The following is a 56,064-nucleotide window of genomic DNA, read 5'->3' as shown; positions in this document are numbered from 1 at the left end:
TCCGCTTCCTGATGTGGCCGCGCCTGCCCGCCGGGCTGCGCGCCCTCACCCCCGGCAAACCCGCCTACTTCCCCTTCGGGGCGCTGTGCTACTACGCGCTGCCCGGCTGGGCCAGGCGGATGTACGGCGTGCTGCCCGAGGTGCCGGCGGGTGCGGTGACCGCGGCGCTGAGGGCGTTCCGGCTGGCCGTGGGCACGCTTCCCGAACGTGTCCACGACCGGGCGTTCATGCCGGCCACCCGCGAGATGCTCGCCGCCTCGCGCGAGCGGCTCGGCGCGGCGGGCTACGACATGGCAGGTGGGCTCAGGGGACTGACCGACCCGCGCCGCTGGCCGTCCCGGCCCTCCTGACGGCACCGGCGGCACGCTCTCGCGAATGCGGCCCCGCGGCCCCGGGGGCCGGGCCCCGGGCCCGGCAGCGGGCGCCGTGCGGCTCGGCGGCCGGTCCGCCGAGCCGGGCGCGGGCCTCGGGCATGGCCGGGCGGGTCTCGCGGCTCAGTCGGCGAGAGCGGCCCAGGGCTCGCGGTCGTCGCCCGCGGCCTGGCCCTCGGGGCAGTGGCGGCGGAAGTCGCACCACGAGCACAGCGGGCCCGTACGGGGCGGGAAGGCCGCGTCGATCTCGGGGGGCACCGCGGGCGGGGTGCGGTCGCCCTCGCCGCGCGCCCGGGGCGGGGCGGTCCCCTTGGGCCGGGTGGTGGCCGACCACTCCCTGTAGCGCTCGTCGGCCTCGGAGGCCTCGACGGCGATCTCCTCGGCGTGGCCCAGGTGGCGGGCCAGCGACTCGTCGGTGTGCTCCCACTCCACGATCGAGGCGGTCGGCAGGTGGTGCAGCTCGACCCGGTGGCAGGGGCGGCGCATCATCCGGGAGGAGGCGATGGCGTAGACCGCCAGCGCGAGCGAGGAGCGGGCGTCGTCGGTGCTCAGGGGGCGGCGGCCGGTCTTGTAGTCGACCACGACCAGCTCCTCGCCGCGCCGGTCGAGCCGGTCCACGCGGCCGGAGAGCGCCACGACGGAGGTGCGCGTGGCGACCGTGCGCTCGACGCCGACCGGCTCGGCGGACGGGTCGAGGCTCGCCACGTATCCGGAGACCATCTCTCCGGCCCGGTCGCGCCAGGTCCGCGACTGCTCGGCGTCGCGGAACCCCTCGTTGATCCATCCCCTGGTGAGCAGGCTCGCCGCGACCTCGGGCGTGCGCCGCTCGTACGGCTCGCGCCACCAGGCGGCCAGGGCGTTGTGCACACTGGCGCCCACGCTGTTGTGGGCCCACGGCGGGCCCTTCTGCGGCGTGGGCCGGTCCATGTAGGTGAACCGGTAGCGGCGGGGGCAGTCGAGCCAGTTGTTCAGCCGCGACGGCGTGCAGGCGTAGAGCCGCCGCGGCATGCCCTCCAGGGGAAGTTGGTCCATTTAGAGCAGGTCGTTCCGGGGATTCAGCCGGATTCCCGCCGCGCGCGTGCCGTCGGTCAGCGGACCCTCCTCCTCCGGCGCCTCGGGGCCGCGGGTCAGCGAGCCGGAGAGCCAGGCGTCGAACTGGGGCTCCAGATCGCCGATGGTGGTCTCCTCGCCGTGCGCGGGCAGCACCCGGGTGCGGTGCGGCAGGGTGAACAGGCGCCCGCCGATGGCGGTCAGCTGGTCGGCCAGGGCGGGATACTCACCGCCGATCCTGCCGGGGCCGTCGGCCTGGAGGGTCTTGCCGGTGAAGACCACGTCCAGGGCCTCGCAGTACAGCGAGACGCCGCCGTGGGAGATGCCCGGGGTGGACATGACCTCCAGCTGGACACCGCCGACCTCGAAAAGGCCCTCGTCCTCCATGTCGATGTCCGGCCAGGTGTCGGGCCAGGTCAGCCGCCACAGCGGCCGGTCCTTCGGGTGGAGTGCGACCACCGCCTCGTCTCTGGCCGCGACCTCGATGGCCGCGCCCACGTGGTCGGGCAGACCGTGGGTGCAGATGATCGCCAGCACCTCCCGCTCGCCGACCTTCTCCAGGATCTTCTCCGCGTCGCGCGCGGCGTCGATGACGATGACATCCTCGTCGTCACCCAGGATCCACGTGTTGTTCTCGACCTTGTGCTCGACGCCGTCGACATCGACGACGCCCTCGGTCACCACTCGCTCGATACGCGCTGTCACGCTTCCGAACTTTACTGCCTCACCCCGCCTTCCGGTTCGGACGCGAGGGTCAAGGCTCCGGAGAGGGAACGGGCGGGGAGGGCGAGGGCGGCCCGGGCGGGAAGACGGGCGCGCGGGCGGTTTCAGGGTGCCGGGGCGTCCAGACGCGGGGAGAACGCCCCGAAGGGCAGGTCGAGGGTCTGGTCCTGGTCGCGCAGGTCGCGCAGGGACAGCTCGGCCAGGGTGATCAGGTAACCGGCCTCGGCCGGCCACACCACCGCCCAGAGCCAGTTTCCCAGCGCCTCACCCGCGTAGACGGCCCGGTCGGGGGCCGCGGTGACGCACCACAGGGCGGCCGGATGACCCCTGACGGCGATCTTGGCGTGCGGCGGGCCCTTGTCGAACCCGGTCCCCGGATCGGTGCCCTCCAGCCCCGCGAACGCCGCGCCGAGCCCCACTCCGGGCTCCTCGGCGATGATCAGAAGGTCGGCGGGACCATGGATCAGCGAGGGACCGGAGAGCGCGACCACGGTGGCCCGTACGTCGCTGCGCTCGTCGCCCACCTCGCCGAACCCCGTGACCAGCCACCCCGTGGGCAGCGGCCAGGGGACCCAGACGGGCACGCGGGAAGCCCGGGTGACGGCCTCCGCCGCGGCGGAGGACGGAGGTCTGGGTGGCTGGAACGGCAGGACATCGCCGTGGGGACCGCATCTCCAGGAGCTTGACCAAGCACTCGGCGGACGAAGCGGGCCGAAACACCGTGGGCACGTAGGGGCGGCTTTCACGACTACCCACGCTGCTTCTTCGGCGGGCCATCCGTCAAGAGGCCTGGTCGTTATCACAACGTAATCTTTTCCACGTGCGCGTAAATTGTGTCGGAGCGATCATCCTTGACGGCTCGGGGCGGATGCTTCTGGTCCGCCGTGGCCGGCCGCCCGGTGAGGGCCTGTGGTCCATCCCCGGCGGACGGGTCGAACCCGGGGAGTCCGATCCCGAGGCGGTCGTCAGGGAGGTCCTCGAGGAGACCGGCCTGACGGTCGTCCCCGGGCTCCTGGCCGGGACCGTCGACCGCCCCGGCCCCGGCGGCGCCGTCTACGAGATCCGCGACTACCTCGCCGTCGTCTCCGGTGGCACGCTCGCCGCCGGGGACGACGCCGCGGACGCCCGCTGGTTCGCCCCCGGGGAGCTCGCGCGCCTCCCCCTCGCCCCGGGCCTGCTGGACGCGCTGGTCGAGTGGGCGGTCATCGCGCCCGGGTGAGCTCGCGGGGTCCGGTCACGGGACCGCCGCGGGCCTGGGGCGCCGTGCTCCTCGGCGCTCCCCGGTGTTTGCCGGTGCTTGCCGGTGCTTGCCGGTGCTTGCCGGTCATCGCGACGAGGTGAGCGTGGAACGCCACAGGGTGAGGTGGTCCGCGCTGTAGGTGGTGGAGCGGCCCAGGGCCACCACCTGGCCGCCGGAGACCGCCACCGCGCCGAGCCACTGGGCGCCGTCGCCGTCCAGGCTGCCCTGGCTCGGGGTGTGGCGCTGCCACTTCAGCCCGTCCTCGGAGGTCCAGGCCGCGCTGTCTCCGGCTCCCGGCGCCCCGTGCCAGCCGACGGCCACCACGCCCTCCGGCGTCGCGGCGAGGTCCTGGACGGCGGACGCCCGGTCCGCGGGGAACCAGGAGAACTCCCAGCTCGCCCCGTTGTCGTCCGACACCGCGCCGAAGGCCTTCGTACCGTCCTCGGTCCTGGCCGTGCCCGCCGCGACGACGTACCCGCCGTACAGGACCACATGCCGCAGGCCCGCGGAGGTCGCCCCCGGGGGCAGGACCGGTTTGCGCGCGGTCCAGTTGACCCCGTCGGCCGACACCCAGACCACCCCGGTCTCGCGCTCGGCCGTGCCGGTGCCGCCGACCGCCACGTACCCGGACGAGGTCGCCGAGACGTCGTGCAGCCGCACCCCCGTACCGCCCGCGGGAAGCTTGGCCGCCCTGGAGTAGCGCTTGAGGTCGGAGGAGAACCACAGGACGGGCACGGTGGCGGCGGGCCCGCGGTCCTCGCCCGCGATGACGTAGCCGGACGGCCCCGCCGCCACCGCGTGCGGGGCGAGGAAGTCGTGGTCGCCCACCGGGGCGAGGGGACCCAGCACCGGCACCCTGCGCCAGCTCTGCCCGTCGGAGGAGGAGAGCAGCAACGGCTCGGTGGAGGAGGCGTCGGTCATCGTGCTGCCCGCCGCCAGCCAGCCCCGCCTGCCGTGCGCGACGTCGGCGAGCGCCTGCCGCCTGGGACCGCCGAGGAGCTGCGCCGGGCCGCCCGCCTTCCAGTTCTCGCCGCTCGCGCTGCTCCAGATCCCGGCGTCGCCGGAGACCGCGCCGACCGCGACGAACCTGCCGTCGCCCGCGGCCACCCTGGCCGTCTCGCGGGCGGCTCTGGCGAGGCCCTGGATCCCGCTCAGGGGCACCGGTCTCGGCTCGCCGCCCTTGGGCGCGGTGATGAGGACCACCCGGTTGTCCACGTCGGCGGCGCGCTCGTCGCCGCCGACGACGAGCGTGCCGGTGTCGGACAGCGCGAGTGCCCGCAGCGAGCCCGGCACCTCGCCGAGGTCGGTGGTCCTGCTCCAGTCGCGGCCGTCCTCGCTGGTGTGGACGGTGTAGCGCTCGAAGCCCGACTCGACGACCGCGGCCACCCCCGCCGAGGAGGAGGCGAGGCGCTTGACGCCCGTGCCCTCGGGCCCCAGGCCGGTGATGGTGCCGCAGGCCTTCCAGTCGGCGCCCTCGGGCGAGCAGTAGACGCGGACCTCACCCTTGTCGCTGCGCTGCTGGGTCGGTACGAGCACGAACCCCCCGGCGGCCACGGCCAGCGCGCCCGGCTCCGGGACGACGTCGTTGAGCGCGGTACCGGTCCGCTGCCAGCTCCTGCCCCCGTCGGCCGAGCGCAGGATGACCGAGGTGGACTGGCCCTGGGCCGGGTCCGCCAGCGCGACGACGGCGTCCCCCCTGGCGACGACCGCCTTGATGCCGCGCACCTTGTCCGGCATGCCGATCTCCCGGGTCTCCACCCGGTCCCAGGCCCGCCCGTCCGGGGAGACCCAGGCGACGGCCCCGGTGGTGCCGTCCTCCAGCACGGTCGCGCCGACCGCGACGAACCCGGAGGCGGTCCTGGCCAGATCCATGATCTTGTCCCCGCGCGTGAAGGCGCCCAGCTCGCCGGGGTCGGCGGCGGTCCAGTTCTGTCCGTCGGAGCTGGTCCACAGGCCGTGCCCGGAGCCGAGGGGGTCGTTTCCCGCGGCCAGCCAGAGGCCGTCGCCGCCCGCCACCCGGCCCACCGTGGTCGGTCCCGTCTCGTACCCCTCCGGGCCGGTCACCTTGCCCAGCTGCCAGGTCGCGCCGCCGTCGGGAGAGACCAGGAACAGCGGCCTGGGGACCGGGCTGGTGGTGTCGCTGCCGACCGCGACCATGACCGAGCCCACCGAGGCCACCGCGTTGAGCACCTGGTTGGATCCGTTGCCGCCGACACCGGCCTGCGGCACGAAGTTGTCGTCGCCCGAGCTCACCTCGTCGCCGACCAGCCGGAGACCGGTGGCGAACGGGCTGCTCACCCAGCCCCACAGGACCAGGCCGCCGCCGACCGCGACGGTGAGGACCATGACCATCAGGAACGGGATCACCAGACCCCGGCCGCGCCTGCGCCTGGTCGGGGTGGAACGGCGCACGGCGGAGGGCGCGCTGGCCGGGCGGTGGTGCCGCCCGCCGTTCGGCCCCCGCCTGTCGGGCGGGCCCTGCGCGACGAGCAGGTCGGGCCTGGCGGGCCTGCCACCGGGCGGGCGCCCCACCCGGCGTACGGGTTCGAAGTCGTCCTCGACCGGCACGGAGGACCGCTCGGGCCCGGCAGGCCACCCGGGTCCGGGGTCGGGCGCCGACCCGCGATCCGGACCGGCGTCCGGCCTGGCCCGCGCTCCTGGTTCCGCCCCGGCGCCGGGTTCCGGGGCGGGCGCCGGTTCCGGCGTCGCCGCGATGCTCGGCTCGACCCTGATCCGGTCCTCGGGTGCGGGTGGCGGCGAAGGCTCCGTCCGTTCGTCCCTCACCGGCTCCCGGGGTGGCGCCGAGGCGACCAGGAGATCGGGGCGCTGCGCCCTTCTCCTGCCCTTGCGCTCGGGAGCCGGCCCGGAGGCGACCAGGAGGTCCGGACGGTCCACCAGACGCGGCCGCCCCTGCTCGGGCGTGGCGTGGCGTCCCGGCCCCGCGGACCTCTCCTCCGCGGGCCTCTCCTCCGCGGGCGGGGAATCGGCGGCGACAGGACCGGCGGGAGGCTCCTGCGGGGGCGGCGGTCCGGCGGGCCGGGCGGGAGGCTGGGGTGCGGGGCCGTAGGGGCGGGCGTACGGGCGGCGGCGCTCGCCTCCCAGTCCCTCGGGGCGGGCCCGGGGCGGCTCCCCGTCGTCCGGGGTGGGTGCCGCGAACGGCGGGAGCATCCACGGGGAGGCCATGGGACGCCCTCGCGCGCCGTCGTCGGAGGGGCCCGGCGGGGAGTGCTGGATCGTCGGCGGGGACGTGTGGGACTCCTGGGACCCGTCTTCGTGTACAGCATCGTCGTGAACGCCGTCGTCGTCTGCCGGCCACTCTCGCGAGCGCGGGTCGTGGGGGCCCGAGGCCACGCTCAGCACCTCCTTGCAGGAAGCCCGTTCCAGCCCGGAGTCACCACCCCGGACCGTTCCAGTCGTCTCCGTAACAGCAGGCCGCAACCCCTACGGATGCGGCGAATCGCACGCGACCCTACTACTACCCCGTTCTCCGGAAACGATCACCTCCCGCGGCCGGATACCCGGCTCCCGTCCGTACACAGTCAAGAGCAACACGTCCGGGCCGCGATGACGAGACCTCTCTAGTCAGATTTATCAACTGAGCGCCGGAATTGTCCTGCTTTATCCTTTAAATTCAAAAACATCAGCCACTGGAAGATCCCCCGAATCCCCCGTCGCGGGGACCGGACGGCCGGCGAGCCCGAGATCACCTCGGTGTCGTCCGCCCGTGTGCGGATTAGTTCACAGACTTCCGGAACGACGGCATGTACACCTGACGTACAACCCACCACCCCAGGGAGCGGATATGACACGGCTGGGGCCCGTATACACACTGGCGGCAGGAGCGGTGATGGCCGTCGCCCTCGGCGTGGCCAGCGCCACCACCTCACCCACCACACAGACCGTCAACGCGCAGGACGACGCACCCCCTCCGGTGGCCCAGGCCACCACGGTGGCGTCGCCGACGCCGGAGCCGGAGGTCGTCAAGACGGCCAGGCCCACCCCCGTCAAGGCCGACTACGCCGGGCGGGTCACCGGCAACGGCGGGCTGATCGCCATCTCCGTCAGGAACGGCAAGGCGGTCGGCTACTTCTGCGACGGCAAGATCGAGGCCTGGATGAAGGGCAGGGCCGCCGACGGCAAGGTCACCCTGTCCGGGCGCCACGGCGCCTCGCTCACCGCCCGGCTCGGCGGCGGCAGGGCCGCGGGGAGCCTCGGTTTCGACGGCAAGGAGTGGAACTTCAAGGCTCCGACCGTGAAGAAGCCCTCCGGCCTCTACCGGGCTACCGCGCTCGTGCGCGGCGCGAACGTCCGCGCCGGATGGATCTACCTTGACGACGGCACCCGGGTCGGCCTCACCCTCGTGGGCGACAAGGTCGCCGACGTGGCGATCCCCGAGCCGGGCGAGAACGCCGTCGTGAACGGCGTGGAAGTCGATCCGCAGGACGTCGACGAGTTCATCGAGGGGTTCTGATGAGTGACACGCAGATCACACCCGTCCAGCACCGGCAGCCGAACAACCTCGCGCCGCTCCTCGTCCCGCTCGCCGTCGGCGGGCTGGTCGCGGTCGGGCTGGGCGTCTACGGCCGGGTCCACGCGCCCACCGGGTACGCGATCGGCCTGGCCGGGTTCTCCGGGGCGCTGGCCATGAAGGCCTGGCTCACCACCGGCGCGTTCCTGCTGGCGCTGGTCCAGCTCTTCTCGGCCCTGGTCATGTGGGGCCGGATCAAGCTGGACGTGCCGTGGATCGGGACCCTGCACCGCTGGTCGGGGCGGGTGGCGTTCATCCTGACGATCCCGGTGGCGCTCCACTGCCTGTACGCGCTCGGCACCCAGTTCGACGTGCCGCGCGTGATGATCCACTCGCTGCTCGGCTGCTTCTTCTACGGTGTCTTCACCGCGAAGATGCTGTCGCTGCCCAAGCGGGGCCTGCCCGGCTGGACCCTCCCGGTCCTCGGCGGGCTGACCTTCGTCGCCCTGACCGGCCTCTGGCTGACCTCGTCGTTCTGGTTCTTCACCACCATCGGGATCAAGCTGTAGGCGGGGTGAAGGCCGTGGTGCGCCGCAGCCCGGCGGCCCTGCCCTTCGCCACGACCACCAGCGCCATCTTCCTGGACGCCTCGTCGATCATCTCGTCGCCGAGCATGACCGCGCCGCGCCTCTCGACCGTCGTGTAGTACTCGTACGCGTCGAGGATCAGCTCGGCGTGGTCATAGTCGTCCTGCGACGGCGAGAACACCTCGTTCGCGACCTCGATCTGGGAGGGGTGCAGCACCCACTTCCCGTCGAACCCGAGCGCCGCGGCCCGCCCCGCCACCCGCCGGAACCCGTCGAGGTCCTTGATCGCCAGGTACGGACCGTCGACGGCCTGCAGGTCGTGCGTCCTGGCGGCCATCAGGATCCGCATCAGGATGTAGTGGTAGGCGTCGCCCTCGGTGTAACCGGGCGGCTGCTCGCCGACCACCAGGGTCCGCATGTTGATCGAGGCCATGAAGTCGGCCGGGCCGAACACGAGCGTCTCCAGGCGCGGGGACGCGCCGCCGATGGCGTCCACGTTGACCAGGCCCCTGGCGTTCTCGATCTGGGCCTCGATGCCGATCCGGCCGACCGGGAGGCCGTTCGCCCTCTCGATCTGGGTGAGGAGCGTGTCGAGCCACATCACCTGGGCCGCGTCCTCCACCTTGGGCAGCATCAGGCAGTCGACGAACTCCCCCGCGCCCTCCACGACCTCGATGACGTCCCGGTAGGTCCACTGGGTGCCGAGGTCGTTGACCCGGACGACCCTCGTCCTGCCCGACCAGTCGCCCTCGCGCAGGGCGGCCACGATGTTCTTGCGCGCGCCCTCCTTGGCGAGCGGCGCGACGGAGTCCTCCAGGTCGAGGAAGACCTCGTCGGCGGGGAGCCCCTGTGCCTTCTCCAGAAATCTGGGGTTGCTGCCGGGCACCGCGAGACACGATCGTCGGGAACGCATGGGGAACACGCTAACGCCCGCCGGGGGACGGACGACAGGCCGGAGGGACGTTGCGGACGTTATGGCGTCCGCACAAAGACCCCGCCCTGTTCTTGGCGATGATCTCGTAGGACCCTTGCCGGAGATGTCAGAAGAATGGACATCAAGAATCTGCCAAAGGAGACCAGCACCATGGCAAACGCTTCTTCGGTGGCCAGGCCCGCCGTACTGTCCGACCTCATCCCGGCCTCCCGCGTCCGCGACGTCGCGCTCGTGGTCGGCGGCGCCGCCCTGACGGGCCTGGCGGCGCAGCTCAGCTTCCCGCTGCCCGGCTCGCCGGTGCCGGTCAGCGGCCAGACCTTCGCGGTCGTGCTGGTCGGCGCCGCCCTCGGCATGAACCGCGCGGTGCTGAGCATGGCGCTCTACATGCTGGCCGGCGTCGCGGGCGTGCCGTGGTTCGCCGACGGCGCCTCCGGCGTCGGCGGAGCCTCCTTCGGGTACGTCATCGGCTTCGTCGCCGCGGCGGCCGTCGTCGGCAAGCTCGCCGAGCGCGGCGGCGACCGCACCGTCCCGCGCACGATCGGCACGATGATCCTCGGCAACCTGGTCATCTACGCCTTCGGCCTGCCGGTCCTCGTCGCCGTCGCCCAGGTGGACCTCGCCACCGGCCTCGCCCTGGGCGTGGTGCCCTTCCTGCTGGGCGACGCCCTCAAGATCGTTGTCGCGGCGGGGCTCCTCCCGGCCGCCTGGAGGCTCTCGCGGCGCTGACCTCGTGGCGTGTACGGCCTGTACCGCCATTCGGGGGGCACAGGCCGTACATTCGTCTCATGGGCGTGATCGAGGAGGGCGCGAAGAAGTCGAGCGTCCTGTGGCTGTCGCTGGACCGGCCCCGGCTGGCCTGGCACACCTGGCACGACGGCGCGATCTACCTGGTCACCGGCGGGGGCGAGCAGCCACTGCCGGGGCTGGCCGAGGCCGGGGAGGTACGGGTGACGCTGCGCAGCAAGGACAACGGCGGGCACCTGGTGGCCTTCGAGGCCTCCGTGGAGGTGGTGGACCAGGCGAAGGTCCCCGACGCGGTCGCGGCGCTCGCCAAGGAGCGGCTCAACGCCCCCGACGGCACGAGGCTCCTGGAGCGCTGGGCGGCGGCCTCCAAGGTGATACGTCTCGTCCCGCGCGAACCCGCCTGACCGCCGCCGTCCGGCACGGCCCCCTCCGGCCGTCGGAGTCAGTCCGCCCGGCCGTCGGGGTCTACCGGTCGCCGGGTCCGTCCGGCGACGCTCAGCCCGGCTCGTACAAGCTCAATCCGGCCCGTACAAGCTCAGCCTGGCCCGTACAAGCTCAATCTGGCCCGTACAAGCTCAGCCTGGCCCGTACAAGCTCAGCCCGGCTCACCCCGGTTCATCCAGGTTCACCCCACGGGGGCCGGTTCCCCGGTCTCTCGCACGGGTGCGGGCGCGGGCAGCGCGGCCGTGGCCCGCTGGGCCAGGTAGGCGCCGACCAGGACGATCACGCCGCCCGCGATCTGGAAGGGCCCGAGCGCCTCGCCCAGCAGGATCCAGGCGACCACCGCCCCGGCGATGACCTCCAGCGAGGCGACCGTGGAGCCGATGGCGGCCGACAGGCGGCGGATCGCGAGGACACCGAGGATGTAGGCGGCGGCCGTGGCGACCACGATCAGCCAGACCAGCGCCCCGACGACCGGCAGCGTGTGGCCGCCCTCGGGGGTGGCCGTCCCGCTGATCGCCCCCCAGGGAATGTTCCACGGCCGGGAGATCGGCAGGAGCGCCACGGCGGCGCCGAGCAGGCCCCAGGCGATCAGGCCGAGCGGGTCGATGTCGTCGCCGAAGCTGTCGCTGAGCAGGAAGTATCCGGCGCAGCCCGTCATCGCGGCGAAGGCGAGCAGCAGTCCCACCGGGTCGAGGGCGAGACCCGACCAGACCTCCACCACGATGCCGAGCCCGACCACGGCGACGACGGCGCCGACGAAGGCCGCCCGCGGCAGCCGTACCCGCCGGACGAAGCGCACCCAGAGCACCACCACCACCGGCGAGGTGTACTCGATCAGCAGGGTGACGCCGACCGGCAGCCGGGTGATCGCCGCGAAGAACAGCGCCTGCACACCGGCGACCGCGATCATCGCGTACGCCAGGAGGAACGGCAGCCGCGAGCGGGGGATGCGCAGCGCCGAGGGCCGGGTGACCGCGAGGACGCCGACGAGCAGCAGCCCGGCACCCGCCATGCGGATCCAGACCGCCTCCAGCGGGGCCAGTCCCGCCGCGCCCAGGTATTTGGCCATGGGTCCCGAGAAGGCGAAGCACAGGGAGGACGCGAGCGCGATCAGCAGTCCTGCACGTCTCATGACCCACCGTTTCTGTAATTACCGTTAAGCACGTTTGATGCTGGCATGTCGCGATATCGGACAGCAAGCCGATTCCGGATTGTGAGCCGGGGTGCGTGGCAGTGACCGGTCGGCCCGAGATGCGGCCTACGCTTCAGATGTGAGGATCTTCATCGCGCGTCTCGCCGGCACCCCGGTCTTCGACCCCGCCGGGGACCAGATCGGCCGGGTCCGCGACGTGGTGGTGGCCATCGCCGGCAGCGCGCCACCGCACGTGCACGGGCTGGTCGTCGAGGTGCAGCCCCGGCGCAGGGTCTTCCTGCCGATCACCCGGATACGGTCCGCCAAGGCCGGCGCCGTCGTCTTCAGCGGCCAGCTCAACATGCGCAGGTTCGAGCAGCGGGCGACCGAGACCCTGGCCATCGCCGAGCTGCTCGACCTCCGGGTGGAGGTCGACGGCGAGCGGATGACGGTCCTGGACCTGGCCATGGAGGAGACGAGAGGCTCCGAGTGGCTGATCACCAAGGTCGCGGTGGTCGGGAGTCCCCCCGGAATAGGACTGCGCCGGCGCGGCGCGACCAAGATCGTCGACTGGGGCGAGGTCCGCGGCTTCGGCGCCGTCCAGAAGGACCAGGGCGCGGCCAACCTGCTGGTCGCCTTCGAGTCGATGCGCGCCGCCGACCTGGCCGGGGCCCTGCACGAGCTGCCCGACAAGCGGCGGGTCGAGGTGGCGGCGGCCCTGGACGACGTACGGCTCGCGGACGTGCTGGAGGAGCTTCCCGAACGGGACCAGATCGGCATCCTGAGCAGGCTCGCCCCCGAGCGGGCCGCGGACGTGCTGGAGGAGATGAACCCCGACGACGCGGCCGACCTGCTCCAGGATCTCCCCGCCGAGCAGGCCGAGGCGCTGATGGCGCTCATGGAGCCCGAGGAGGCCGCGCCGGTCAGGCGGCTGCTGATCTACCCCGAGAACACGGCGGGCGGGATCATGACGAGCGAGCCGGTGGTCCTGCCGCCGAACGCGACGGTCGCCGAGGCGCTGGCCAACATCCGCCAGCGCGAGCTCACCCCGGCGGTGGCCGCGCAGGTCTACGTGGCCCGGCCGCCCGTCGAGACGCCCACCGGCCGCTTCCTCGGCCTGGCCCACTTCCAGCGGCTGCTGCGCGAGCCGCCCTCGACCCTGCTCGGCGGCATCCTGGACACCTCCCTGGACCCGATCAGGCCGGGGTTCAGCCTGAACCAGGTGACCTCCTACCTGGCCAACTACAACCTCGTCGCGGCTCCCGTGGTGAACGAGGCGGGCCGCCTGGTCGGCGCCGTCACCGTGGACGACGTGCTCGACCACCTGCTGCCGGACGACTGGCGCGAGCGGGACGACCGGCCGAGGGGGGGCGACGATGGCTGACCGCCTCGACCAGCCCAGGCAGCCCGGCCCGCGGTTGCGCCCCCACTACGACCCCGAGGCGTTCGGGCGGCTGTCGGAGCGGATCGCCCGCTTCCTCGGCACCGCCAGGTTCCTGGTCTACATGACGGGTTTCGTCGCCCTCTGGGTCCTGTGGAACGTCTTCGCCCCCCAGTCGCTGAAGTTCGATCCCTACCCGTTCATCTTCCTGACGCTGATCCTGTCGCTCCAGGCCTCGTACGCGGCGCCGCTGATCCTGCTCGCCCAGAACCGGCAGGACGACCGCGACCGGGTCCAGAACGAGCACGACCGCAGGGCGGCGGAGCGCAACCAGGCCGACCTGGACTACCTCACCCGGGAGATCGCCGCCCTGCGGATGGCGCTCGGCGAGGTGGCGACCCGCGACTACATCCGCTCGGAGCTGCAGCGCCTGCAGGAGGACCTCCAGGAGCCCCAGGAGTCCGTGGAGTCGTGAGCCGGGGTTCCGGCCGCCCGGCCCCTCCCGCCCGGCGGACGCGCGGGCCGAGCGCCGTACCCGGCGACACGGGACGGGCGTGTGGCCGAGCGCCGTACCCGGCCACACGGGACGGGGGGTGAGCCCGGCGTCCCGCCCGGCTCACCCCCCGCGGGCCTCCTGAGGATCAGGAGCCCCTGGAGATCACTCCTGGATCAGAAGAACCGGTTCTCCGGCTCCGGCAGGTCCAGCTGCCTCGGGCCACTCCACCTGGCCGTGTCCTTCGGCACGTCGTCGCTCCGCAGGGTGCTGATCGCCAGCGGCAGGAGCACCCTGCTCCCGGCCAGGTCGACGGTGACGTTCGCGCCGGTGGCCGTCTCGTCGCTGTAGGTCGAGTCGGTGCCCGCGATCACGAGGGCCAGCCTGTGCCCCTTCTTGAAGACGTAGTCCTGCGGCAGCGTCTCCCAGCTCACCCTGCCGTAGGTGCCCGCGGGCAGCGGCGAGGGCGTGCTGAGCGAGTCGCGGTTCTGCACGTCGATCCAGCCCCGGGCGACGATCTCCAGCGGGCGGGTGGCCCGGTTGGTGACGACCTGCTTGTAGCAGGCGTCGTCGTCGGCCGTGCTCTCGCCGTGGCAGCTCTCCTCGGTGACCGTGGTGATGCCCTGGCCGCGCCGCCAGTCGATCCGGGTGTCCTCGCCGAAGTCGACGAGGAGCGCGGTCAGGTTCGAGGTGGGCTTGTCGAGCGCGACGCGCAGGTCCACCACGGGAGTGCCGGACAGGCGCAGGTCCAGCGGCAGCGCGCCGGTGGTGAAGGCCACCCTCCCCGGCTTGACGGTGCCGACGTCGGCGACCATCGCCTCCTCGGACTGGCGGATGTCGGTGAACGTGGCGGTCTGGCCCCTCTTCGCCGGTACGAGGCCGAACGAGCCGTCGGCCGCGGGGCGGAAGGGGACCTTCAGGGCGAGCGGGGCGGGCCAGTCGCGCTGGGTGGTCCAGCGGTCGAGGCTGCTCTGCACGTCGGCGCGGGGCTCGCGCATGATGCCGTTCTGCACGCCGAGCAGCCAGTGGTCGAACCAGCGGTGCAGCGTGTCGACCCAGATGTCACGGCGCCCCTCGAAGTCGAAGGGGTCCACGTGCTGGTACTGCCCGACCCAGATCTTGCGGGGCACGTTCCGGTCGGCCAGGGCCTTCCACCATTTGGAGAAGTTGTCGGGCATGACGTTGAGGTCGTTGACCGTGTGCACGGCGAAGACGCTGGCGCGCACCTTGGAGACGTCGGCCAGCGAGCCCGCGATGTAGTCGCGCTCGGCCCAGAAGCCGTTGTAGTTCCCGGTGTCGTCGCCGTCCTCGGCGTCCAGGCGCGCCCAGGTGGCCGCGCACTTGTCCGTGGGGTCGCTGTCGACGTAGTTGCCCAGCCACGACATGTAGTCGTAGTTGTAGATCACCCCGTTGGAGCGCTGGTACTTGTACCAGGAGCTGATCGCCGAGATCGGGACGATCGTCTCCAGTCCCCGCACGCCGGTCGCCGCCACGGCGTTGGCCAGCGTGCCGTCGTACGACTTGCCGATCATCGCGGCCTTGCCGGTGGTCCAGTCCGCGACCGCGGGCGTGCCGTCGGCGCGGTAGGCGGTGGCGCGGCCGTTCAGCCAGTCGATGACGGCCTTGCCACCCAGTACGTCGGCCCGCCCTCCGACGTCGGGACAGCCGTCGGACCTGGTGGTCCCGATCATGTCGACGTTGAGGACGGCGTAACCACGCGGTACGAAGTAGTTGTCGTAGTACAGGGGGAACTTCGTGACGTTCCCGGCGGCGTCGTAGACCTTCCGCTCGGCCTCGTTCCCCCGGCCGGAGTTGTCGTAGTACGGGCTCTCGTCGATGATCACCGGCACCTTGAGCCCGGGACCGGACTCCTTCGGCCTGATGATGTCGACCCGTACCCGGTCCGGCCTGCCGTCGGCGTCACTGTCGACGCTCGACTCGACATAGACGTGCTCGCGGACGGCGTCGGCGTACGAGAAGACCGGCTGGGTCCGTCCCTGCTCGACGGTGAGAGAGGGTTGGGCGGCCGCGTGGGCCGGGGTGACACCCGCCGCGACCACGATGAGGGCGGTGAGGGCTGCTCGTAACGTTGGCATCGCGCCTCCGCATTAGTCGTGAATATCCGCAATCTCCACGAGTGTCCGTATGACCGGCAAGATCCTTTATGCGTTCGACATCACTCTGGGTCTGGCATGTGACATGGCGCCCGACGACCCTGTCCGGAAGAGGGGTCAGAACGGGCAGGGCCGGGTCGCGGCAGGACGGAAACCCGTCACGGCGCTCGGAAAGACCCCGCGGGCGGTCCCGGGAGCGCCCCGGCGGCACTCCGCGGCGGACCGGCCCGCCACGAATCACCGTGGACCGGCCCGCCACGAACCGCGGCGGACCGGCGGGGACGCGCCGGACGGGACCCTGCGACCCGGACGGGGCCGGGCCCACCGCTCAGGCACGGCTCAGGTACGGCTCAGTACGGGTCGGTGTCCGCCTGCGGGCCGGGGAAGAGCTTGGTCAGCATGGCCGCGCACCGCCGCAGCTCGTCGGCGTCGAGCATGTCCAGGAACTGGGCGCGGACCCCGCGCAGGTAGGTGGGGCCGGCCTCGGCCAGCCGCGCGGCGCCCGCGTCCGTCAGGACCGCGAACAGGCCGCGCGCGTCGCTCGTGCAGGCCTCGCGCTCGACCAGGCCGTCGCGCTGGAGGCGGTCGATGAGCCGGGTCAGTCCACTGCGCGAGAGCAGCACCCGGTCGGCCAGGTCGTTCATCCTCAGCCGCCGCTCGGGCGCCTCGGACAGCTGCAACAACACCTCGTACGAGGCCAGCGCCAGGTCGTGCTCGGCCAGCAGGTCGGCCTCCAGAGCCCGGGTGATGCGAACCTGGGCCCGCTGGAGCATGCGCCAGACCACCAGCTCCGCCGAACCGACGCTCTCTCTTGACTCGCCCGCCGTGAGGGTCACGGAGTAACCTTAGAACGTTGCACGCGCATCTACACAGCGAATTGTCCGAATCCAGTGATCATCACCGGATTCGGAATTCCTTCCGGTGTCCTCGGGTTTCATACCATGGGCCCACGACTCCGACCGTTCCCTGACGGGATCGGCCTCCTGCCAAGCCATACGGGCGCCACGACGGGCAGGTCCCGCCGGTGAGACGCCTCATCGATAACAGACAAGGAGGGACGGCATCCCCCGTCGCCCCAGGGTGGCGTGATTGCCGACACTTCGATGGCACCTACCCCGGAACTGGTGATGGCCGCCCTCGCGACCGTCAACGACCCTGAGATCCGTCGGCCGATCACCGAACTCGACATGGTCAAGAGCGTCGACATCTCCCCCGAGGGAGCCGTACGTGTCGCGATCTTCCTGACGGTGTCCGGCTGTCCCATGAAGGACACCATCACCCGGGACGTCACCGGCGCGGTCTCCAAGGTCGGCGGAGTGACCGGTGTCTCCGTCGAGATGGACGTCATGAGCACCGAGCAGCGCAAGACGCTGCAGACCAAGCTGCGCGGCAACAAGGGGCCCGAGAAGGAGATCCCCTTCGCCCAGCCCGGCTCGCTGACCCGCGTCTTCGCGGTCGCCTCCGGCAAGGGCGGCGTCGGCAAGTCGTCCGTCACCGTCAACCTCGCCGCCGCGATGGCCGCGAGCGGCCTGAAGGTCGGCGTCGTCGACGCCGACATCTACGGTCACAGCGTTCCCCGCATGCTCGGCGTCTCCGAGCGCCCCACCAAGGTCGAGGACATGATCATGCCGCCGGTGGCGCATGACATCAAGGTCATCTCGGTCGGCATGTTCAAGCCGGAGGGCAACACCCCGGTCGTGTGGCGCGGCCCGATGCTCGACCGGGCCCTGCACCAGTTCCTGGCCGACGTCTACTGGGGCGACCTGGACGTGCTGCTGATGGACCTGCCCCCGGGGACCGGCGACATCGCGATCTCCGTGGCGCAGCGGATGCCCTCGGCGGAGCTCCTGGTGGTGACCACCCCGCAGCAGGCCGCCGCCGAGGTCGCCGAGCGCGCCGGATCGATCGCCGTCCAGACCCACCAGCAGATCGCCGGTGTCATCGAGAACATGTCGTGGCTGCCCTGCCCGCACTGCGACGAGCGGATCTCGGTCTTCGGCGAGGGCGGCGGCCAGACCGTGGCCGACGCGCTGACCCGCACCCTCGGCTCCCGCGTGCCGCTCCTGGGCCAGGTGCCCATCGACATGCGCCTGCGCGAGGGCGGCGACGAGGGCAAGCCTCTGGTGCTGACCGACCCGGACGCCCCGGCGGCGGTCGAGCTGGGCCGCATCGCCGCCTCCCTGAGCAAGAAGTCGGGCAGCATCAAGGGCCTCCAGCTCGGCATCTCGCCCACCCGGCGCGGCTGAGCCCCGGCTCACCGCCCGGCCGGACCGGCCACACGCCCCCGGGGGAACGGACCTGCTCCGCCCCGGCCGGCCCGGACCCTCCCCAGGCACGGCCCCAGGCACGACGACGGCGGCGCCCCTTCACGGGGCGCCGCCGTCGGCCGTATGAGACGCGTTTCAGCCGGATGGGACCTGACGACCAGGCGAAGCTCGGCGATCAGGTCGCGTCGGAGTCGTACGGGGGGACCTCGCCGTAGCCCAGCTCGTCGGCGTCGCTCATCGCGTGTGAGGCCGGTTCGGCGGTGGCGGTGGTGGCCGAGGTGGCGTTCCAGTCGTCCTCGAGGTCGGCGGTGAGGTGCTTGCGGACGAAGTTCTTCGGGTTGAGGTCGGCCGGGTCGAAGTCGGCGAACTCGGGCCCGAGACCCGTCCGCAGGTCGTCTCTCGCGTTGTTGGCCATCCGGCGCAGATTGCGCAGCGTCTTGCCCGCCTGCGAGGCGGCCTGGGGAAGCTTCTCCGGGCCGAAGACGAGAAGGGCGATCACCACCAGCGCCACGATCTCAGGCCAGCCGAGTCCGAACACGGTGATCTCCTACCGGGAGGATGCCAGAAGCTCCTCTCCGGCCACACGCCGGAGAGGTTCCACACTAACGCCCCCACTCGTGAGCACGCGCCCCGCCCTCGCGCTCAGGAGGGTTTGGGGGAGGGCTGCTCAGGAGCGGCGCCGACGGTCACCGTCGCGATGTTCTCCTGACCGCCACGCTGGTACTTGATCGAGAGCTTCTCGCCGGGGGCCCTGTTGCGGATCATCGCGATCAGCTCGTTGCCGTCCTGGAGCACGACGCCTTCGACCTCCAGGATGACGTCTCCGGGCTTGAGCCCCGCCTGGGCGGCGGGACCGTTCGGCTCGACCGGCTGGGTGCCCTGCCTGGGCTCGGTGGCGATGCGCACCCCGACGCCCTGGTAGGTCGGGTCGATGGCGACGCCGATCCGCGACTTCTTGGCCTTGCCCGTGGTGATCAGCTCCTGGGCGACCCGCCGGGCGTGGTTCACCGGGATGGCGAAGCCGAGGCCGATGCTGCCGCTCTGGCCGCCGACCGACCTGCCGAGCGTGGCGATCGCCGAGTTGACGCCGATGACCTCGCCGTTGACGTTGACCAGCGGGCCCCCCGAGTTTCCGGGGTTGATCGCGGCGTCGGTCTGCACGGCGCTGAGCCAGGTCGCCTCGGAGCTGTTCTCCTCGCCCGCCTGGACGGGACGGTTCAGCGAGCTGACGATGCCGGAGGTGACGGTGCCGGTCAGCCCCAGCGGGGATCCGATGGCGATGACCGGATCGCCCACGACCACGTTGTCGGAGTTGCCGAGGGTGATCTCGGGGGCGCCGAAGGTCTCCGCGGGCTTGACCACGGCCAGGTCGGACTCGGGGTCGGTGCCCACGACGATGGCGGAGGTGGACTTGCGGTTGTTGAACTGGATCTGGATCTGGCCGCTCGGTTCGGCGTTGGCCACCACGTGGTTGTTGGTCACCACGTAGCCGCCCTTGATCAGGAAGCCGGAACCGGTGCTGGAGCTCGCTCCGCCTTCGACGGCCAGCGACACCACGCTGGGCAGGACCTTCGAGGCCACGCCCGCGACGGATTCGGGGGGCCGGACGTTGGACCCCGTCGGCGCCCCTCCCAGGCTGAAGGAGGGGTCGCGCCCCGAGCCCGCGGGCTTGGTGAGGAGGTAGGTGCCGACGCTGCCCAGCGTGGAGGCGAGCAGCGCGACCATCAGGGCGAGGATCACCAGCGTGGCGGTACGCGGCCCGCGCCGGACGGGCGCGGGCGCGGGCGGCGGGCCGCCGAAGCTTCCCGGAGCCCCCAGGCTCCCCGGAGGCGGCGCCCAGCCCGGTCCCATGCCGAACGCCTGGGCGGGCGGCGGGGGCGGAGCGGGCTGGGAGGCGAAGACCGCCGTGTCGTGCCTGGGCCTGCCCGAGGGATCACCCCAGTGCTCCCCGGTGAAGCCGGGATCCCGGCCGCCCTCGCCGGGCGGCACGTCCCTGTCGTCGTACCTGTCGTCGTGGCGGAGCAGCTCGGGCTGGTCCTGCCGGCCCCACCGGGTGCGGTCGGGCGGGGCGCCCAGCTGGCTCCAGCCGTCGTCGCGGGGCTGCTCGGCCTGGTCGCGGGGCTGCTCGGCCGGGAAGGGCCCCTCCCCTGCGGGCAGGAACTCCGGGCGGGAGAACTCAGGACCTGAGGAGTCGGCGCGTCGGGACTCAGGAGTGCCGTGTCCGCCGTCGGTGAAGTCCGACGGTGTACGCCCCTCAGCATCGTGCGCCTCATGGGAAGGACGGGCATCGTCGGTCATCGAATACTCACTACTCCTTGCCTCGCAGGCGGCCGCTCAACCGAGTCAACCCGGCAATCTTCCCCCGAGCGGCATACGAGATGTGTAAAGCACGCGTTATCCGAAGGGATTGACCCAGGAGAGCAGGCGGCTCGCGCCTCGGCCGAGCCGCGTCCAGAGATCGGGAACGGGCTCGTGCGGCAACGCCGCGACAGCGGCGTCGACCATGTCGGCCGGCGCGTCGGCAAAGACGGTGTAGACATGACCCCCACTCGCCCAGATCGTCTCCTGCCCAGCTGGGTCTCGAACCCAGATCGTATGCCCCTTGCGCTCCTCCGCATGCCAACCACGGAGGCGTTCCTCATCAAGCATCCCAGACTGGATAAAAACCGACACAACCGACAGGCCGTCCGAGTAGCCCAGATACAAGTATCCAGGAGGGATGTCGTGCGCGGCGAACAGCTCCAGGCGCCCGGGCAGGGTGCGGGGGAACCGTCGGCCCTCGGCTTCCAGCCGGGGAAGCTCGGCCAGGTCCGGGCCGCCGGCGGCCGTCAGGGGCGCCGTCCCCCTCTCCACCGGGTCGAGCGTCAGATCGACGAAGGCCCCGGCGCTGACGACCCGGCCCTCCGCGTCCATGAGCTCGCGGCGCAGCACCGGGCCCCCGGCCTCGTCGAGCCAGTATCGGGCGGCGGCCGTGCCGTCGGCCCGCAGGACGTCCACGAGGCGGGCGGGGCGTCCGCAGGCGAAGCCCTCCCCCGCGGTCACGACCCGGTAGTTGCGGGCCAGGACCTCGAGCATCGCCTCGGACGGGCTGGACATGCCCCCGGCCGGGGTGCCGGGATCGGCCTTCCGCACGGAGCCGGAGGGCTCGGCGCGGACCGTCATGCCCTTTCCGGGGACGTTTCGCACCTCCAGCACCGAGGCGGCGGCACCGGAGGAGGCGTCGGCGCCCCAGGCGGTGACGTACTGGGTGCCGGAGTATCCACGGGACCGGCCCGCGGCCGCCGCCTCACGGAGCAGGTGCAGGCCGGTGTCCTCGCTCTCGACGTCGTCCGGCGGCACGGCGTGCGGGGACCGGACGGCGTACGCCGGACCGCCCGCCACCAGCCCCAGCAGCAACAGGGCGGCCAGGATGACCGTGGCGGGCAGCCGGATCACGGAGAGGGGGAGAGAATCGGCGTCGCCGATCCGCCGTAGGGCGCGGTGTTCCTGTGCTGGTTGGCGAACATGTCGACCGGTGGCACGACACGAGGGTTGGGGTCGGTCCCGCCTACCACGAACAGCGTCCCGATCGCCACGGCCGCCGAGGCGACGCCCACCGCGACGTATCCCGCCCTCCGGGCACGGCGGGGGCCCCCGGCACGGCCGCGGGGCCGGTTGTCGGGGGGAGCGACGCTGTGCATGCTCGGAATGGGCGCGCCGCCGAAGGTGCGTGAGGCCGGAAAGGGGCGCTCACGCGGGGGCAGCGGGCCGCCGGGCTCCGCCATCCGCAGCAGGGACGTCGTCAGGTCCGTCGGCATCGCGGGACCGTCGAGGGACCGCAACCGGCTCTTCAGCGCCCGCATGGCGTCGACCTCGGCCCTGCAGGGGGCGCAGAAGGTCAGATGCGACAGGGCACGGTCGCGCTCGTGGTGATTCAGCTCACCGTCGACCAGTGCGGAAACGCGTTCTCCAAGGTGACTCATGCGCACTCCTTGCCAAGTGGCTCGTCGTGACATTCGTCATGACTGTGGTTTCTCATGCGAATTCCTCCCCGTGGGTAACGCTCGGGGGGAATTGATCGTTCCGCGGCGCGCGATGCTCCAGCGCCTCACGCAGCTGCGCCCGCCCACGGTGGATCCGGCTGCGTACCGTGCCGAGCTTCACGCCCAGCGTCGCCGCGATCTCCTCGTAGGACAGCCCCTCGATGTCACACAGAACGACGGCCGCGCGGAACTCGGGCGCGAGCGCGTCGAGTGCCGCCTGGATGTCGGGCTCCAGATGGGTGTCGTCGTACACCTGTGCGGGAGAGGGCTCGCGCCCGCGCAGCCGCTCGGCGGCGTCGTCGGCGAGCCCCTCGAACCTGATGCGCTGCTTGCGCCGCGCCATGTCGAGGAACAGGTTGGTGGTGATGCGGTGCAGCCAGCCCTCGAAAGTGCCTGGCGTGTAGTTCGACAATGACCTGAAGACCCGGACGAAGACCTCCTGTGTGAGATCTTCCGCATCGTGCACGTTGCCGGTCAGCCGATAGGCCAGCCGGTAGACGCGCGCCGAGTGCGTCCGGACCACCTCCTCCCATGTAGGAGGCGTCCAATCAGACACGGGAGCTTCGGCCTGGTGGTCGGACTCCTCCACCAGCACTCCTCTCTCCGGGACCACCGCTATCGCCATAGTGCCTGGTTTCGTCCCTTCGTGCGCACTGACTACCTTCAGGACCGGCAAAGGCCGCTTAAACCGTGCAACGCACCGGGGGTGACATGAGTTCCCGATCGGGCCTGCCTCCCTTAGGCTGCGACCCAGTGCCTATATGACTGTGTACGGAGAAAGCGGGAGGAGAGGCCGATGGCAGAGACGCCGACAAGTCCGTTGGAGGCCACTCTGGCCTATGCCGACGAGTTCCACAGGGAGGACGACATCCTGCGGGCCGCGCGCATGCGCGGCGCGGAAGTGGGAGCGCCCCCGATCCTGCCCGGTGGCGGCGCCGCTCTCTGCTTCCTCGCCACCGCCATCAACGCCCGCGCCGTCGTGGAGATCGGCACCGGCTGCGGAGTCTCGGGGTTGTGGCTGCTCCGCGGCATGCGCCAGGACGGCACGCTCACCAGCGTGGACGTGGAGCCCGAGCACCAGCGGCTGGCCAGGCAGAGCTTCGCCCAGGCCGGATTCTCCGGCGGCCGGATCCGCCTGATCACCGGCCGCGCCCTCGACGTGCTCCCCCGCCTCTCCGACGGCGGCTACGACCTCGTCTTCTGCGACGGCGCCATGCACGAGTACGCCGACTATCTGGCCGAGTCCGTCCGGCTGCTGCGGGTCGGCGGCATCGTCGTCTTCGACAACGCCCTCTGGGGCAACCGGGTGGCCGACCCCGTGCAGCGCGACCCCGACACGGTCGCCATCAGGGAGCTGGGCAAGCTGGTCCGCTCCGACGAGCGGCTCCGCCCGCTGATGATGCCCCTGGGGGACGGCATCCTGGCGGCCGTCAAGCTCGCCGACTGACACCGTCCCGTCGCGTCCCCTGTCGTCCCCGGTCAGCGCTTCTGGAGCCCCGACAGCCATTCGAGCAGCAGGCGCACGCCGAATCCGGTGGCCCCCTTGCTGAAGACACCCTCGTCCGCGCCGCTGCGGCCGACACCCGCGATGTCCAGGTGCGCCCACGGCCGCCCGCCGGTGAACTCGCGCAGGAACAGCGCCGCGGTGATGGAACCGGCGCCGTAGGTCGAGCCAGCCTCGATGTTGGTCATGTCGGCCACGGACGAGTCGAGCGCGGGAACGTAGTCCTCGATCAGGGGCATGCGCCAGAGCCGCTCCCCGCTGGCCGTCCCCGCCTCGGCCAGCGCGCCGGCCAGCTCGTCGTCGGAGGCGAAGACCGCGCCGAGGTCCTTGCCCAGGGCGATGCCGATCGCCCCGGTCAGCGTGGCGATGTCGACCATGACGTCCGGGTCCAGCTCCGCGTCGGCGTAGGCCAGCGCGTCGGCCAGGACCAGACGCCCCTCGGCGTCGGTGTTGAGCACCTCCACGGTCCGGCCGCCGTACTGCGTGATCACGTCGGAGGGACGCTGGGCCGTGCCGGAGAACGCGTTCTCGGCGGCGGCGACGAGACCGGTGACCCGCACCCGCACGCCGAGCGCGGCCAGCGCGCCCAGGACCGCGATGACGACGGCCCCGCCGGCCATGTCGGTCTTCATGAACACCATGTTGCTCGTGGGCTTGAGCGAGATGCCGCCGGTGTCGTAGGTGATGCCCTTGCCGACCAGGACCACGTGGCCGGTCGCGTCCTCGGGCTCGTAGGAGAGCTGGATCAGCCGGGGCGGGTGCACCGACCCCTGCCCGACGGCGAGGATGCCGCCGAACCCGCCGGAGCGCAGCTCCCGCTCGTCCCACACCCGCACCGCGACGCCCTGCTCGGCGGCGCGCTCGGCGAGCCAGGCGGGGGACTTCACCGAGGAGGGGGTGTTGGCCAGGTCCCTGGCGAGCGCCACGGCCCCGGCGATCACCTCGGCCTCGGCGACCTCCGCCTCGACCCCCTCGCCGACGAACTCGAGCGTCACCGGGGCGGACTTCGCCTCGCCGGCCCTGAAGGTGTACGTGGCCAGCAGCGCGCCCTCCACGAACGCGGTCACCGGCCCGCCCGGGAGCACGATCCTGATGGCGTCCCTGCCCTTGCCGCGCCGCGCCACCGCCGCACCCGCCTTGCGCAGGGCGGTCGCCGAGCCGTCGCCGACCCCGTAGAGGAGCACCCGGCCGACGGCGTCGCCGTTCGCGACGGGAACCTCGACGATCTCACCCGCCTCGCCCTTGGCCTTGTGGTGGGCGAGCAGCGCCGCCGCGGGCACCGGCAGCTCGATCTCGGGCGCGAGGTCCTCGGCGAAGGGGACGGCCAGCAGCTCGGCGTCACCGGGGAGCCCGGAAAGCACGGTCCCGGCTTCCTCCCCGGTGGCGGGCGCCGCGCCCCCGGGGGACGCGGCGGAGAGCCCCTGCGCGTAGGGAACGCGAGGCAGGAGCAGATGGGGGGAGATGGGCATAGGGGTAACTCCAGTCATCAGGCCCGGCGTGGTGGAGAACACCGCGGCCCTGGCGCGAGCCGCCGTGAGGCGGTCCGGCGGCCAGGGCCGTGTTCGTCGTCGGTCGCGCGGGCCATCGCAGGTGTCATGCTCCCCGAGCAAGCTCAAATAGGGCCCGGCTCCACCACTTCTGTCTTAGATCGGGATCAACCGACTATTTTCTTCAGTTCCTCAGCGAGGGCACTTGCCTCGTCCGCCGAAAGCTCGACGACAAGGCGGCCGCCACCCTCCAGAGGAACCCGCATGACGATCCCCCTGCCTTCCTTGACGACCTCCAGCGGACCATCACCGGTCCTCGGCTTCATAGCCGCCATGCGTGTATCCCTTCCTGCTTCGGGCTCCGGATCTCCGACTGACCCGAGGGTGGCCGACGCATTCACGTCTTCTGTGATGTCCTATTATCCCGCCTCCGCACGGAGAATGGGAACGATCAGTCTCAGCGTCGGCTCATCCGGCGATCAAGACCGTTGTCCGGGGCCCCTCGGACGACCAAACTTGTCCTCGTGAACGCTCGCGCCGCTCTCTTCGATCTGTACGGGGACCACCTCAGGTCCCGAGGCGGTCGTGCGTCCGTGGCCGCCCTCGTCCGCCTGCTCGCCCCGCTGGACATCGCGGCTCCCGCCGTGCGCACCGCCGTCTCGCGGATGGTGCGGCAGGGCTGGCTCGCGCCCGCCCGGCTGCCCAGGGGGCCCGGTTACGAGGTCACCCCCAAGTGCGTGCACCGCCTCGACGAGGCCGCGCTGAGAATTTACCGAGTCGGGACGATCACCTGGAACGGCCGGTGGCACATCCTCGTGGTGGAACCCGTACGCGAGCGGTCCAGGCGGGAGCGCCTGCGCTCGGATCTGGCCTTCATCGGGTACGCGCCGATGTCGGAGACGACCTGGATCGGGCCGCGGCCCTCCCCCGAGCTGGACGCGATCTTCGAGGGCGAGGACCTGTCCGCGGACCGGTTCGACGCGGTGCTCGACGGCGACCCCGCGGCGCTGGTCGCCAGGACCTGGGACCTGGACGGCATCGGGGCCGCCTACGAGGAGTGGATGGCCCAGGCGACGGACCTGGTCGGCCGGCTGCCCGACAACGCGAGCGACGACCAGGTGTTCGCCACCCGGAGCAGGCTGCTGCACGGGTGGCGCAACTTCCTGTTCCGCGACCCCGGGCTTCCCGCGGAGCTCCTGCCCCGGGGCTGGCCGGGGGAGAGGGCCAGGATCTACTTCGAGCGCGAGGCCGGGCGGCTGCTCCCGGCCGCCGCCGCCTTCGTCGACCGCCACCTCGGCGAGGCATAGCGGACATCGTGCCGCAACCGTGACGAACACCATGACGAACAACGTGGGACACCATGGCGAGCCCCCGGCCGGCGTCCGCGACCGGAAGCGAGGCCCGGAACAGCCGGCGGAGCCGCACGGACGACCCCGTACCGACACCCCCCTTACAGGCAGGGTCCCGGTGAGCCCTCGGGCGAGGCCGGGACGTCCGGAAGGAGCATCCGTTGAACGACGTCCTCTACTCCGTCGACGACGCCGTCGCCACCATCGTCCTCAACCGGCCGGAGGCGATGAACGCGCTGACGGTCCGGGCGAAGACCGCCCTGCTGGAGGCGCTGGCCTCGGCGGCTCGGGCGTCCTCGGTGCGGGCGGTGGTGCTGACCGGGTCGGGACGGGCGTTCTGCGCCGGCCAGGACCTGACGGAACACGCCGCGAACCTGGAGGCCGGCCGGGGGCTGGACGGGACCGTGCGCACGCACTACAACCCGGTCATCCGAACGATCACCGAGATGGACAAGCCGGTCGTCGCGGCGGTGAACGGCGTCGCGGCGGGCGCGGGCGCCTCCCTGGCCTTCGCGTGCGACCTGCGGATCGCCTCGGACAGAGCCAGATTCGCGACGGCTTTCTCCGGGATCGGCCTGGCCCCCGACTCCGGCGCCTCCTGGACCCTCCAGCGCCTGGTCGGCCCGGCGCGCGCGGCCGAACTCCTGCTGCTCGGCGAGCCCTTCGGCGCGGACCGCGCGCTCGAACTCGGGGTCGTCTCGCGGGTCGTCCCGGCCGGCGAGCTGGACACCGCGGCCCGCGCTCTGGCCGTACGGCTGGCGCAGGGCCCCACGAGCGCCTACGCGGCGACCAAACGCGCCCTGCGGTTCGCCGCGACCAGTTCCCTGGCCGAGGCACTGGAGCTGGAGGCCGACCTCCAGGACGCCTGTGCCAGGACCGGCGACCACCTGAACGCGACCCGCGCCTTCCTCGCCAAGGAGCGCCCCGTCTTCGAGGGGCGCTGACCTCTGAGGCCTCGGCAGCCTCAGAGGCCGAGGACGTCGGGGGCGCCGGCTCCGGGGGCGCGGACTTCTCGAAGCGCCGGGTTCGAGGGCCGGCGGCGGCTTCCGGGGCCGCCCCCGGCGCGGGGGGCGTCAGGCCCGGCGTGTCCAGCAGTCGGCCAGGTGATCGTTGACCAGGCCGATGGCCTGCATCAGCGCGTAGGCGGTGGTCGGGCCGATGAAACGGAAGCCGCGCGCCTTGAGGTCCTTGGCCAGGGCCTTGGAACCGGCGGTCTGGGCGGGCACGTCCGCCAGGGTCTTCGGGACGGGCGCACCGGGGTCGGCGTGCTTCCAGACGAGGTCGGACAGGCCGATGCCGAGCGCGGCCCGCGCGTTGGCGATCGTCGCCTCGATCTTGGCCCGGTTCCTGACGATGCCCGCGTCGCCGAGCAGGCGGGCGACGTCCTCGTCGCCGAATCCGGCCACGGCCGGGATGGAGAACCCCTCGAAGGCCCTGCGGAAGTTCTCCCGCTTGCGCAGGATGGTGATCCACGACAGGCCGGACTGGAACGACTCCAGCGCGATCCGCTCGAAAACCCGGTCGTCACCGGTGACCGGACGGCCCCACTCCTCGTCGTGGTAGGCGACGTAGTCGGGGGCGGAGGTCGCCCAGCCACAGCGCACGAGCTCCACGGCCTCCACAACCCCCACGGCCACCGCGGCCTCCACGGGTTCTACGGCCTCGACGCGGCCCGCGACCCGCGAGGTCCCGGTCACCGCGGGTCCTCCGTCTCCTGCCGCTCCCCCGTACGAAGGCCGACGGAACCGGGAGACGACTCCTTCGAGTCCGAGGTCCCGGAATCCGAAGCCCCGGAAGCCCCGGAAGCCCCGGAAGAGGAGGGCGATGACGGCGAATCCGGCACCGAGGACGGCTCGGACGGTTCGGACGGCCTGGCGAACCGCGACAGGTCGGCCGTCCCGGCGGCCTCAGCGGTCCCGGCGGCCTCAGCGGTCCCGGCGGCCTCAGCGGTCTCGGGAAGCTTCTCCGGTTCGGACGACCCGGACGGTTCGGCCGGCTCAAACGGTTCGGACGGCCTGGCGAACGGCGACACACCGGACGACGTGCCGCCCTCGGCCGTCCCGGCGGTCTCAGCGGCCTTGGGAGCCTTCTCCGGCCCGGAGGGCTCACCGGGCCCCTCGGGCTCGCGCTCGGCCGGCGACCCGTTGGACAGCTCCTCCGCCGCCCCGAAGCCGTCCCTGGCGGGAAGCTCGTACGGCGCCTCGAGCCCGCGCTGAGGAGGCTGGGAGCCGGGGTTGAGCTCGTGGCGGGCCTGGAGCCTGCCGGCGAGCAGTTCCGACACCCGCTGCTCCAGCACGGCGATCCTGGTGTCACGCTCGCTCAGGGCCCCGGCGACCCGGTTCAGGGTCTCGTCCACGCTCTGCGTGTTGTATCCGACGAGGCTCACCGGGAGCTGGAGGGCCATGAAGTCGACCGCGCCGAGCTGACCCGCCTGGGGCAGGTTCAGCGGGGGCACGTCGGGGGCGAACTCACTCAGCTCGCCTCCCCGGCCCATGGCGACCACCGTGACACCGGCGATGACGGCTACGGCAGCGAAAGCTAATACGACCAGCACATACGAATCGTGCCACATCTCCACTGGCCTAGGATCGGATCATGACGTTCCTCGTGCTCGGACCCGGTGACCGGGGTGAACCCGGCTGGGTCGAGGCCCGTTCGATCGGGGAGGTCGAGGAGCTCGTCCGTGCCGGGCACACCGTGGTCGTCACCCCCGCCCGGCTGGCCACCGCCGAAACCACCCCGTCCGCCGCGTCCGTAGAGAACGTCGAGAACAGCGGGGACGCCGGAAACGCCGCAGCGAGAGAGCGGGACGCCGAGGCCGCGGAACTCACCGCGGCCTCGATCTGCGCCTGGGCCGGCGCCCGGGTCTTCCGTACGGACCGCGCCGACCAGGTGCGGCTCGCGGTCGAGATGACCGACTCCCTCGCCGGGCGGCGCCCGCCCGCGCTAACCCGCCGTGGCCTCGCCTAGCTCCTCCGGGCTCGGCTCCAGGTGTCTGGTCGACTTCTCCAGCAGCCGGAACGCCTCGTCGACCGTGGTGGTCCAGGAGATGGCGTCGAAGACGTTCGGACGGGTGAAGCCCGCCTCGTCCATGCCCTCGACCAGCTCCCGCAGCGGCGCGTAGATCCCCCAGGGGTCGAGGACCACCAGCGGCTTGTCGTGCAGGCCGAGCGTGCGGGACGTCCAGATCTCGAACAGCTCCTCCAGCGTCCCGATGCCGCCGGGCAGCACCAGGAAGGCGTCGGAGCGGGCGTCCATGACCCCCTTGCGCTCGCGCATGTCGGTGGTGACCACCAGCTCGTCGGATCCCTCGTCCGCGATCTCGATGTCCACCAGCGACTGGGGGATCACCCCGATGGTGCGGGCGCCGCCCGCGCGGGCGGCGCGGGCCACGGCTCCCATGCAGGAGATCCTGGCCCCGCCGCTCACCAGGGTGTGCCCCCGGGCGGCGAGCTCGGAGCCGACCTGCTCCGCCAGTTCCAGGTACTTCTTGTCGATCTTCTGACTCGATGCGAGGAATACACAAATGAACACGTGCCGACCTTATTCGGCATCGCCGACCGTGGTCATGGCCGCCTTCCGCTCGTCCTCCAGTCGCCCGCCCCTGTTGTTGTCGGCCTCGACGATGATCCGGACCGCCTCGTCCACGTCGTCGGTGACGTGAATGAGATCGACGTCCGCCGGAGAGATCTTTCCCGTCCCCATGAGAGTGTTCTTGATCCAGTCGAGCAGGCCGCCCCAGAACTCCGTTCCCATGAGCACCACCGGGAAGGAGGTGACCTTCTGGGTCTGGACCAGGGTGAGCGCCTCGAAAAGCTCGTCCATGGTGCCGAAACCGCCGGGCAGCGTGACGAATCCGCAGGAGTACTTCACGAACATGGTCTTGCGGACGAAGAAGTAGCGGAACTCGATGCCGAGGTCGACGTACTCGTTCATGCTCTGCTCGAAGGGCAGCTCGATGCCCAGGCCCACCGAGACGCCCTCCGCCTCCACGGCCCCCTTGTTGGCTGCCTCCATGCAGCCGGGGCCGCCACCGGTGATCACGGCGTAGCCCGCCTCGGACAGCTTGCGGCCCAGCTGGATCCCCATCTCGTACTCGGGGCTGTCCACGGGGGTGCGCGCGGACCCGAAGACGGTCACCGCCTGGGGCAGTTCGGCGAGCTGGCCGAAGCCCTCGACGAACTCGGCCTGGATGCGCAGCACCCGCCACGGATCCATGTGCAGCCAGTCGGCCGGCCCCCTCCGATCGAGAAGTCGCTGGTCGTGGGTGGAGTCGGAGACGAGATCGCCGCGAACCACCGCGGCTCCCTGACGACGTTCCGGACGTGTTTTCTTCATGCGGGTCACCGTAGCGCCGTCCCAGAAAAATCTTGAAAAATCTCCATGAAAACATGGAACCGGATTTTGAACAGGGTGCGTCTAACTGCACGAGGGTGCTGCTCGGGACTGAAAGTGGCTTTCCCCGCCAAATGGCCGGCGAGGAAAGCCACTTTCATTTGTACCGGCCCCTCCCGGGTCACGCGCACCGAGGGGCCTCGCCTACCGGGGGCCTCGCGAAGGGCGCACCGGCCCCGGCGGGCTCCTTCCCTTTCAGAACAGGGCTTCTTCCCCTTCAGAACAGGGCCCCGCCTCTCTCAGGACAGCCAGCCGAGCATTCCGCGCTCGCAGTCTGCGATCTTGCTCAACGAGACGAACTCGTCCTTCTGGTGCGCCAGATTCGGGTCTCCGGGACCGTAGTTGACCGCGGGCACGCCCAGGCCGGAGAAGAGCGAGACGTCGGTCCAGCCGAGCTTGGCGCGCGGCGTGCCGCCGACGGCGTCGACGAAGGCCGCGGCCACCGGATGGGTCAGGCCGGGCCGCGCGGCGGCGGCGGCGTCGGTGAAGCGGACCTCGTACCCCTCGAACACCTCGCTCACGTGGGCGCGCGCCTCGTCCAGCGACAGGTCGGGGGCGAAGCGGTAGTTCACGGTCACCACGCACTCGTCGGGGATCACGTTGCCCGCGACGCCGCCGCCGATGCCCACCGCGTTCAGGCCCTCGTGGTACTCCAGCCCGTCCACGACGGGAAGCCTGGCCCGGTAGGCGTTCAGGATCGCGAGCACCGGCTGGGCCGCGTGGATGGCGTTGACCCCGAGCCAGGACCTGGCGCTGTGCGACCGCTTGCCCCGGGTGACGATCTGGGCCCTGAGCGTGCCCTGGCAACCGCCCTCGATCACGCCGTCGGTGGGCTCCATGAGCACGGCGAAGTCACCCGCGAGCCAGTCGGGGTGACTGCGGCTGAGCCGGAGCAGGCCGTTGCGTTCGGCCTCGACCTCCTCGCAGTCGTAGAAGACGTAGGTCACGTCCCTGCTGGGCTCGGGAAGGGCGGCCGCCAGTTTCAGGGCGACCGCGACGCCGGCCTTCATGTCCGAGGTGCCGCAGCCGTACAGCCGGTCGCCCTCGACCCGGCTGGGCAGGTTGCCGACGACGGGGACGGTGTCGAGGTGTCCGGCGATCACCACCCGCTCGCCGCGGCCCAGGTGGGTGCGGGCCACGACCGAGTCCCCGTCGCGCTCGACGGTCAGGTGCCGGAGCGGCCGCAGTGCCTCCTCCACGGCGTCGGCCAGGGCCTTCTCGCCGCCGCTGACCGACTCGACGTCCACGATCCCGGCGGTGAGCTCCCCGACATCCTGCGTGAGGTCCAGACGCGTACTCATGCCCGCGACCCTAGTACTCGTACGGGATCCGGCCGAGTCCGGCTCCGCGGGGAACGGGGAACGGGGACCCGTCGCGCCCCGGCGGGATCCGGCCCGTCCCGGCCCCGCTCGCGCGCAAGGCGGGTCTTCCCCGGCCGCGGGCACCGCGGCCGGATCGTCCCGGCCCCGCGCGGCGGGCGGTCACCCGTGCAGGAGGCGGTCGAGTTCGGCCCTGCCGGGCCGGTGGCCCTCCTCCAGACGTTCGAGCACCAGGACGCAGCGCAGGCCGAAGCCGCCGCCGGGAAACTCGCGCCACCGGGTGCCTCCGGTCGCCACGCACCAGTCGGGGACGCGCCCGCGGTCCAGTTCCTCACCCGTCCGCACGTCGACGACCGGGGTCGAGCCCGACAGGACCGTCCCGGCGCCGACCACGGCGCCCCGGCCCACGCGGGCCCCGTCGACGATCACGGCCCCGCCGCCGATCAGCGCGCCGTCCTCGACGACCACGGGCACCCTCCCCGACGGCTCCCCGGTGGCGCGGGGGTCCTCCGCGCCGTCCTGGCCACCGGTCTCGCCGACACCGGCTCCCCCGGACAGGCGGACGTTCCTGCCGATCTGGACACCCACGCCGATCGAGACCCAGGTGCCGACCGTGCTGCCCTCGTCCACGTGGGCACCGATGTCGACGAACGAGGGCATCAGCACGACGCCCGGCGCCAGGTAGGAGCCCCAGCGGGCGATCGCCCCCGGCACCACGCGCACCCCCTCGACGGAGGTCTTCAGCGGGACGCGGTCGTGGTGGTGGAAGTCGCCCACCTGGGACCTGACCATGCCGAGCACCCGGAACGCGAGCATGACGGCCCGCCGGGCGCGCTCGTCCACGACCACCTCGCCGGTGCGGGAGACCTCGGCCACCCTGGCCTTGCCGCTGTCGAGCATGTCCACGGCGCTCACCACGACGGCACGGGCCTCGGCGTCGGCGGGGCTCAGCTCGGCCCTGCGCCACCACAGCTCGTCGACGGCCGCGGGCAACGGGCTGGCATCGCTCTGGGTCATGGCCCGGAGCCTATGTTCGCGAGGTTCCACCAGACCGCGCAATCGCTGGGGACCTGTAGGTTCTTGACCGTGCGACGGCGCTTCCCAAAAGGGGTCATCGCGATCATCGTGATCGTGACCGTGCTCGCGGTGGCCATCACCGTGGGTCTCTTCACCTTGCTCCGGCGGGTGACACCGCTCGTCGACTTCGGCGAGGGATGCAAGATCACGACGCCGGAGGGCTCGCTGGAGCTGGATCTCGAACAGGCCAAGGTGGCGGCGGTCATCGCGGCCGTGGCGGCCCGCAGGAAGCTGCCCGAGCGGGCCGTGGTGATCGCCTACGCCACCGCCATGCAGGAGTCCAAGCTGGAGAACCTGACGGGCGGCGACCGCGACTCGGTCGGCGTGTTCCAGCAGCGCCCCTCCCAGGGCTGGGGCACTCCCAAGCAGCTCGTCGATCCGGTCTACGCCTCGGGGAAGTTCTTCGCCGCGCTGGTGAAGGTGAAGGGCTACCGGAAGCTGCCGCTCCACGAGGCGGCCCAGGAGGTGCAGCGCTCGGCCGACGGGTCGGCGTACGCCCAGCACGAGGACGACGGGAAGATCCTCGCCGCGGGGTTCACCGGGCGCGTGCCCAGGGCCGTGCACTGCTGGTTCCCCGCCCCGGCGGGCAAGACCCCTCTCCCCGACGAGCGGGGGGCCGGGCGCAGGCTCGCCAGGGCCCTGGGGCCCGGGGACGCCTTCGAGGCCCCCTCGCGCAGGCGCGGCTGGCTGGTGGCCGCCTGGTCGATTGCGCACGCCAAGACGTTCGGGCTGTCCAGGATCCGCTACGACGGCCAGTCATGGGTCTCCGCGAAGGGCCACGACGGCTGGAAGGCCGAGCCGGGATCCTCCGCCGGGAAGGTCGAGCTCTCCTAGCCGCCCTTTTTCTTCTCGATCCTGATCGTGCCGGGGGCGAGGGGCTGGGCGTGGGAGGAGCTCCAGCGCTTGCCCTGGAGGCGTTCGAAGCTGAGCAGGCGGCCGTCGGCGGCCCGGTAGTCGGCGAAGTCGAGCAGGCCCCGCTCGGGCATCGAGGTGACGCCCTCCCCGCGGAAGGCCGCGGTGCCCCGGTCGACGGGGAAGAAGTCGACCCCCTCGACGCTCAGCGTGGCCTTGGCGGGGATCATGCCCTCGGTGGGCACCGGCGTCCACAGCAGCACCTCCAGGTGCGGCGGTTCGCCGGCCAGGCCCTCGCGCATCTGGATCGACAGCCACTGGTAGCGCCGGGTGCCGTCGTCGAGGAGGTACTCGGTCCACTGGCTGCCCTGCCAGGACAGGTACAGGGCGCCGAGGACGCGGCTGCGCACCCCCTGACAGTCGATCGTGTCACCGACCTTGATCGTGCGGGGGTCGGGGTAGTCGATGCCGACACGGCCCATGGACGGTTGGGCCTGCGGCTGCGCGGCCTCAACCGAGAGGAGGGGGGTCTCGCCGGAACGCTCGGAATCGCCGGCCTTCCTGTCCTGGCGCGTCGTCGCGAAGAACGCGCCGAGCAGCAGGACGAGCGTGGCCACACTCAATCCGAGTATCACGGCGACCTCGGTGGTCATGCCGCGCGATCCTACTGGAGGCGGCGCACCGCCGCACTGATGCGTTCGTCACCGGCCGTCACGGCGATCCTGATGTGCCGCTCGCCCGCGGTCCCGTAGAAGTCGCCGGGTGCGACCAGGATTCCCCTGCCGGCCAGCGCGCGGACCTGGTCCCAGCAGCCGGCCCCGTTGGACGCCCACAGGTACAGGCCCGCGGTGGAGTGCTCGATCTTCCAGCCGGCCGCCTCCAGCGCGGGACGCAGCGCCGCGCGGCGGGCGGCGTAGCGGGCCCGCTGCTCCTCGGCGTGCGCGTCGTCGTCCAGGGCCACGGCCATCGCCGCCTGGACCGGCGCGGGCATGATCATGCCCGCGTGCTTGCGTATCTCCAGCAGCCGCTTGACCAGCACGGGGTCGCCCGCGACGAACCCGGCCCGGTAACCGGCCAGGTTGGAGCGCTTGGACAGCGAGTGCACCGCGAGCAGGCCCTCGTGCGAGCCGCCGCAGACGTCCGGGTGCAGGATCGAGATCGGCCGCTCCTCCCAGCCCAGCTCGATGTAGCACTCGTCGGAGGCCACGACCGCGCCGTGCTCGCGCGCCCACGAGACGACCTTGCGCAGGTGCTCGGCGGGCAGGACCCTGCCGGTCGGGTTGGACGGGGAGTTCACCCAGACCAGGGGCACCCGCTCGGGGCCGAGCGTGAGCAGCCCGTCGGTGGCGTACGGCTCGGCGCCCGCGAGGCGCGCTCCCACGTCGTAGGTGGGGTAGGCCAGCTCGGGGAGGACCACCCGCTGCCCCGGACCGACGCCGAGCAGCGTCGGCAGCCAGGCCACGAACTCCTTGGAACCGATCAGCGGCAGCACGTCCGCCTGGTCGAGGACCACTCCGTGCCTGCGTCGCAGCCACCCGGCGGCGGCCGAGCGAAGGCGCTCGGTGCCGTACGTCAGCGGGTATCCGGGACTGTCCGAGGCGTCCGCGAGGGCCTGCCGCACGACGGCGGGGACCGGGTCGACGGGAGTGCCCACCGACAGGTCGACGATCCCGTCGGGGTGCGACGCCGCGAGCTCCTTCAGCGGCGTGAGCCGGTCCCACGGGAAGTCCGGCAAACCGTTCATCGGAACCTCGCCGGGACGCTCGTGGCCTCTGACGGGTCGGGAATGGCGTTCATGGTGATCAGCCGTCGTCCTTCACTGAGGCGGGTCTGCCGGAGGCGGGACCGGAGGGGGACGGCCGTCGTGGCCGCCCCCCTCCGGCACCCGCTCCTAGTGGCTCTCGGCCTGCGGGGGCAGGGCCGCGACGACCGGGTGGTCCTTCTCGATCTTGCCGACCTTGGAGGCGCCGCCGGGCGACCCCAGGTCCTCGAAGAAGTCCACGTTCGCCTTGTAGAAGTCCTTCCACTGCTCGGGCAGGTCGTCCTCGTAGAAGATGGCCTCCACCGGACAGACGGGTTCGCACGCGCCGCAGTCGACGCATTCGTCGGGGTGGATGTAGAGCATCCGCTCACCCTCGTAGATGCAATCGACGGGGCACTCCTCGATGCACGCCTTGTCCAGGACGTCCACGCAAGGCTGCGCGATGACGTAGGTCACCTCGGGCTCCTTCTTCTTAACGCACCTAGGCACGACTTCGACCGCGAGTTGCTACGCCCTAGTATTGCCGTGCCTGCCATGTGTCTGAAACGGGAGGGGGCAAAAGCCGATGGCCCTTGGTTTCAGTGCTCGCCTGAACATCACCATAACCCCTTCCGACGTGGGCAAAAGAGTCACCACTCGGAGAAGGGTTCCCGAGGGGTTCCGCGACGCGGTGGGTGAGCTGGAGTTCTGGCGGGACGGCGTGCTCGGCGTCCGCAGGCGAAACGGCACCCTGGTGGAAATCGACGAGGAGACGCTCGCCGCGGCGAAGGTCGTCCCGGAGTCCCCGCGCCCGCGCGCCTGAGCGGAGCGGCCCACCCCGCCGACCTGGGCACCGGCTCTCCGGCACCGGTCCTCGGGCACCGGCGGAGTCCCCGCGCGGCGCGCGCGGACGACGGCCGGACCGCGCCGGGTAAGCCCCTCGCCAAGACACGTGTAAGCCGTTCGCCAATAAGGGTCGCGCCTGCTCGACCAGACGAATGACAGCGGAGAGTATTCCGTTCGTGACCGTACGTACCAGCGCCGCAGCCGCCGTGATCCTCACGGCCACGATCGCCGGATGTGGCGCCCCGGCTCCTCAGAACGTCCAATTCCCGCCTCTCAACACGCAGGCCGCCTCCCTGAAGGAGGGCTTCTCGACGATGGAGCGCCTCGTCGAGGCGGCCAGGAAGGAGGGGGCGCTCACGGTGATCGCGCTGCCGCGCGACTGGGTCAACTACGGCGAGATCATCGACACCTTCTCCGAGGAGTACGGGATCAAGGTCAACCAGCTGGAGCCCGACGCCAGCAGCGCGCGGGAGATCGCGGCCGCGGCCGAGCTCAAGCCGGACGTGTTCGACCTGAGCATGGACGTCGCCGCGGCCAAGTCCGCCCTCTTCGCCCCGTACAGGGTCCAGGGCTGGCAGGACATCCCCGACCGCCTGAAGGACCACAGGGGCCTCTGGTACGCCGGGTACGGCGGCTACATGTCCATCGGCTACGACCCGAGCAAGGTCGCGGCCCCCGCCTCCTTCTCCGACCTGCTCAAACCAGGACACAGCGTCGCGCTGCCCGGCGACCCCCGGGAGGTCTCCGCGGCCTTCAACGGGGTGATGGCCGTCTCCCTGAGGGGCGGTGAGGCGAGGGCCGAGCGGGGCGTGGAGTTCTTCCACCGCCTCAAGGGCGAGGGCAATCTCGCGGCCACGCCCAAGGCGGCCTCGGTACTCGTCGACTGGGACTACCACAACGCCGAGCGGGCCGCCGTCGACAAGGCGTGGAAGGTCGCGATTCCCGGTGACGCCGTGCTCGGCTCGTACTACGTCCAGGCCATCAACAAGCAGGCCCCGCACCCGGCCGCGGCCCGGCTCTGGCAGGAGTTCCTGTTCTCCGACAGGGGACAGAACCTGTTCCTGAAGGGCTATGCCCGCCCGGCCAGGATGGAGGCCCTGCAGATGCGCGGCACCCTCGACCGCGAACTGGCCGCGAAACTGCCTGCGACCAGCGCGAAGCCGGTGATCCTCACCATCCCGGAGATCGACAGGGCCAGGGCCTACCTTCAGCGCGAATGGGTCAAGAAGGTGAGATGAACCTGAGGCTGCCGGGACTGATATGTCGTGACTTCCCAGAGGCTCTAAAGTGTCTGGAGAGGCCGACAGGAAGCCTCGCGTCTCAGAATGTGAGCTGATCGTCTTGCGATACGACACCCCGAGCTCGATGAGGTGGAGCGCTCGCGCGTATGACAGCAGCTTCGGGTACGTCTCGGCGCACGGCGCCCCCCTGGTCGAGCTTCTCGACCCGCAACCGGGGGAACGCATCGTGGACCTCGGCTGCGGCACCGGGACGCTGACGGCCGAGATCACCTCCAGGGGCGCCCGCGTCCTGGGGATCGACGGCTCACAGGCGATGATCGAGAAGGCCCTGGCCCAGTATCCGGGGCTGGACTTCATCGTCGGCGACGGCCGCGACTTCACGGTGGCCCAGCCCTACGACGCGGTCTTCTCCAACGCCGCCCTGCACTGGATGGGCCGGGAGCCGGACGCGGTGATCACCAGTGTCCGCGAGGCCCTCACCCCGGGCGGGCGGTTCGTGGCCGAGATGGGCGGCGCGGGCAACTGCGCCGCGCTGACGGCGGCGCTTTCCACCGCCTGGCGGGAGTACGGGCTGCGCGAGCCCGACCTGCCGTGGTACTTCCCCACCCCCGCCGAGTACGCCACACGGCTGGAGAAGGGCGGCTTCACCGTCCGCCTGCTGGAATACTTCGACAGGCCGACCCCGCTCGACGAGTGCCCCGGCGGGGCGGCCGACTGGGTCCGGATGTTCGCGGGTTCACTGCTCAAGGAGGTGCCCGCGGAGATGGTCGACCCGCTGCTCCGCCGGGTGAACGAGCTGGCGGCCCCCGCCCTCCGGCGGGAGACCGGTTGGATGGCCGACTACGTGCGACTGCGGTTCGCGGCCGTACGCCGCTGAACCGGCCCAATGTGCCGCGGCGATTTGCCAGACTATGGTCTGTTCCATGAGTCTCGTTCCCCGGCCACATGGAGTGACTCGGGCGGCTTGAGGGGCTGGTGAAGGGAACGGATGAACTTCTGTCTGAGTGACCTCGTGCCGCCGCTGCGCTGGAGCGACGCGGCCACGATCCCACTTCTGCGCGAACAGCCCGACCTACCGGACGCTTGGTGGCGGAGCCTGCCGATGGCCCGCGTGCTCGCCGTGCTGGGCCCGGAGAGGCTGGCCGACATCCTCGCCTCGGTCGCCCTGAACCACTGGCCGGCCGCCGCCGTGGGGGACGTGCTCCCCGCTCTGCACGTCCTGGACCCGGAGGACGCGGACGAGCCCTGCACGGCCATCGCCCTCGACCGGGCCGGGTCCTGGCCGGGCCTTCTCGCGCTGACCGGCCACGACCTGCGCGACCAGCCGTTCATCCAGCCTGTCCCGCTGCTGCAGGCCCTCTTCACGGCGGTCTTCACGCGCCTGGCGGCCCCCGCCCACGCGGTCCCGGTCCCGGCGGCGCTCACCGCCGGAGCCGCCCGGACGCCCGCCCCCCCGCGTGAGACCTCCGAGTCCTCCCCCGGGCCGGTGGGCTCGCCCGCGCCCGCCGGGAGCGCTTCCGCCGCCGGAGACCTCCCGGCTCAGGACGCTCCGCCCGCCGCTGCGGCCTCCCATCCCGGGAACGCGCCGGAGCCGGAGGCCCTCGCCGAGCCCGTGGCCCTGCCGAAGCGCAGGCCCCCCCAGGAGCGCGACGCCCTGCCGGTGCCCGAGGCCCGTCGCACGACGGACCCGGACGCCGGCCCCCAGGAGGCCCCCGGGTCGCTCTTCCAGCCCGCCTCGAGGAAGAACCCGCCGTCGAGCACCTCCGCGGGGGAAGAGCGGTTCGCGGCCGCCTCCGACGACGTGAGGGCCGCCGAGACCGGATTCGCCGCCGAGGCCGGGTTCGCCCCCGAGGACGTGAGGGCCGCCGAGGCCGTGAGGGCTGCCGAGGCCGGGCACGCGGAGACGGAGGCCGTCTCCGCGGCAGGCCCCGCCGGAGCCGTCGCCGGGACCGGGCCCGAGGAGACGGAGGCCGGGTCCGCGGGAGCGGAGGCCCTCTCCGAGGCCGGGCACGTCGCCGGGCCCGCGGACGAATCCATGGACGGCCGCGAGAAAGGCCCCGAGGACGACCGGGCGGGCGACCCCGTACCCGCCGGCGCCCCCGAGGCGGCGGAGGTCCCCGAGCCGGTCGCGGAGAGCCACGAGGACAACGAGGACGCGGAGGACCACGAGAGCGCGGAGGATCACGAGGGCGGCGGAGCCGCGCGGCCGCCGGTGCGGCCGGCGCCGAGGAGCCTGCACGCGCTGGTGGACGGCGTCTTCGCCAACGTGGAGGACAAGCGCTGGGCGGTGGCGCAGAACAGGCTGTTCAGCGACGCCCCGGCGACCGTGGAGGCGCTGGCCAAGCTCTTCGCGGTGCCCCCGGAGGTCATCGCCGACATCGAGGCCGACCTGCGCAGGGAGCTCGACGAGTGGACCGCCTCCGACGAGGCCGCCCCGTACCGGGAGCACCTGGAGGAGGTGAAGGGGATCCTCGGCAAGGCCGCGCCCAGGGAGCGGCTGATCAACGCGGTCCCCTGGCACACCCAGGAGCTGCACTCCCTCGACGTACCGGCCTGGCAGTTCGTGCTGGCCACCCTCCCCGGCTACCACCTGGTCGACGAGTGGCTGGTGGAGGGCGACATCACCGAGCTGCGCCACCGCACCCGCGACATGATCAGCGGTGCCAAGCCGCCGCTCACCATCAACAAGGCCCTCGACATGGTCTCCTCGCTGGGCATCCACCCCGAGGTGTCCAAGGAGTGGCTGGAGAACGTCCCGCAGCTCCGGATCCTCGGCGCGGGCGAGCGGCCTCCCCAGCGCTCGAACGGCGCCCCGGCCCTGACCGCGGAGAAGCCCGGCGACCTGAGCGGCGGGGCCGGCGGGATCGGCGGGACGAACGGCGGGGAGCCCGGGCGGGAGCCGGGGAAGGCGCCGTTCCGCCCGCTGAAGGACGTCTCGCTGACCAGGCGCTGCTTCCGGCAGCCGGACGGCCGCTGGTGGCTGAGGATCGACGTCACCGCAGAGCACCTCGGAGGTGCCGAGTGCCCGCTGCCCAGCGGGTTCGCCGCCTACCTCGGGATGTCGCCCGGTGACGGCCGCACGGTCAGCAGCGCGGTCGGGGAGCTGGTCCTCAGCTGGCAGGACAGGCCCGTGCTGGAGTCGCTCATGACGCTCCTGGAGGACGTGGGGGCCAAGGAGGGCAGCCACCTGTTCCTCACCCTGTCGGACGAGGGCGTGCTGCGGGCCAGGCACCTGCCGGCCGCGGGCGAGGAGGTGGAGGCGACGGCTCGGGCGCTGAGGCTCGTCGGCTACACCGCGACGGGCGGCACCCCCGAGCAGGCCGGGCGGGTGATCGCCACCCGGGTCGGCATGACGGGACCCGTGGCCACCCCCGAGCTCCTCACCCGGCTGCGAGAACGCGGGGACCGCGATCTCCTGTCACTGTTGGCCTGATCCATGCCCCGCCTCGCCATCTCCCCGGACTTCCCCGTCGAACTCGGCGCCCTGGCCCAGCCGGTGCGCCGGGACGTCGTGGTCTCGGCGCGCAGGTTCCTGCAGAACGTGGCGGGCGCCCCGCACCCCGAACGGGTCAGGGGGGCGAGGGACCCCCGGGTGGCGACCCTGAGGCTGGCCGACCGGCACCGGGGGGTCGTGGTCAAGCAGCGGGACGTCTACTGGCTGCTGACCGTGCTGCCGGACGCGGAGGCGTGGGCGTACGCGCAGCGCTACCGGTTCGGCGTCAACACGGCGCTGGGCGTGGTCGAGATGTGGGACGCCGAGGCGCTGGACCGGGTGCGGCCCGCGGTGCGCAGGGCGGCCGAGGCGTCCGCGACGCGGCTGTTCTCCGACTTCTGCGACAGCGACCTGGCCGAGCTGGGGGTCGACGGCCGGTTCCTGCCGCTGGTCAGGCAGATCACCGACCAGCTCACCCTGGAGGCCCTCGAACCGCTGCTGCCCCCGACGCAGTACGAGCCGCTGGCGGCGCTCGCCAGGGGCGAGTCGATGGCCGGGGCCTGGCGGGAGCTGGAGAACTGCCGCGCCGTCCCCGCGGACCCCGAGCCGATCAATCCCGAGGACTTCGGTGCCGCGCTCCTGCGCAGCCCGGACCGCGCCGTCTTCACCGACGACCCGCGCGAGCTGAACCGCGTGCTCGACGCGCCGGGCTGGTGCGTGTTCCTGCACCCGCCGCAGCACCGGCTGGCGTACTGGGAGTCCTACCAGCAGCCGACGCTGGTCACCGGCGGCGCGGGCACCGGCAAGACGCTCGTCGCCCTGCACAGGGCGGCCTACCTGGCCGGGCGCGCGAGCGGGCAGATCCTGCTCGTCACCTTCTCCCAGGGGCTGAGCGCCGAGCTCGCGACCAGGCTCGACCAGCTGATCGAGGACGGGGTGATCCGCAAGCGGATCGAGGTCGGCAACGTGGACCGGCTGGCCCACCGCATCGTCGCCGAGGCCGAGGGCCGCCCGCCCGCCCTGGTCGGCGCCGCCGAGCTGACCGCGCTCTGGGAGGAGACCGAGACCGGTCACAGCCCGGCGTTCCTGCTGCGCGAGTGGGAACAGGTCGTCCTGGCGCAGAACCTGCGGACCCTGGACGAGTACCTGGAGGCCCCCCGCCCGGGCCGCAGCGTCGAGCTGACGGCCGGGGAGCGCACCTCCGTGTGGAAGGCCGTCGAGCACGTCACCGGGCAGCTGCGCGAGCGCGGCAAGCGGACCCTGCTGCAGCTGGCCTCCGAGGCGTCGACGCTGCTCGGCCAGACGACCGGGGACCTGCTGGAGGAGGCGGAGCCGGCGCGGGAGCCGTACCGGCACATCGTGGTGGACGAGGCGCAGGACCTGCACCCGGCGCAGTGGCGGCTGCTGCGGGCGGCGGTGCCGCACGCCCGCGACGACATGTTCATCGTGGGCGACCCGCACCAGCGCATCTTCGACACGCGGGTGGCGCTCGGCGCCGTCGGGATCGACGCGATCCAGCAGCGCCTGCGGGTGTCGTACCGGCTTCCCCGGGAGATCCTTTCCTGGGGGGTCCGGTTGCGCGGGGGCGGCCCCGCCGACGGGCTCGTCAAGGGTGTGCAGGAGCTTTACGGCTTCCGGGGCACCCGGCACGGGCTCCGGCCGATGGTCCGCGCCTACGATTCACCGCAGGATGAGCTGACGGGTCTGGTGGCACAGGTGGGACAGTGGGTGAATGAGGGCGTGACGCCCGAGGAGATAGCGGTGGCCGCCAGGACCGCCGGCCTCGTGCGTGACGCGCGGGCCGCTCTGCGTGATCTGGGGGTACGGGTGACGACGCTGCACGCCATGAAGGGACTGGAGTTCCGGCGGGTCGCGGTGATCGGCGTGGCCGACGGGATCGTGCCCGACCCCGACTCCCTGACCCCGGTCGGCGAGGACCCCGCCGCCAGAGCCCATGATCTCCAGCGGGAACGCGGCCTGCTCTACGTGGCCTGCACCCGGGCGAGAGAACTCCTCTACGTTTCCCATTACGGACGGGCCAGTCCCTTCCTTCCTACCTGACCACATAGTCTGAACTGCGGATATATTCCCCTTTGCCGGTTGGACCTCAATGAACCTCAGCCTGAGCGACATCGCGCCACCCTTGCGCTGGACCTCTCCCGGCCAGGTAGCGCCGATCGCGACCGACCCCCGCCTCCCCGAGGCGTGGTGGCAGGCGCTTCCGCTCGACACCGCCTGCTCGACCATCGGGACGTCCGAGGTCGCCGGTCGCCTGACCGACCTCGCCCTGGCGTGCTGGGGGCACCTCATGCTCGGTGACGTCCTCCCCCTGCTCAGGTTCGCCGACCCCGCCGCGAGCGTCCGCACGCCCGAAGGGCTCGGCCGCGAGGTGGTGCACAAGCTGTTCACCGGGGTGCTGGAGCGATTGCTCGAACCGGTCACCGAGGAGAGCGTCGCCAGGATCCGCCCCTCCCGGCCCGACCGGCCGCTGCCCGAGCTGATCGACGAGGTCTTCGCCACCCTGGACGAGCGGCAGCGGGCCATCGCCAGGGACCGGCTGTACGCCTCCCAGCGGGCCACGCTCGACGACCTCGCCCAGCGGTTCTCCGTCACCAGGGAGCGCATCCGGCAGATCGAGCGCGACCTGCGCGACCACGTCGAGGCCTGGCTCGCCAAGGACGACGCGGCGCCGCTGATCGCCCACGTGTCGTGGCTGCGTGGCCGGCTGGGCTCCGCCGTGCCCGCCGACGACCTGGCCGCCGCCGTGCCGTGGCACCGCACCGACCTGGCCACGCTGGGCATCCCCTCCTGGCGGTTCGTGCGGACCCTGCTGACCGGCTACGAGCAGGTGGACGGCTGGCTGGTCGCCGGGGGGGCGGACGAGCTCAGGGAGAAGACCCGGCAGCTGTTCACCGACGGGCCGCGCCCGCTGGACGAGGCCGTGACGCTGGCCAGCCAGCTCGGCATCCGCGAGGACGTGGCCGAGCGCTGGCTCATCGCGGTGCCCCAGCTGCGGGTGCTGGAGAACCACGTGGTCCCGTGGCCGCGCAGCGTCAACGACAAGGCCGAGGCCGTGCTGGCGGTGGCGGGCGGCCCGCTGACGCCCGAGGAGATCCAGGAGCGCATCGGCGAGGACTACAGCCTCGTCGGCATCCGCAACCAGCTCACCGCCGACGACCGCTTCCTGCGGGTCGACCGGAACAAGTACGGGCTGTCGCGCTGGGGCGGCGAGCAGTACCTGGGCATCCGGGAGATGATCGTCAGGGAGATCGAGCGGTCCAACGGCGAGGCGTCGGTCAACACGATCGTCACCAACCTCACCGGGCGCTACGACGTGAGCGAGAGCTCGGTCCGCGCGTACGCGGGCGGGCCCGGCTTCGAGCGCACGCAGCGCGGGTGGATCAGGGTGGCCGGGTCCGAGCAGGCCGACTACCAGCCGCGCCGGGACGTCTCGGAGACCCGGCGCTGCTTCCGCAGCCGCGACGGGCGCTGGTGGCACCGGGTGGACGTCAACGCCGAGCACCTGCGCGGCTCGGGTTCCCCGCTGCCGACCGGCTTCGCCGCGCACCTGGGCATGGCCCCCGGCGGCCAGCTGACCGCCTCCACCCCGTCGGGCGACGTGGTGATCAGCTGGCACAACCAGCCGACCATGGGGTCCATCCGCCCCGTCCTGATCGCCGCCAACGCCTCCGAGGGCGACCACGTCTTCCTCACGGTCTCCGACGGCGGCGAGCTGCTCACCCGCTACCTGCCCGCGGCCTCGCCGGCCCTGCCCGCGCTCAACCGGGCGCTGCACCTGATCGGCTACACGGCGCCGGTGGCGTCGGAGGCCGAGGGCATCCGCCTGATCGGCGCCCGCATCGGCCTGCCGGAGGGCTGCACCCGCGAGGAGGTGATCGCCCGCCTGCGCGACCGGGGCGACCGCGAGATCCTCGCCTTCCTCGAAGGCTGAGCGGGCCGAACGAGCCGGGAAGGCAGAAAAGGCCGAGGAGTCGCGCGCCGGGTCCGGACACGACCGGACCCGGGGCGCGCCCGGGTGAACTCACCGGCGTGGACTCTTACGCCGTGGGAACGGGCGCGGTTGCGTAGGCTCGACCCATGCTGAGCCTGTATGACACGCGGAATCGCCGGGTTGAGCGGATCGTTCCCGAGGGGAGCCGCTCCCTGCGGATGTACACCTGCGGCCCGACCGTCTACAGGTCGGCCCACGTGGGCAACCTCCGGTCCTACCTGCTGGCGGACCTGATCAGGCGGGTCAGCGAGCGGCAGCGGGTCCGGGTGGTGGCCTGCCGCAACATCACCGACGTCGGGCACCTGGTGGACGACACCGAGATCGACCCCTCGGGCGAGGACAAGGTGCTCGCCCAGGCCAGGGCCGAGGGGCGGAGCGTCCTGGAGGTCGCCCGGTTCTACGAGGACGCCTTCGTGGCGGACACGACCGCGCTGAACATCCGCCCGCCCGAGCACTCGCCCCGGGCGAGCGAGACGATCGACCTGATGATCGAGATGATCGCCAAGCTGATCGAGAAGGGGCACGCGTACGCGGTGCCCGACGGGTCGGTCTTCTTCGACGCCGCCTCCTTCCCGACGTACGGGGAGATCTCCGGCAACCGGCTCGACCGGCTGAGGCCGGGCCACCGGATCGAGGCCGTCGACCCGCGCAAACGGTTCCACGCCGACTGGGCGCTGTGGAAGCCCTCGGAGACGGGACTGACCTGGGAGACCCCGTGGGGCCGCGGCTTCCCCGGCTGGCACATCGAGTGCTCGGCCATGTCGCTGCGGTTCCTCGGCGAGCGCATCGACCTGCACACCGGCGGGATCGACCTGCGCTTCCCGCACCACGAGGACGAGCGCGCCCAGTCCGACGCCACCGCCGGGCACGAGGTGGTGCGCCACTGGGTGCACGGCGAGCACCTGCTCTTCGACGGGCGCAAGATGTCGAAGTCCACCGGCAACGTGGTCCTGCTCAAGGACGTGGCGGACGCGGGCCTCGACCCGCTGGCCGTGCGGCTGGCGCTGCTGGAGCACCGCCACCGCCAGCAGATGAACCTCACCTGGGACACCCTGCGGGCCGCCGACAAGACCCTGCGGCGCTGGCGCGGCCAGGTGGCCGAGTGGTCGGAGTCGCCGAGCGGCCCGATGCCCGCCGACCGGGTCTCCCGGATCGAGGCCGCCTTCGACGACGACCTCGACACCCCGCTGGCGCTGCGGCTCCTGCGCGAGCTGGAGCGCGACGACTCGATCTCCCCCGGTTCGCGCTTCGAGGCGTTCCTGCACCTCGACCAGGTCCTCGCCCTGGACCTCTCCCTCGACATCGGCAGGACGCTCAGGCCGAAGCCCCTGCCCGAGGGCGCCGCCGAGCTGCTGGAGCGGCGCGCGCGGGCCCGCGACGCCAGGGACTGGGCCGCCTCCGACAGCCTCCGCGACGAGCTGGCCGCCCTCGGCGTGAAGGTCACCGACACCCCGGAGGGCCAGACCTGGACCTGACGGCCGTTTCGCGCGGGACCGGTACGGCCTCCGTCCTGGACCGGCCGGCCGGTACGGCCTTCGCCCCGGACCGGTCCCACCGGGAGAGGACCTCCCGGCCCGGGGGCGGGATTCCCATCCCGCCGGAAAGGGGTTCCGCCCCGCCGGGAGGGACGAAAGCAGCAGATCACTCGTAATGTCGGTCGCGACCGATAGCGTCCTGATCATGAGTGAGATCGTCGTCGCCGTACGACCCGGCACGATCGCGGATGTGGACGGGATCGTCGCCTGCAGCTCCGCGCTGTTCGCCGAGGACGCCGGGACCCGTGACCCCGCCCTGAACGTGAACTGGCCCGTGGAGCACGGGCGGGCCCGCTTCGTGGACGCGCTGGAGGATCCGGACCGCCTGGTGATGGTCGCCGAGGACGGCGGCCGGATCGTCGGCCACCTGACCGGGACCCTGTCAGGGCCCACCGCGATGCGGCCGGTCACCGTGGCGACGCTGGGCAGCATGTACGTCGAGCCGTCCTACCGGGGCCGGAAGATCGGCGCCAGGCTGGTGGAGGAGTTCAGGCGGTGGGCCCGCCACCACGGCGCCCGGTACGCCGGGGTGACCGCCTACGCGAGCAACGAGGCGGCCGTCCGCTTCTACCGGACCAACGGCTTCGCCGTGCAGTCCACGGTCCTGGAGACGGTGCTGTAGTCGGACTTGATACTACTCGGTGGGCCGAAAAATCATGTTTGCTGAAAAACCGTTTGGCGTAAGAGCACCCGCAGCGGCGGCGGTTGCGGTCACGCCGAGGTCGCCTCGCTGACAACTGGCCGCTTCGACGTTCGCGATGCCAAGAAACAGAGTGGTTCCGCTCCGATCTCCCCCATCGCCGAGCAGCGTACTTTTCATCGATGACATCAGGGGCAGCGACTTCGACGACCCCAAAGGTCCGCACTTCGACGCGAAAGCAACACCTGCTTCTCACGAACATGGAGTGCTAATTCAAACCGAAAACCTGAAATCATTCAACCGGCTGCTTTTTGTAGGCCAGACAGGAGGTCTTCGTTGAATTTTTTCCACGAAGAGACTTCACAGATGGGCCCTAAAGGGTCAATACGATCTAAAAGCTGGCGACGATGTTCAGGGAAACGCTTCTTGAATTTTTCCAACCTTCTTCCGGATAGACCCGAAGCGAGAGCGAGCTTTTCGGCAAGCATGGCTTTGGGGTCTGGGATCTCTTCGACGGATCTCGGTTTTGGGAGCCCGGGATTCATTCGACCATTCGGGTTTCCGGAAACCTGCCGAATGTTGTACTCATCCAGCATGAGCCATGCCTCGGTCATGCGAATCGGAATAGCACCCATAAAAGGAGTATTCGGTACGACCGCCTCGATGGCTAATTCAATTTCACGCAGGCGAGACTCTCTGCTTTCCCTGTCAGCGTCACGATGAATTATTATAAGTTCGTAATCTCCTCCGATCTCCTTGATCATCTCCAGTTTGGATTTAATCGTTCTTTGACGGGCTTGGGGAAGCCTTTCCATCAGCGGATCCGTAACGACCACCATAAATCCGTGTTCGCCGGCTATACGCCTAACATGAGTCGTGATACCACTGTCGCTGGTTCCTTCGTCAAGGAACAAGATGCGCAGACTCACGCGATCTCCAAGGTAAGCCGAGCTCCGGGTGGCGTCGTTAGGTAAGGGAGGATATCGGCTTTGGTAACCGCCCTTCCTCTCGCGTTCTCGTCATCACGCCAACACCCCGCAAGGGGACGTAGCTGGAGTGCATGCGTCATGGTCCCATCAGGTGCCTGTCGAATATCCGTCTCCGCAAAGAGAAGATCTTGAGGGTCCACAAGTTGGACGACTGCGGGCGAATGAGTGTTTACAACGACCTGGCGGAATGGGTTATCTGAGCCCGGCGCCTCTTGGGCGTCGACCGCCAAGTCCTCGACTAGACGAACCATCGCATTTAGATTGGCTGGATGTATTCCGTTCTCAGGTTCTTCCATACACAGCAGGCCTTCAACTGAAGGATCTTCGAGAAGAACGCAGAGAGCAAGAAATCGAAGGGTTCCTTCGGACAGACTTCTGGCAGGCAGGGCGAGCCCTCCTGACTCAACAAGCTGCACCGTAAAGAGTTCCCGAACGTCGTCTTGTTCAACCTGAAGCTTTCTGACGTTAACACCCGACAAGTCAGCCAGTCGCCCCGCGACTCTTGCATAGATACGCTCCGGATCACCATCCTCGTAAGCTATACGGAATAGAGTTGCTGCAAGATGGCGGCCTGTCGGATCCATTTGACGTGTGTCAACGTAACGGTCCGCCGTTCGGAGCGCGGAGGGTTCGAGAGCCAGCCGACGCCAAGACTGCATTTCTCTTCGAGCAGCCAGGACGGTAGGGTCATCGCTGCTTGTAACCGTACTCACGACCGTTGCAGGAGCCCTGGACGCGGCAGCAGGCTTTGGTTGACCCCTGCTTCCACCGTCCTGATGAATGCTAATGATCGGTTGGCCGTCAGCATCTTGCGTGGTTGAGATGAACGCGGTGCCGGCCCTACGTCCATGTAGTACCGCTTTACGAAATTGGCCAGCATTGTGCTTGAAACGAAGCTTGTCGGGTGCATCCCCCAGCTTGATGTGTCGAAGGTTTTCCGCAAGCAGGCCGAGGCGTCCGATCTTTTCTATTCCTGTGGGAGGAACGTACCCGAGCTCCAGTTCGTAGCGAAGGAAGGTGATCGCAGGCCTGGCTGGTCGGCCGAAATCGTCCTCGACTTCACCTGGAACAATCATTTCCGCTGCGAATCGCATCGTGTGACGAGCTCCGGAATATCCGTTCCAGAACAGGTCGCGAGGATCCCCTAAACGCTCCCCGTGCACCCCACGGACCTCTTGGGCGGCTTCGAGCAGAGATCTGTCCGCCAGGAGACTAAGGAATTGAATAACATCAAAAATATTTGACTTACCGGTGCCGTTGACACCTGCGATGCACGTGAAAGGACCAAGATCCACCTCAAAACCCAAGAGGTTCTTGAATCCATCGACTTCCAGTCTTGTAAGCATCAGAACCTTCCCATGCGCCCCGTGCTAGCGGCGGCGGGTAAGTCAGTCTCGTCTCTCGCACGATACGCACCACGCCCATACGAGGCTCAGCGGACGGAACGCTTCCCTGGAACCCCTCCAGTCGCCGACCCGCCGTCCCCTCGGCGAAGGGGACCGCGACGTCCGTCCTGACGCTCTGATCGGCCAGACAGCGTAATCAGTGTTTTATCGGACCTACCATGCGGAAGCTGCTTACGCCATCCGAGACGTCTTCCCCGCCTGTCGGCCAAGGGCCGGGGGCTTGGCGACAGCGTGCTCCTCATGAGTGCGGTCGTGAACCGGGAGCAAGGTACGTAGGTGTTGAATTGCCGGGTGACATACATCGCGCCCACCGGCGCCCAACACACCATCGCGGCCGGCGGCTTCCAGGCCGTCATCACCGAGCTCGGGGCGGGCCTCAGAAGCCTCACCCTCGACGGCAGGCCGCTCGTCGTCGACTTTCCCGAGGACCAGTCCCCGCTCGGCGGTGCGGGGCTGCCGCTGCTTCCCTGGCCGAACAGGGTCGAGGACGGCCGCTACACCTTCGACGGAGAGGACCGGCAGCTCGCGCTGAGCGAGCCCAAGACCGGCAACGCGATCCACGGCTTCTCCCGGTCTTTCCCCTGGCGGGTCCTGACCCACGACGACGCCTCGATCCGGCTGGGGCTGCGGCTGTTCCCCCAGCTCGGCTACCCGCACGTCCTCGACCTCTCCGTCCGGTACGCCCTGGGCGCCGCCGGCCTGGAGATCGAGGTGACCGCGGAGAACGTCGGCGCCACCGACGCGCCGTACGGCTTCGGAGCCCACCCCTACCTGTCCCTCGGCGCCCTCTGCGCCCTTGACGACGCCCTCCTGGAGTTGCCCGCCACCCAGTGGATCGCGGTGGACGACCGGAAGATCCCCACCGGCCGCCACGACGTCGAGGGCACCGAGTACGACTTCAGGGTCCCCCGTCCGATCGGCGGGACGGAGCTCGACACCGCCTTCACCGGTCTGGAGCGCGGCGCCGACGGGCGGGTGCGGGTCACGCTGGCCGGCCCGGACGGGACCGGGGTCGAGCTGTGGGCGGGCGAGGGCATCGAGTGGCTCCAGCTCTACACCGGAGACACCCTGCCGGAGGGCCACCGCCGCCAGGGACTGGCGGTGGAGCCGATGACCTGCCCGCCGAACGCCTTCCGTACCGGAGAGGACGTCATCAGGCTGGCCCCCGGCGACCGCGCCGTGCACCACTGGGGAATCGGCCCGATCTGACGTCCGACGCCCGGCCGTCAGACCGGGCCCCGCCGGAGCGGCCCGCCAAAGGCGGGGTGCCTCCTTCGGGAATGAGCAGAAGGCCCCTTGGCAGGAAGGGGCCGATCAGCGTCGTGGAAGGACCCTCAGGAAAGCTCTGAGGAAAGGCCCCTTGGCAGGGAGGGGCCCACCAGCGTCACGGAAAGACCCTCGGGAAAGTTCCGGGGAAAGGCCCCTTGGCAGGGAGGGGCCCACCAAGGTCGCGGGAAGACCTCAGGAAAGTTCGGCGGGGCTGACGAGGATGCCGTCCTCGTCGCTGTAGAGCCAGGCGCCGGGAGTGAAGACGACCTCTCCGAAGGTGACCGGCACGTCGAGCTCGCCGGTGCCCTCCTTGGCGCTCTTGGCCGGGTTCGAGCCGAGGGCCTTGATCCCCAGGTCCAGTCCGGCGAGGGCGGCCGTGTCGCGGACGGCGCCGTTGACGACGACGCCGGACCAGCCGTGCGCGACGGCGGAGGCGGCGATGACGTCGCCCATCAGGGCGGTGCGCAGGGATCCCGCGCCGTCCACGACCAGCACGCGGCCCTCGCCCGGTGTGGCCAGGACCCGCTTGACGAGGGCGTTGTCCTCCAGGCAGCGGACGGTCGCGATCGGCCCGGCGAACCGGGGGCTCGGGCCGTAGGAGCGGAACTGGGTCAGGCAGCTCGCGACCGCCGAGCCGTGGGCGTCGACCAGGTCGGCCGTGGAAAGTCTCATGCGTGCATCTTCACAATTACGGCTGCGCCGACACCACGGGGGTGATGCCACACTTGCGGGAGCTTGTCGCCTAGGAGGTTTTTGTGAGGTTTCGCCCGTACGCCTGGATGCCCCGCCCGCTCACGTGGCTGGCACGGGTGCTCACCGTGTTTCTGGTGCTCGGGCTGCTACTCGCCGGAGCGGGCGTGTGGAGCGTGCGGGCGTCGTTCCCGCAGCTCGAAGGCGAGCTCAAGGTGAGAGGCTTGAAGGGAAAAGTCACCGTATATCGCGATAAGACGGGTATCCCGCACATCTACGCGGACTCCCCCGACGACCTGTTCCTGGCTCAGGGCTACGTGCACGCCCAGGACCGCTTCTTCGAGATGGACTTCCGCCGCCACGTGACCGCCGGGCGGCTGTCGGAGATGTTCGGCTCGGCGACGCTGACCGAGGACAGGGTCATCCGGACCATGGGCTGGCGGAAGGTGGCCGAGAAGGAGCTGCCCCTGCTCAGCGAGCAGACCAGGCACTACCTGGACGCCTACGCCCGCGGGGTGAACGCCTGGATGGCGCGCAACGGCGGCTTCGCCGACAGGAGCCTGGAGTACGTGCTGCTGCGGGCGACCAGCCCGGACTACAAGGCGGAGCCGTGGACCCCGGTCGACTCGCTGGCCTGGCTCAAGGCGATGGCCTGGGACCTGCGCTCCAACATGGCCGACGAGATCGGCCGGGCGCTCGCGGCGAGCAAGCTGCCGCGCGGCCGGGTGGAGCAGCTGTGGCCCGGCTACCCGTACGGCACCCACCAGCCGATCGTCACCCGGGGCTCGGTCGGCGAGCGCGGGTTCGACCAGGGTCAGGAGCCGAAGAAGGTCGAGACCGAGCCGTCCGGGGTGGCTCCGGCGACGGGGGCGCTGACCCGGGCGGCCGAGGCCATCCGCGCGGTGCCGAGCCTGATGGGCGACCCGGCGGGCGGCCACGGCATCGGTTCCAACTCGTGGGTGGTCGGCGGCAAGCACACCGCGTCGGGCAAACCGCTGCTCTCCAACGACCCCCACCTGGGGCCGGGCATGCCCTCGGTCTGGTACCAGGCCGGGCTGCACTGCCGCGTCAAGAGCGCCGAGTGCCCGTTCGACGTCACCGGGTTCACCTTCTCTGGCGTGCCGGGCGTGGTCATCGGCCACAACGACAAGGTCGCCTGGGGCTTCACCAACCTGGGCCCGGACGTCGCCGACCTCTATCTGGAACGGCTCAAGGACGACTCGTACCTGTTCATGGGCGACTGGAAGCCGCTGACCACCAGGACCGAGACCATCAAGGTGGCCGGGGGCGCCGACGTACGGCTCAAGGTGCGCGACACCATACACGGGCCGATCATCTCCGACGTCCTGGAGAACGTGAGGAACACGCTCCCGGGCATGGACGCGCTCTTCGAGGAGCAGGCCGACGCGGTCGCGCTCAAGTGGACGGCCCTGGAGCCGGGCAGGACCGCTGACGCGATCTTCGCGCTGAACACCGCGCAGGACTGGCAGCAGTTCAGGGCCGCGGCCGCCAGGTTCGAGGTGCCCGCACAGAACCTGATCTACGCCGACACCGCGGGCAACATCGGCTACCAGGCCCCCGGGCGGATCCCGGTGCGGACCCGCGGCGACGGCACCTGGCCGGTGCCCGGCTGGACCGGCGAGTACGCCTGGCAGTCGACGATCCCCTTCAACGAGCTGCCCAGCCTCTACAACCCGCCGGAGGGCTACATCGTGACCGCGAACAACGCGGTCGTCGACCCCGCCCGCTACCCGTACATCCTCACCAAGGACTGGGCGTACGGGTACCGCTCCCAGCGCATCCTGGATCGCCTCCGCGAGGCGGTGAAGGACGGCGGCAAGGTGGACGTGGCCGCGATGAGCGAGTTGCAGCAGGACAGCGACAACGGCCTCGCCCGGTTCCTGGTGCCCAAGCTGCTGGACGTCGAGATGGCCGGACCCGCCAAGGACGCCCGCGAGCTGCTGCGCAAGTGGGATCGCGCGCAGGGCGCGGAGTCGGGGCCCTCGATGTACTTCAACGCCGTCTGGCGGCACCTGCTCGTCGAGACCTTCAACGACGATCTCCCCGAGGGCGCCAGGTCCCAGGGCGGCGACCGCTGGTTCGAGGTCGTCCGGGTCATGCTCGACAAGCCGGACGACGCGTTCTGGAACGACACGGCCACCCCGGGCGCCGAGACCCGCGACGACATGCTGCGGCGGGCGATGGCGCTGGCCTACGACGAGCTGAACGGCCTGCTCGGCCCGGACGTCAAGGACTGGCGCTGGGGCGACCTGCACTCCCTGGAGCTCGTCCACCAGAGCTTCGGCACCTCGGGAATCGGCCCGATCGAGTGGCTGTTCAACCGGGGCCCGTTCCCGGTGTCCGGCAGCGACGACGCGGTCAACGCCGCCGGGTGGAACGCGCAGGACGGCTACGCGGTGAGCTGGCTGCCGTCCATGCGAATGGTGGTGGACCTGGCGGACCTGGACAAGTCCCGGTGGATCAACCTGACCGGCGCCTCCGGCCACGCGTTCCACGACAACTACTGGGACCAGGCGCCGCTGTGGGCGGACGGCGAGACCGTTCCCATGCTCGCCCGCCGGGACTCCGTCGAGAAGGCCGCCACCCACACCCTGACGCTCAGCCCCTGACGGCGCGGAGGCCTTCCGGGCCGCGGACGAGCTCGTCCGCGGCCCGGCGGGCCGGCCGCCGGGCCCCCCCCCGGCAGGGCGGGAGACGGCCCGGGGGCCGGACCCCCGGCTCCCCGATGGCGAGGTCCCACAGGTCGGCGCGGTCCCGCCCGGCCTCCGCCCAGGCCACCCTGGCCTCCTCCACCGGCGCGAGAAGCGACTCGCCCGACAGCACGAACGTGCCCCAGTGCATGGTCGCCATCCGGCGGGCCCCCACGTCCTGGCAGGCCCGTACGGCCTGCGCGGGATCGACGTGCGCGGCCTTCATGAACCAGCGGGGCTCGAAGGCGCCCACCGGCATCAGGGCCAGGTCGATGCCTCCCGGGTAGCGGGCCCCGATCTGGGCGAAGCGCTCGCCGTAGCCGGTGTCCCCGGCGAAGTAGATCGTCTGGTCGTCGGAGGCGATCACCCAGCCGCCCCAGAGGGACTTGCAGGTGTCCCACACCGACCGGCGGCTCCAGTGGTGGGCGGGGACGAAGTCGAAGCGGACACCGCCCACCCAGGTGCTCTCCCACCAGTCGAGCTCGGTGACGTCGCGGAACCCGCGCCGGGTGAACCAGGACCTCAGCCCCGCCGGCACGAGCACGGGCGTACCGCGCGGCAGCCGCCGCACGGTCCGCGCGTCCAGGTGGTCGTAGTGGTTGTGGCTGATCACCACGGCGTCGATCCGGGGCAGGTCCGCCCACGCGACACCGGGCGGGGTGAGCCGGGGCCGGTGAATGCCGACGATCTTCCTCGCCCAGACCGGGTCCGTGAGGATGGTCAGCCCGCCGATCTGCACCACGTACGTCGCGTGCCCCACCCAGGTGACGACCGCGTCGGTGCCCGTCGCCTGGGGAAGCCCGTCCCGGTGGACCGGGATGCGGTCCTCGTCCCCGACGCCGGGCCGGAGCGTGCCGTGCCAGGCGACCGCCAGCAGCTCCTGGAACGTAGGGATCGGCGAGGTGAGCCGGTCCTTGAAACCACCCGGCCACGACCGCCGCGGCAGGGGCTCGGGCCGCCTCGGCGGCGCCGGTGGCGCGGACCGCGCATGGGGCACCGGTCGCGCGGACCGCTCGGCGGGTCCGGGAACGCGGGGTGCCGCCCCGGGCACCGCGGCCCGCCGCTCGGCGGGCCGGTCCCGCACCGCCCGGCCGGCGGTCCGGCCCAGCTGCCTGAGCGCGCGTACCGGCCGCGTGGTGAAGCGGGCCGACCACCCGGAACGCCGCGGGGGCTCTTCGAGAAGGCCGTCGGGTTCCGCGGGCACGTGGGAGGCGATTGCTGGGTGGGATGTCTGTGACATGGGCGGCCCCCTTCGGTCATCAACAGCTCACCCCTTGTAGATCCCCTCCCAGAGAGATTCATTCCTTTTGCGGGGGTCTAGTGTGAAACCACCAGGGAGATCTACGGGTGTAGTTGCCGTCCTCCAGGTTCGCCAGCCGCTCGAAGAGGTTCCATGAGGCCTGGTTGCCGCAGATCATCATGGAGACGGCCACCGCGACGAGATAGAGCGGGAGCATCGGCAGGCCCACGCAGCACATGTACTGGGAGGCGTGCCGGTCCTCGTGCCTGAGCAGGGCACCGGTGAGGAAACCCTCCGGGTGCTTGGTCAGCACCACGTTGCCCACGGTGAACGCCGAGGCGATCGGGAACCGGAAGCG

53 protein-coding genes and 1 pseudogene (2 of these 54 cut by a window edge) are annotated in these 56,064 nt (G+C 71.2%); 25 read left to right on the top strand and 29 right to left on the bottom strand.

The genetic code is table 11. The features are described 5' to 3' along the window. A protein-coding gene (locus AB0G15_RS09430; RefSeq protein WP_362836992.1) for an oxygenase MpaB family protein crosses the window boundary here: on the top strand, positions 1–350 show its final stretch. 559 nt of this gene lie to the left of the window's left edge; the window shows 350 of its 909 coding nt (coding positions 560–909); its start codon lies beyond the left edge, outside the window; it ends in the stop codon at positions 348–350. A 144-nt stretch (positions 351–494) separates the two neighbouring features. Here AB0G15_RS09430 and AB0G15_RS09425 read toward each other — a convergent pair whose 3' ends face one another. The 3 genes from AB0G15_RS09425 to AB0G15_RS09415 all read right to left on the bottom strand — a co-directional run bounded on the left by AB0G15_RS09425 (position 495) and on the right by AB0G15_RS09415 (position 2,890). Continuing rightward, a complete protein-coding gene (locus AB0G15_RS09425; RefSeq protein ID WP_362836990.1) occupies positions 495–1,403 on the bottom strand; it encodes a PD-(D/E)XK nuclease family protein in 909 nt (302 codons plus the stop codon). Beyond that, entirely contained in the window at positions 1,404–2,126 is a 723-nt protein-coding gene (locus AB0G15_RS09420; protein ID WP_362685388.1) for an MBL fold metallo-hydrolase, read from the bottom strand. It lies immediately after the preceding gene. A 122-nt stretch (positions 2,127–2,248) separates the two neighbouring features. Continuing rightward, positions 2,249–2,890 (bottom strand): DUF6758 family protein, encoded by a 642-nt coding sequence (locus tag AB0G15_RS09415; RefSeq protein ID WP_362836988.1) that lies wholly within the window; start codon positions 2,888–2,890, stop codon positions 2,249–2,251. 74 nt (positions 2,891–2,964) lie between these two features. Here AB0G15_RS09415 and AB0G15_RS09410 point away from each other — a divergent pair, with 74 nt between their 5' ends. Then, positions 2,965–3,363, top strand: a complete 399-nt coding sequence (locus AB0G15_RS09410; RefSeq protein ID WP_362836986.1) for an NUDIX domain-containing protein — start codon at positions 2,965–2,967, stop codon at positions 3,361–3,363. 105 nt (positions 3,364–3,468) lie between these two features. Here the strand turns inward: AB0G15_RS09410 and AB0G15_RS09405 are convergent, their stop codons facing one another. After that, a complete protein-coding gene (locus tag AB0G15_RS09405; RefSeq protein WP_362836984.1) occupies positions 3,469–6,567 on the bottom strand; it encodes a hypothetical protein in 3,099 nt (1,032 codons plus the stop codon). A gap of 619 nt (positions 6,568–7,186) precedes the next feature. Between AB0G15_RS09405 and AB0G15_RS09400 the strand changes: the two genes are divergently transcribed. Both AB0G15_RS09400 and AB0G15_RS09395 read left to right on the top strand, forming a co-directional pair. Beyond that, entirely contained in the window at positions 7,187–7,855 is a 669-nt protein-coding gene (locus AB0G15_RS09400; RefSeq protein ID WP_362836982.1) for a hypothetical protein, read from the top strand. Continuing rightward, positions 7,855–8,421, top strand: a complete 567-nt coding sequence (locus AB0G15_RS09395; RefSeq protein WP_362836980.1) for a DUF6529 family protein — start codon at positions 7,855–7,857, stop codon at positions 8,419–8,421. Before AB0G15_RS09400 ends, AB0G15_RS09395 begins: the two co-directional genes overlap by 1 nt. Here AB0G15_RS09395 and AB0G15_RS09390 read toward each other — a convergent pair. Next, the gene (locus AB0G15_RS09390; protein WP_362836978.1) at positions 8,411–9,352 is read right to left on the bottom strand and encodes a CoA ester lyase; all 942 of its coding nucleotides are present in this window, start codon (positions 9,350–9,352) and stop codon (positions 8,411–8,413) included. The two genes, AB0G15_RS09395 and AB0G15_RS09390, sit on opposite strands and share 11 nt — an antisense overlap. Positions 9,353–9,523: 171 nt before the next feature. Between AB0G15_RS09390 and AB0G15_RS09385 the strand changes: the two genes are divergently transcribed. Both AB0G15_RS09385 and AB0G15_RS09380 read left to right on the top strand, forming a co-directional pair. Continuing rightward, positions 9,524–10,099, top strand: a complete 576-nt coding sequence (locus AB0G15_RS09385) for a biotin transporter BioY (RefSeq protein WP_362836976.1) — start codon at positions 9,524–9,526, stop codon at positions 10,097–10,099. A gap of 59 nt (positions 10,100–10,158) precedes the next feature. Continuing rightward, entirely contained in the window at positions 10,159–10,521 is a 363-nt protein-coding gene (locus AB0G15_RS09380; RefSeq protein WP_362836974.1) for a hypothetical protein, read from the top strand. Between the two features lie 221 nt (positions 10,522–10,742). Here AB0G15_RS09380 and AB0G15_RS09375 read toward each other — a convergent pair whose 3' ends face one another. Beyond that, positions 10,743–11,693 (bottom strand): DMT family transporter, encoded by a 951-nt coding sequence (locus tag AB0G15_RS09375; RefSeq protein WP_362836972.1) that lies wholly within the window; start codon positions 11,691–11,693, stop codon positions 10,743–10,745. A gap of 139 nt (positions 11,694–11,832) precedes the next feature. Between AB0G15_RS09375 and AB0G15_RS09370 the strand changes: the two genes are divergently transcribed. Both AB0G15_RS09370 and AB0G15_RS09365 read left to right on the top strand, forming a co-directional pair. Continuing rightward, positions 11,833–13,077, top strand: coding sequence for a CBS domain-containing protein (locus AB0G15_RS09370; protein ID WP_362836970.1), 1,245 nt, complete (start codon positions 11,833–11,835; stop codon positions 13,075–13,077). Further along, positions 13,070–13,549 carry a DUF1003 domain-containing protein gene (locus tag AB0G15_RS09365; RefSeq protein WP_362836968.1) on the top strand — a complete coding sequence of 160 codons (480 nt, stop codon included), beginning with the start codon at positions 13,070–13,072 and terminating at the stop codon, positions 13,547–13,549. The genes AB0G15_RS09370 and AB0G15_RS09365 overlap by 8 nt, the downstream gene beginning before the upstream one ends. Before the next feature lie 194 nt (positions 13,550–13,743). Here AB0G15_RS09365 and AB0G15_RS09360 read toward each other — a convergent pair whose 3' ends face one another. Beyond that, positions 13,744–15,663 carry a Xaa-Pro dipeptidyl-peptidase gene (locus AB0G15_RS09360; protein ID WP_362836966.1) on the bottom strand — a complete coding sequence of 640 codons (1,920 nt, stop codon included), beginning with the start codon at positions 15,661–15,663 and terminating at the stop codon, positions 13,744–13,746. 368 nt (positions 15,664–16,031) lie between these two features. After that, on the bottom strand, positions 16,032–16,517 hold the full coding sequence (locus tag AB0G15_RS09355; RefSeq protein WP_362836964.1) for a MarR family transcriptional regulator: 486 nt from the start codon (positions 16,515–16,517) through the stop codon (positions 16,032–16,034). A gap of 267 nt (positions 16,518–16,784) precedes the next feature. Between AB0G15_RS09355 and AB0G15_RS09350 the strand changes: the two genes are divergently transcribed. Continuing rightward, on the top strand, positions 16,785–17,927 hold the full coding sequence (locus tag AB0G15_RS09350) for a P-loop NTPase (RefSeq protein ID WP_362836962.1): 1,143 nt from the start codon (positions 16,785–16,787) through the stop codon (positions 17,925–17,927). A gap of 196 nt (positions 17,928–18,123) precedes the next feature. Here the strand turns inward: AB0G15_RS09350 and AB0G15_RS09345 are convergent, their stop codons facing one another. The 5 genes from AB0G15_RS09345 to sigE all read right to left on the bottom strand — a co-directional run bounded on the left by AB0G15_RS09345 (position 18,124) and on the right by sigE (position 22,595). Continuing rightward, the gene (locus tag AB0G15_RS09345) at positions 18,124–18,486 is read right to left on the bottom strand and encodes a sec-independent translocase (protein WP_362836960.1); all 363 of its coding nucleotides are present in this window, start codon (positions 18,484–18,486) and stop codon (positions 18,124–18,126) included. Between the two features lie 104 nt (positions 18,487–18,590). Beyond that, the gene (locus AB0G15_RS09340) at positions 18,591–20,246 is read right to left on the bottom strand and encodes a trypsin-like peptidase domain-containing protein (RefSeq protein ID WP_362836958.1); all 1,656 of its coding nucleotides are present in this window, start codon (positions 20,244–20,246) and stop codon (positions 18,591–18,593) included. Between the two features lie 96 nt (positions 20,247–20,342). Further along, complete coding sequence (locus AB0G15_RS09335; RefSeq protein WP_362836956.1) at positions 20,343–21,383, bottom strand: sigma-E factor regulatory protein RseB domain-containing protein; 1,041 nt, start codon at positions 21,381–21,383, stop codon at positions 20,343–20,345. Beyond that, positions 21,380–21,910, bottom strand: a complete 531-nt coding sequence (locus tag AB0G15_RS09330) for an anti-sigma factor (RefSeq protein WP_362685337.1) — start codon at positions 21,908–21,910, stop codon at positions 21,380–21,382. Before AB0G15_RS09330 ends, AB0G15_RS09335 begins: the two co-directional genes overlap by 4 nt. A gap of 52 nt (positions 21,911–21,962) precedes the next feature. Further along, on the bottom strand, positions 21,963–22,595 hold the full coding sequence (gene sigE, locus AB0G15_RS09325; RefSeq protein WP_329085768.1) for an RNA polymerase sigma factor SigE: 633 nt from the start codon (positions 22,593–22,595) through the stop codon (positions 21,963–21,965). Between the two features lie 171 nt (positions 22,596–22,766). Between sigE and AB0G15_RS09320 the strand changes: the two genes are divergently transcribed. Continuing rightward, positions 22,767–23,417 carry an O-methyltransferase gene (locus AB0G15_RS09320; RefSeq protein ID WP_362685333.1) on the top strand — a complete coding sequence of 217 codons (651 nt, stop codon included), beginning with the start codon at positions 22,767–22,769 and terminating at the stop codon, positions 23,415–23,417. A 32-nt stretch (positions 23,418–23,449) separates the two neighbouring features. Here AB0G15_RS09320 and AB0G15_RS09315 read toward each other — a convergent pair whose 3' ends face one another. Both AB0G15_RS09315 and AB0G15_RS09310 read right to left on the bottom strand, forming a co-directional pair. Beyond that, positions 23,450–24,943, bottom strand: coding sequence for a leucyl aminopeptidase (locus tag AB0G15_RS09315; RefSeq protein WP_362836954.1), 1,494 nt, complete (start codon positions 24,941–24,943; stop codon positions 23,450–23,452). Between the two features lie 185 nt (positions 24,944–25,128). After that, positions 25,129–25,296, bottom strand: a complete 168-nt coding sequence (locus AB0G15_RS09310; RefSeq protein ID WP_362685327.1) for a DUF3117 domain-containing protein — start codon at positions 25,294–25,296, stop codon at positions 25,129–25,131. A 189-nt stretch (positions 25,297–25,485) separates the two neighbouring features. Here AB0G15_RS09310 and AB0G15_RS09305 point away from each other — a divergent pair, with 189 nt between their 5' ends. Both AB0G15_RS09305 and AB0G15_RS09300 read left to right on the top strand, forming a co-directional pair. Beyond that, positions 25,486–26,268, top strand: coding sequence for a PaaX family transcriptional regulator C-terminal domain-containing protein (locus tag AB0G15_RS09305; RefSeq protein WP_362836952.1), 783 nt, complete (start codon positions 25,486–25,488; stop codon positions 26,266–26,268). 203 nt (positions 26,269–26,471) lie between these two features. Further along, positions 26,472–27,254 carry an enoyl-CoA hydratase-related protein gene (locus AB0G15_RS09300; RefSeq protein WP_362836950.1) on the top strand — a complete coding sequence of 261 codons (783 nt, stop codon included), beginning with the start codon at positions 26,472–26,474 and terminating at the stop codon, positions 27,252–27,254. A 129-nt stretch (positions 27,255–27,383) separates the two neighbouring features. Here the strand turns inward: AB0G15_RS09300 and AB0G15_RS09295 are convergent, their stop codons facing one another. After that, on the bottom strand, positions 27,384–27,947 hold the full coding sequence (locus AB0G15_RS09295) for a DNA-3-methyladenine glycosylase I (protein ID WP_362837103.1): 564 nt from the start codon (positions 27,945–27,947) through the stop codon (positions 27,384–27,386). Positions 27,948–28,003: 56 nt separating this feature from the next. Next, entirely contained in the window at positions 28,004–28,882 is an 879-nt protein-coding gene (locus AB0G15_RS09290) for a hypothetical protein (RefSeq protein WP_362836949.1), read from the bottom strand. A 23-nt stretch (positions 28,883–28,905) separates the two neighbouring features. Between AB0G15_RS09290 and AB0G15_RS09285 the strand changes: the two genes are divergently transcribed. Next, positions 28,906–29,280 (top strand): hypothetical protein, encoded by a 375-nt coding sequence (locus AB0G15_RS09285; protein ID WP_362836947.1) that lies wholly within the window; start codon positions 28,906–28,908, stop codon positions 29,278–29,280. Here the strand turns inward: AB0G15_RS09285 and AB0G15_RS09280 are convergent. From AB0G15_RS09280 to AB0G15_RS09265, 4 genes are all read right to left on the bottom strand, one after another. Then, positions 29,257–29,844 carry a TIGR00730 family Rossman fold protein gene (locus AB0G15_RS09280; protein WP_362836945.1) on the bottom strand — a complete coding sequence of 196 codons (588 nt, stop codon included), beginning with the start codon at positions 29,842–29,844 and terminating at the stop codon, positions 29,257–29,259. The two genes, AB0G15_RS09285 and AB0G15_RS09280, sit on opposite strands and share 24 nt — an antisense overlap. A gap of 9 nt (positions 29,845–29,853) precedes the next feature. Then, on the bottom strand, positions 29,854–30,648 hold the full coding sequence (locus AB0G15_RS09275; RefSeq protein ID WP_362836943.1) for a TIGR00730 family Rossman fold protein: 795 nt from the start codon (positions 30,646–30,648) through the stop codon (positions 29,854–29,856). Positions 30,649–30,944: 296 nt separating this feature from the next. Continuing rightward, positions 30,945–32,006 carry a succinyl-diaminopimelate desuccinylase gene (gene dapE, locus AB0G15_RS09270; protein WP_362836941.1) on the bottom strand — a complete coding sequence of 354 codons (1,062 nt, stop codon included), beginning with the start codon at positions 32,004–32,006 and terminating at the stop codon, positions 30,945–30,947. 180 nt (positions 32,007–32,186) lie between these two features. Then, positions 32,187–33,041 carry a 2,3,4,5-tetrahydropyridine-2,6-dicarboxylate N-succinyltransferase gene (locus tag AB0G15_RS09265; protein WP_362836939.1) on the bottom strand — a complete coding sequence of 285 codons (855 nt, stop codon included), beginning with the start codon at positions 33,039–33,041 and terminating at the stop codon, positions 32,187–32,189. Positions 33,042–33,110: 69 nt separating this feature from the next. Here AB0G15_RS09265 and AB0G15_RS09260 point away from each other — a divergent pair, with 69 nt between their 5' ends. Further along, entirely contained in the window at positions 33,111–33,935 is an 825-nt protein-coding gene (locus AB0G15_RS09260; protein WP_362836937.1) for a hypothetical protein, read from the top strand. Here AB0G15_RS09260 and AB0G15_RS09255 read toward each other — a convergent pair. The 3 genes from AB0G15_RS09255 to fdxA form a co-directional block, all read right to left on the bottom strand. Then, positions 33,932–34,606, bottom strand: a complete 675-nt coding sequence (locus AB0G15_RS09255; protein WP_362836935.1) for a DUF4178 domain-containing protein — start codon at positions 34,604–34,606, stop codon at positions 33,932–33,934. The two genes, AB0G15_RS09260 and AB0G15_RS09255, sit on opposite strands and share 4 nt — an antisense overlap. An 11-nt stretch (positions 34,607–34,617) precedes the next feature. Then, the gene (gene dapC / locus AB0G15_RS09250; protein WP_362836933.1) at positions 34,618–35,697 is read right to left on the bottom strand and encodes a succinyldiaminopimelate transaminase; all 1,080 of its coding nucleotides are present in this window, start codon (positions 35,695–35,697) and stop codon (positions 34,618–34,620) included. 147 nt (positions 35,698–35,844) lie between these two features. Next, positions 35,845–36,171 (bottom strand): ferredoxin, encoded by a 327-nt coding sequence (gene fdxA, locus AB0G15_RS09245; RefSeq protein ID WP_344902423.1) that lies wholly within the window; start codon positions 36,169–36,171, stop codon positions 35,845–35,847. A 160-nt stretch (positions 36,172–36,331) separates the two neighbouring features. Here fdxA and AB0G15_RS09240 point away from each other — a divergent pair, with 160 nt between their 5' ends. The 9 genes and pseudogenes from AB0G15_RS09240 to AB0G15_RS09200 all read left to right on the top strand — a co-directional run. Next, entirely contained in the window at positions 36,332–36,517 is a 186-nt protein-coding gene (locus AB0G15_RS09240) for a hypothetical protein (protein WP_329085793.1), read from the top strand. Positions 36,518–36,716: 199 nt separating this feature from the next. Next, the gene (locus AB0G15_RS09235) at positions 36,717–37,778 is read left to right on the top strand and encodes an ABC transporter substrate-binding protein (protein ID WP_362836931.1); all 1,062 of its coding nucleotides are present in this window, start codon (positions 36,717–36,719) and stop codon (positions 37,776–37,778) included. Between the two features lie 127 nt (positions 37,779–37,905). Beyond that, positions 37,906–38,658 carry a methyltransferase domain-containing protein gene (locus tag AB0G15_RS09230; protein WP_362836929.1) on the top strand — a complete coding sequence of 251 codons (753 nt, stop codon included), beginning with the start codon at positions 37,906–37,908 and terminating at the stop codon, positions 38,656–38,658. Between the two features lie 111 nt (positions 38,659–38,769). Continuing rightward, entirely contained in the window at positions 38,770–41,214 is a 2,445-nt protein-coding gene (locus AB0G15_RS09225) for a hypothetical protein (protein ID WP_362836927.1), read from the top strand. 3 nt (positions 41,215–41,217) lie between these two features. After that, positions 41,218–43,275, top strand: a complete 2,058-nt coding sequence (locus tag AB0G15_RS09220) for a UvrD-helicase domain-containing protein (RefSeq protein ID WP_362836925.1) — start codon at positions 41,218–41,220, stop codon at positions 43,273–43,275. 49 nt (positions 43,276–43,324) lie between these two features. Next, the gene (locus tag AB0G15_RS09215) at positions 43,325–45,166 is read left to right on the top strand and encodes a sigma factor-like helix-turn-helix DNA-binding protein (RefSeq protein WP_362836923.1); all 1,842 of its coding nucleotides are present in this window, start codon (positions 43,325–43,327) and stop codon (positions 45,164–45,166) included. A gap of 146 nt (positions 45,167–45,312) precedes the next feature. Continuing rightward, positions 45,313–46,701, top strand: coding sequence for a cysteine--tRNA ligase (cysS, locus tag AB0G15_RS09210; RefSeq protein ID WP_362836921.1), 1,389 nt, complete (start codon positions 45,313–45,315; stop codon positions 46,699–46,701). Positions 46,702–46,906: 205 nt separating this feature from the next. Beyond that, entirely contained in the window at positions 46,907–47,383 is a 477-nt protein-coding gene (locus AB0G15_RS09205; RefSeq protein WP_362836919.1) for a GNAT family N-acetyltransferase, read from the top strand. 63 nt (positions 47,384–47,446) lie between these two features. After that, a pseudogene (locus AB0G15_RS09200) lies at positions 47,447–47,587 on the top strand (hypothetical protein); the annotation flags it as partial. Positions 47,588–47,697: 110 nt separating this feature from the next. On the opposite strand, the gene AB0G15_RS09195 reads toward AB0G15_RS09200, so the two are convergent. Next, a complete protein-coding gene (locus AB0G15_RS09195) occupies positions 47,698–48,330 on the bottom strand; it encodes a hypothetical protein (protein WP_362836917.1) in 633 nt (210 codons plus the stop codon). After that, positions 48,327–49,736, bottom strand: coding sequence for an AAA family ATPase (locus tag AB0G15_RS09190; protein WP_362836915.1), 1,410 nt, complete (start codon positions 49,734–49,736; stop codon positions 48,327–48,329). Before AB0G15_RS09190 ends, AB0G15_RS09195 begins: the two co-directional genes overlap by 4 nt. A gap of 351 nt (positions 49,737–50,087) precedes the next feature. On the opposite strand from AB0G15_RS09190, the gene AB0G15_RS09185 reads away from it, so the two are divergent. After that, positions 50,088–51,005, top strand: coding sequence for an aldose 1-epimerase family protein (locus AB0G15_RS09185; protein ID WP_362836913.1), 918 nt, complete (start codon positions 50,088–50,090; stop codon positions 51,003–51,005). A 252-nt stretch (positions 51,006–51,257) separates the two neighbouring features. Here AB0G15_RS09185 and rraA read toward each other — a convergent pair whose 3' ends face one another. Then, positions 51,258–51,737, bottom strand: a complete 480-nt coding sequence (gene rraA, locus AB0G15_RS09180; protein WP_362836911.1) for a ribonuclease E activity regulator RraA — start codon at positions 51,735–51,737, stop codon at positions 51,258–51,260. A gap of 107 nt (positions 51,738–51,844) precedes the next feature. Between rraA and AB0G15_RS09175 the strand changes: the two genes are divergently transcribed. Further along, entirely contained in the window at positions 51,845–54,385 is a 2,541-nt protein-coding gene (locus AB0G15_RS09175) for a penicillin acylase family protein (RefSeq protein WP_362837102.1), read from the top strand. Here the strand turns inward: AB0G15_RS09175 and AB0G15_RS09170 are convergent. Next, positions 54,375–55,706 (bottom strand): MBL fold metallo-hydrolase, encoded by a 1,332-nt coding sequence (locus tag AB0G15_RS09170; RefSeq protein ID WP_362836909.1) that lies wholly within the window; start codon positions 55,704–55,706, stop codon positions 54,375–54,377. The genes AB0G15_RS09175 and AB0G15_RS09170 overlap by 11 nt on opposite strands. Positions 55,707–55,764: 58 nt before the next feature. Then, positions 55,765–56,064: the 3' portion of a hypothetical protein gene (locus AB0G15_RS09165; RefSeq protein ID WP_362836907.1), read on the bottom strand. It continues 135 nt past the right edge of the window; 300 of the gene's 435 nt are visible here — the last part of the coding sequence; its start codon lies off the right edge, out of view; its stop codon occupies positions 55,765–55,767.

The organism is Streptosporangium sp. NPDC023825 (assembly GCF_040639575.1).
In the GTDB taxonomy this organism is placed as follows: Bacteria; Actinomycetota; Actinomycetes; order Streptosporangiales; family Streptosporangiaceae; genus Streptosporangium.
The sequence above is the reverse complement of the archived record's forward strand: the minus strand, read 5'-3'. Positions and strand labels throughout refer to the sequence as shown.

Coding starts and splice junctions, on each gene's coding strand:
- AB0G15_RS09425 (WP_362836990.1), bottom strand. CDS start 1,403: ATGGACCAACTTCCCCTGGAGGGCATGCCGCGGCGGCTCTACGCCTGC.
- AB0G15_RS09405 (WP_362836984.1), bottom strand. CDS start 6,567: ATGGCCTCCCCGTGGATGCTCCCGCCGTTCGCGGCACCCACCCCGGAC.
- AB0G15_RS09400 (WP_362836982.1), top strand. CDS start 7,187: ATGACACGGCTGGGGCCCGTATACACACTGGCGGCAGGAGCGGTGATG.
- AB0G15_RS09395 (WP_362836980.1), top strand. CDS start 7,855: ATGAGTGACACGCAGATCACACCCGTCCAGCACCGGCAGCCGAACAAC.
- AB0G15_RS09390 (WP_362836978.1), bottom strand. CDS start 9,352: ATGCGTTCCCGACGATCGTGTCTCGCGGTGCCCGGCAGCAACCCCAGA.
- AB0G15_RS09385 (WP_362836976.1), top strand. CDS start 9,524: ATGGCAAACGCTTCTTCGGTGGCCAGGCCCGCCGTACTGTCCGACCTC.
- AB0G15_RS09380 (WP_362836974.1), top strand. CDS start 10,159: ATGGGCGTGATCGAGGAGGGCGCGAAGAAGTCGAGCGTCCTGTGGCTG.
- AB0G15_RS09375 (WP_362836972.1), bottom strand. CDS start 11,693: ATGAGACGTGCAGGACTGCTGATCGCGCTCGCGTCCTCCCTGTGCTTC.
- AB0G15_RS09365 (WP_362836968.1), top strand. CDS start 13,070: ATGGCTGACCGCCTCGACCAGCCCAGGCAGCCCGGCCCGCGGTTGCGC.
- AB0G15_RS09360 (WP_362836966.1), bottom strand. CDS start 15,663: ATGCCAACGTTACGAGCAGCCCTCACCGCCCTCATCGTGGTCGCGGCG.
- AB0G15_RS09350 (WP_362836962.1), top strand. CDS start 16,785: ATGGCACCTACCCCGGAACTGGTGATGGCCGCCCTCGCGACCGTCAAC.
- AB0G15_RS09340 (WP_362836958.1), bottom strand. CDS start 20,246: ATGACCGACGATGCCCGTCCTTCCCATGAGGCGCACGATGCTGAGGGG.
- AB0G15_RS09330 (WP_362685337.1), bottom strand. CDS start 21,910: ATGAGTCACCTTGGAGAACGCGTTTCCGCACTGGTCGACGGTGAGCTG.
- sigE (WP_329085768.1), bottom strand. CDS start 22,595: ATGGCGATAGCGGTGGTCCCGGAGAGAGGAGTGCTGGTGGAGGAGTCC.
- AB0G15_RS09320 (WP_362685333.1), top strand. CDS start 22,767: ATGGCAGAGACGCCGACAAGTCCGTTGGAGGCCACTCTGGCCTATGCC.
- AB0G15_RS09315 (WP_362836954.1), bottom strand. CDS start 24,943: ATGCCCATCTCCCCCCATCTGCTCCTGCCTCGCGTTCCCTACGCGCAG.
- AB0G15_RS09310 (WP_362685327.1), bottom strand. CDS start 25,296: ATGGCGGCTATGAAGCCGAGGACCGGTGATGGTCCGCTGGAGGTCGTC.
- AB0G15_RS09290 (WP_362836949.1), bottom strand. CDS start 28,882: ATGTGGCACGATTCGTATGTGCTGGTCGTATTAGCTTTCGCTGCCGTA.
- AB0G15_RS09285 (WP_362836947.1), top strand. CDS start 28,906: ATGACGTTCCTCGTGCTCGGACCCGGTGACCGGGGTGAACCCGGCTGG.
- AB0G15_RS09275 (WP_362836943.1), bottom strand. CDS start 30,648: ATGAAGAAAACACGTCCGGAACGTCGTCAGGGAGCCGCGGTGGTTCGC.
- dapE (WP_362836941.1), bottom strand. CDS start 32,006: ATGAGTACGCGTCTGGACCTCACGCAGGATGTCGGGGAGCTCACCGCC.
- AB0G15_RS09265 (WP_362836939.1), bottom strand. CDS start 33,041: ATGACCCAGAGCGATGCCAGCCCGTTGCCCGCGGCCGTCGACGAGCTG.
- AB0G15_RS09255 (WP_362836935.1), bottom strand. CDS start 34,606: ATGACCACCGAGGTCGCCGTGATACTCGGATTGAGTGTGGCCACGCTC.
- dapC (WP_362836933.1), bottom strand. CDS start 35,697: ATGAACGGTTTGCCGGACTTCCCGTGGGACCGGCTCACGCCGCTGAAG.
- AB0G15_RS09230 (WP_362836929.1), top strand. CDS start 37,906: ATGAGGTGGAGCGCTCGCGCGTATGACAGCAGCTTCGGGTACGTCTCG.
- AB0G15_RS09225 (WP_362836927.1), top strand. CDS start 38,770: ATGAACTTCTGTCTGAGTGACCTCGTGCCGCCGCTGCGCTGGAGCGAC.
- AB0G15_RS09220 (WP_362836925.1), top strand. CDS start 41,218: ATGCCCCGCCTCGCCATCTCCCCGGACTTCCCCGTCGAACTCGGCGCC.
- AB0G15_RS09215 (WP_362836923.1), top strand. CDS start 43,325: ATGAACCTCAGCCTGAGCGACATCGCGCCACCCTTGCGCTGGACCTCT.
- cysS (WP_362836921.1), top strand. CDS start 45,313: ATGCTGAGCCTGTATGACACGCGGAATCGCCGGGTTGAGCGGATCGTT.
- AB0G15_RS09205 (WP_362836919.1), top strand. CDS start 46,907: ATGAGTGAGATCGTCGTCGCCGTACGACCCGGCACGATCGCGGATGTG.
- AB0G15_RS09190 (WP_362836915.1), bottom strand. CDS start 49,736: ATGCTTACAAGACTGGAAGTCGATGGATTCAAGAACCTCTTGGGTTTT.
- rraA (WP_362836911.1), bottom strand. CDS start 51,737: ATGAGACTTTCCACGGCCGACCTGGTCGACGCCCACGGCTCGGCGGTC.
- AB0G15_RS09175 (WP_362837102.1), top strand. CDS start 51,845: ATGCCCCGCCCGCTCACGTGGCTGGCACGGGTGCTCACCGTGTTTCTG.
- AB0G15_RS09170 (WP_362836909.1), bottom strand. CDS start 55,706: ATGTCACAGACATCCCACCCAGCAATCGCCTCCCACGTGCCCGCGGAA.